This window comes from Stenotrophomonas sp. 78350_Sma (assembly GCF_056482105.1).
In genome coordinates, this window is sequence record NZ_CM151182.1 from 1653936 (window position 1) to 1708398 (window position 54463).

55 protein-coding genes and 2 tRNA genes (2 of these 57 only partly in view) are annotated in these 54463 nt (G+C 64.4%); 15 read left to right on the top strand and 42 right to left on the bottom strand.

The features are described from left to right. Both ACZK4H_RS07625 and ACZK4H_RS07630 read left to right on the top strand, forming a co-directional pair. A protein-coding gene (locus ACZK4H_RS07625) for an ABC transporter ATP-binding protein (protein WP_099552671.1) crosses the window boundary here: on the top strand, nt 1–414 show its 3' portion. 315 nt of this gene lie to the left of the window's left edge; the window shows 414 of its 729 coding nt (coding positions 316–729); its start codon lies off the left edge, out of view; the stop codon is at nt 412–414. Further along, entirely contained in the window at nt 411–1325 is a 915-nt protein-coding gene (locus ACZK4H_RS07630; RefSeq protein WP_099552670.1) for an HlyD family secretion protein, read from the top strand. Before ACZK4H_RS07625 ends, ACZK4H_RS07630 begins: the two co-directional genes overlap by 4 nt. Nucleotides 1326–1348: 23 nt before the next feature. On the opposite strand, the gene ACZK4H_RS07635 is transcribed toward ACZK4H_RS07630, so the two are convergent. Both ACZK4H_RS07635 and ACZK4H_RS07640 read right to left on the bottom strand, forming a co-directional pair. Next, nucleotides 1349–1777, bottom strand: a complete 429-nt coding sequence (locus tag ACZK4H_RS07635; RefSeq protein WP_099552669.1) for a hypothetical protein — start codon at nt 1775–1777, stop codon at nt 1349–1351. Continuing rightward, entirely contained in the window at nt 1770–2171 is a 402-nt protein-coding gene (locus ACZK4H_RS07640; RefSeq protein ID WP_099552668.1) for a hypothetical protein, read from the bottom strand. The genes ACZK4H_RS07635 and ACZK4H_RS07640 overlap by 8 nt, the downstream gene beginning before the upstream one ends. A 130-nt stretch (nt 2172–2301) precedes the next feature. On the opposite strand from ACZK4H_RS07640, the gene ACZK4H_RS07645 reads away from it, so the two are divergent. The 3 genes from ACZK4H_RS07645 to ACZK4H_RS07655 all read left to right on the top strand — a co-directional run bounded on the left by ACZK4H_RS07645 (nt 2302) and on the right by ACZK4H_RS07655 (nt 4755). Continuing rightward, nucleotides 2302–2377 (top strand) — tRNA-Gly (locus ACZK4H_RS07645). A 142-nt stretch (nt 2378–2519) separates the two neighbouring features. Continuing rightward, a tRNA-Gly gene (locus tag ACZK4H_RS07650) sits at nt 2520–2595 on the top strand. A 225-nt stretch (nt 2596–2820) separates the two neighbouring features. Next, nucleotides 2821–4755, top strand: a complete 1935-nt coding sequence (locus ACZK4H_RS07655; RefSeq protein ID WP_031657176.1) for a tyrosine-type recombinase/integrase — start codon at nt 2821–2823, stop codon at nt 4753–4755. A 199-nt stretch (nt 4756–4954) separates the two neighbouring features. Here the strand turns inward: ACZK4H_RS07655 and ACZK4H_RS07660 are convergent, their stop codons facing one another. Further along, on the bottom strand, nt 4955–5776 hold the full coding sequence (locus tag ACZK4H_RS07660; RefSeq protein ID WP_428843480.1) for a substrate-binding domain-containing protein: 822 nt from the start codon (nt 5774–5776) through the stop codon (nt 4955–4957). Between ACZK4H_RS07660 and ACZK4H_RS07665 the strand changes: the two genes are divergently transcribed. Further along, complete coding sequence (locus ACZK4H_RS07665; protein WP_003149846.1) at nt 5731–6024, top strand: helix-turn-helix domain-containing protein; 294 nt, start codon at nt 5731–5733, stop codon at nt 6022–6024. The two genes, ACZK4H_RS07660 and ACZK4H_RS07665, sit on opposite strands and share 46 nt — an antisense overlap. 21 nt (nt 6025–6045) lie before the next feature. Here the strand turns inward: ACZK4H_RS07665 and ACZK4H_RS07670 are convergent, their stop codons facing one another. From ACZK4H_RS07670 to ccmA, 16 genes are all read right to left on the bottom strand, one after another. Further along, nucleotides 6046–6936 (bottom strand): LysR family transcriptional regulator, encoded by an 891-nt coding sequence (locus ACZK4H_RS07670; protein WP_004350675.1) that lies wholly within the window; start codon nt 6934–6936, stop codon nt 6046–6048. Nucleotides 6937–6973: 37 nt separating this feature from the next. Next, nucleotides 6974–7297 carry a hypothetical protein gene (locus ACZK4H_RS07675; protein ID WP_003149844.1) on the bottom strand — a complete coding sequence of 108 codons (324 nt, stop codon included), beginning with the start codon at nt 7295–7297 and terminating at the stop codon, nt 6974–6976. A 31-nt stretch (nt 7298–7328) separates the two neighbouring features. Beyond that, nucleotides 7329–8705, bottom strand: a complete 1377-nt coding sequence (locus ACZK4H_RS07680) for a dihydrolipoyl dehydrogenase (protein ID WP_478473068.1) — start codon at nt 8703–8705, stop codon at nt 7329–7331. 42 nt (nt 8706–8747) lie between these two features. Then, complete coding sequence (locus tag ACZK4H_RS07685) at nt 8748–9554, bottom strand: sulfite exporter TauE/SafE family protein (RefSeq protein ID WP_004350669.1); 807 nt, start codon at nt 9552–9554, stop codon at nt 8748–8750. A gap of 90 nt (nt 9555–9644) precedes the next feature. Further along, entirely contained in the window at nt 9645–10418 is a 774-nt protein-coding gene (gene dsbG / locus ACZK4H_RS07690) for a thiol:disulfide interchange protein DsbG (protein WP_003149839.1), read from the bottom strand. Nucleotides 10419–10420: 2 nt separating this feature from the next. Then, a complete protein-coding gene (locus ACZK4H_RS07695; RefSeq protein WP_004350666.1) occupies nt 10421–11257 on the bottom strand; it encodes a TlpA disulfide reductase family protein in 837 nt (278 codons plus the stop codon). Next, a complete protein-coding gene (dsbD, locus tag ACZK4H_RS07700) occupies nt 11257–13110 on the bottom strand; it encodes a protein-disulfide reductase DsbD (protein ID WP_004350664.1) in 1854 nt (617 codons plus the stop codon). Before dsbD ends, ACZK4H_RS07695 begins: the two co-directional genes overlap by 1 nt. Before the next feature lie 82 nt (nt 13111–13192). Further along, nucleotides 13193–14074: a c-type cytochrome biogenesis protein CcmI gene (gene ccmI, locus ACZK4H_RS07705; protein ID WP_003149835.1), complete on the bottom strand. Its 882-nt coding sequence runs from the start codon at nt 14072–14074 to the stop codon at nt 13193–13195. Further along, on the bottom strand, nt 14071–14526 hold the full coding sequence (locus ACZK4H_RS07710; protein WP_003149833.1) for a cytochrome c-type biogenesis protein: 456 nt from the start codon (nt 14524–14526) through the stop codon (nt 14071–14073). Before ACZK4H_RS07710 ends, ccmI begins: the two co-directional genes overlap by 4 nt. After that, on the bottom strand, nt 14523–15047 hold the full coding sequence (locus ACZK4H_RS07715) for a DsbE family thiol:disulfide interchange protein (RefSeq protein ID WP_003149830.1): 525 nt from the start codon (nt 15045–15047) through the stop codon (nt 14523–14525). The genes ACZK4H_RS07710 and ACZK4H_RS07715 overlap by 4 nt, the downstream gene beginning before the upstream one ends. Then, nucleotides 15044–17005 carry a heme lyase CcmF/NrfE family subunit gene (locus tag ACZK4H_RS07720; RefSeq protein WP_003149828.1) on the bottom strand — a complete coding sequence of 654 codons (1962 nt, stop codon included), beginning with the start codon at nt 17003–17005 and terminating at the stop codon, nt 15044–15046. Before ACZK4H_RS07720 ends, ACZK4H_RS07715 begins: the two co-directional genes overlap by 4 nt. A gap of 3 nt (nt 17006–17008) precedes the next feature. Further along, nucleotides 17009–17455, bottom strand: coding sequence for a cytochrome c maturation protein CcmE (gene ccmE / locus ACZK4H_RS07725; protein WP_003149827.1), 447 nt, complete (start codon nt 17453–17455; stop codon nt 17009–17011). Next, nucleotides 17439–17630: a heme exporter protein CcmD gene (gene ccmD, locus ACZK4H_RS07730; RefSeq protein WP_003149824.1), complete on the bottom strand. Its 192-nt coding sequence runs from the start codon at nt 17628–17630 to the stop codon at nt 17439–17441. The genes ccmE and ccmD overlap by 17 nt, the downstream gene beginning before the upstream one ends. Then, complete coding sequence (gene ccmC / locus ACZK4H_RS07735) at nt 17627–18364, bottom strand: heme ABC transporter permease CcmC (RefSeq protein WP_003149822.1); 738 nt, start codon at nt 18362–18364, stop codon at nt 17627–17629. Before ccmC ends, ccmD begins: the two co-directional genes overlap by 4 nt. Before the next feature lie 12 nt (nt 18365–18376). After that, complete coding sequence (gene ccmB, locus ACZK4H_RS07740) at nt 18377–19063, bottom strand: heme exporter protein CcmB (protein WP_003149819.1); 687 nt, start codon at nt 19061–19063, stop codon at nt 18377–18379. Continuing rightward, on the bottom strand, nt 19060–19671 hold the full coding sequence (gene ccmA, locus ACZK4H_RS07745; RefSeq protein ID WP_004350655.1) for a cytochrome c biogenesis heme-transporting ATPase CcmA: 612 nt from the start codon (nt 19669–19671) through the stop codon (nt 19060–19062). Before ccmA ends, ccmB begins: the two co-directional genes overlap by 4 nt. Before the next feature lie 180 nt (nt 19672–19851). Between ccmA and ACZK4H_RS07750 the strand changes: the two genes are divergently transcribed. Then, nucleotides 19852–20520, top strand: a complete 669-nt coding sequence (locus ACZK4H_RS07750) for a response regulator (protein ID WP_003149815.1) — start codon at nt 19852–19854, stop codon at nt 20518–20520. Next, nucleotides 20517–21902: an ATP-binding protein gene (locus ACZK4H_RS07755; protein WP_003149813.1), complete on the top strand. Its 1386-nt coding sequence runs from the start codon at nt 20517–20519 to the stop codon at nt 21900–21902. Before ACZK4H_RS07750 ends, ACZK4H_RS07755 begins: the two co-directional genes overlap by 4 nt. Before the next feature lie 153 nt (nt 21903–22055). Here ACZK4H_RS07755 and lnt read toward each other — a convergent pair whose 3' ends face one another. The 10 genes from lnt to ACZK4H_RS07805 form a co-directional block, all read right to left on the bottom strand. Beyond that, nucleotides 22056–23591: an apolipoprotein N-acyltransferase gene (lnt, locus tag ACZK4H_RS07760; RefSeq protein WP_023120491.1), complete on the bottom strand. Its 1536-nt coding sequence runs from the start codon at nt 23589–23591 to the stop codon at nt 22056–22058. 87 nt (nt 23592–23678) lie between these two features. Further along, complete coding sequence (locus ACZK4H_RS07765) at nt 23679–25829, bottom strand: heavy metal translocating P-type ATPase (RefSeq protein ID WP_023120492.1); 2151 nt, start codon at nt 25827–25829, stop codon at nt 23679–23681. Nucleotides 25830–25917: 88 nt separating this feature from the next. Continuing rightward, entirely contained in the window at nt 25918–27015 is a 1098-nt protein-coding gene (locus ACZK4H_RS07770) for a c-type cytochrome (protein ID WP_004350647.1), read from the bottom strand. Next, on the bottom strand, nt 26999–27805 hold the full coding sequence (locus ACZK4H_RS07775) for a c-type cytochrome (RefSeq protein WP_023120493.1): 807 nt from the start codon (nt 27803–27805) through the stop codon (nt 26999–27001). Before ACZK4H_RS07775 ends, ACZK4H_RS07770 begins: the two co-directional genes overlap by 17 nt. 8 nt (nt 27806–27813) lie before the next feature. Further along, complete coding sequence (locus tag ACZK4H_RS07780) at nt 27814–28455, bottom strand: cbb3-type cytochrome c oxidase subunit II (protein WP_003149800.1); 642 nt, start codon at nt 28453–28455, stop codon at nt 27814–27816. Then, on the bottom strand, nt 28452–30008 hold the full coding sequence (locus tag ACZK4H_RS07785; protein WP_003149798.1) for a cbb3-type cytochrome c oxidase subunit I: 1557 nt from the start codon (nt 30006–30008) through the stop codon (nt 28452–28454). Before ACZK4H_RS07785 ends, ACZK4H_RS07780 begins: the two co-directional genes overlap by 4 nt. A gap of 518 nt (nt 30009–30526) precedes the next feature. After that, nucleotides 30527–32197 carry a bifunctional protein tyrosine phosphatase family protein/NAD(P)/FAD-dependent oxidoreductase gene (locus ACZK4H_RS07790; protein ID WP_004350643.1) on the bottom strand — a complete coding sequence of 557 codons (1671 nt, stop codon included), beginning with the start codon at nt 32195–32197 and terminating at the stop codon, nt 30527–30529. A gap of 48 nt (nt 32198–32245) precedes the next feature. Then, the gene (locus ACZK4H_RS07795; RefSeq protein WP_003149790.1) at nt 32246–33124 is read right to left on the bottom strand and encodes an MBL fold metallo-hydrolase; all 879 of its coding nucleotides are present in this window, start codon (nt 33122–33124) and stop codon (nt 32246–32248) included. A 187-nt stretch (nt 33125–33311) separates the two neighbouring features. After that, complete coding sequence (locus tag ACZK4H_RS07800) at nt 33312–33839, bottom strand: rhodanese family protein (protein WP_004350638.1); 528 nt, start codon at nt 33837–33839, stop codon at nt 33312–33314. 22 nt (nt 33840–33861) lie between these two features. Beyond that, nucleotides 33862–34170 (bottom strand): ArsR/SmtB family transcription factor, encoded by a 309-nt coding sequence (locus tag ACZK4H_RS07805; RefSeq protein ID WP_227492951.1) that lies wholly within the window; start codon nt 34168–34170, stop codon nt 33862–33864. 218 nt (nt 34171–34388) lie between these two features. On the opposite strand from ACZK4H_RS07805, the gene ACZK4H_RS07810 reads away from it, so the two are divergent. The 3 genes from ACZK4H_RS07810 (at nt 34389) to ACZK4H_RS07820 (ending at nt 36485) form a co-directional block, all read left to right on the top strand. Continuing rightward, nucleotides 34389–35549 carry an MFS transporter gene (locus ACZK4H_RS07810; RefSeq protein ID WP_239503704.1) on the top strand — a complete coding sequence of 387 codons (1161 nt, stop codon included), beginning with the start codon at nt 34389–34391 and terminating at the stop codon, nt 35547–35549. Between the two features lie 76 nt (nt 35550–35625). Further along, a complete protein-coding gene (locus ACZK4H_RS07815; RefSeq protein ID WP_004350630.1) occupies nt 35626–36003 on the top strand; it encodes a carboxymuconolactone decarboxylase family protein in 378 nt (125 codons plus the stop codon). A gap of 110 nt (nt 36004–36113) precedes the next feature. Beyond that, nucleotides 36114–36485: a DsrE family protein gene (locus ACZK4H_RS07820; protein WP_003149783.1), complete on the top strand. Its 372-nt coding sequence runs from the start codon at nt 36114–36116 to the stop codon at nt 36483–36485. 59 nt (nt 36486–36544) lie between these two features. On the opposite strand, the gene ACZK4H_RS07825 is transcribed toward ACZK4H_RS07820, so the two are convergent. Next, the gene (locus ACZK4H_RS07825) at nt 36545–37339 is read right to left on the bottom strand and encodes a crotonase/enoyl-CoA hydratase family protein (protein WP_004350627.1); all 795 of its coding nucleotides are present in this window, start codon (nt 37337–37339) and stop codon (nt 36545–36547) included. 411 nt (nt 37340–37750) lie between these two features. Between ACZK4H_RS07825 and ACZK4H_RS07830 the strand changes: the two genes are divergently transcribed. After that, nucleotides 37751–38746, top strand: coding sequence for an AraC family transcriptional regulator (locus ACZK4H_RS07830; protein WP_004350625.1), 996 nt, complete (start codon nt 37751–37753; stop codon nt 38744–38746). A gap of 47 nt (nt 38747–38793) precedes the next feature. Here ACZK4H_RS07830 and mobH read toward each other — a convergent pair whose 3' ends face one another. Further along, nucleotides 38794–40686: a MobH family relaxase gene (mobH, locus tag ACZK4H_RS07835; protein ID WP_004350623.1), complete on the bottom strand. Its 1893-nt coding sequence runs from the start codon at nt 40684–40686 to the stop codon at nt 38794–38796. A gap of 315 nt (nt 40687–41001) precedes the next feature. Here mobH and ACZK4H_RS07840 point away from each other — a divergent pair, with 315 nt between their 5' ends. From ACZK4H_RS07840 to ACZK4H_RS07850, 3 genes are all read left to right on the top strand, one after another. After that, nucleotides 41002–41628 (top strand): hypothetical protein, encoded by a 627-nt coding sequence (locus ACZK4H_RS07840; RefSeq protein ID WP_003149774.1) that lies wholly within the window; start codon nt 41002–41004, stop codon nt 41626–41628. Nucleotides 41629–41640: 12 nt separating this feature from the next. Next, entirely contained in the window at nt 41641–42273 is a 633-nt protein-coding gene (locus ACZK4H_RS07845) for an RES family NAD+ phosphorylase (protein ID WP_003149772.1), read from the top strand. Between the two features lie 73 nt (nt 42274–42346). Then, nucleotides 42347–42706, top strand: coding sequence for a DUF3742 family protein (locus tag ACZK4H_RS07850; RefSeq protein WP_003149770.1), 360 nt, complete (start codon nt 42347–42349; stop codon nt 42704–42706). A gap of 15 nt (nt 42707–42721) precedes the next feature. Here the strand turns inward: ACZK4H_RS07850 and ACZK4H_RS07855 are convergent, their stop codons facing one another. From ACZK4H_RS07855 to ACZK4H_RS07905, 11 genes are all read right to left on the bottom strand, one after another. Beyond that, entirely contained in the window at nt 42722–44269 is a 1548-nt protein-coding gene (locus tag ACZK4H_RS07855; protein ID WP_004350620.1) for a conjugal transfer protein TraG N-terminal domain-containing protein, read from the bottom strand. Between the two features lie 15 nt (nt 44270–44284). Beyond that, the gene (locus tag ACZK4H_RS07860; protein ID WP_003149767.1) at nt 44285–44641 is read right to left on the bottom strand and encodes a hypothetical protein; all 357 of its coding nucleotides are present in this window, start codon (nt 44639–44641) and stop codon (nt 44285–44287) included. After that, a complete protein-coding gene (locus ACZK4H_RS07865) occupies nt 44638–46032 on the bottom strand; it encodes an integrating conjugative element protein (RefSeq protein WP_003149765.1) in 1395 nt (464 codons plus the stop codon). The genes ACZK4H_RS07860 and ACZK4H_RS07865 overlap by 4 nt, the downstream gene beginning before the upstream one ends. A 9-nt stretch (nt 46033–46041) precedes the next feature. Then, nucleotides 46042–46992, bottom strand: a complete 951-nt coding sequence (locus ACZK4H_RS07870; protein WP_004350617.1) for a TIGR03756 family integrating conjugative element protein — start codon at nt 46990–46992, stop codon at nt 46042–46044. After that, on the bottom strand, nt 46989–47435 hold the full coding sequence (locus ACZK4H_RS07875; RefSeq protein WP_004350615.1) for a TIGR03757 family integrating conjugative element protein: 447 nt from the start codon (nt 47433–47435) through the stop codon (nt 46989–46991). Before ACZK4H_RS07875 ends, ACZK4H_RS07870 begins: the two co-directional genes overlap by 4 nt. 164 nt (nt 47436–47599) lie before the next feature. Beyond that, nucleotides 47600–48094, bottom strand: a complete 495-nt coding sequence (gene radC / locus ACZK4H_RS07880) for a RadC family protein (RefSeq protein WP_003149760.1) — start codon at nt 48092–48094, stop codon at nt 47600–47602. Between the two features lie 175 nt (nt 48095–48269). Continuing rightward, nucleotides 48270–49034, bottom strand: a complete 765-nt coding sequence (locus tag ACZK4H_RS07885; protein WP_003149757.1) for a DsbA family protein — start codon at nt 49032–49034, stop codon at nt 48270–48272. 24 nt (nt 49035–49058) lie between these two features. Beyond that, entirely contained in the window at nt 49059–51950 is a 2892-nt protein-coding gene (locus ACZK4H_RS07890; protein ID WP_011516996.1) for a conjugative transfer ATPase, read from the bottom strand. Next, nucleotides 51950–52390: a TIGR03751 family conjugal transfer lipoprotein gene (locus ACZK4H_RS07895; RefSeq protein ID WP_003149753.1), complete on the bottom strand. Its 441-nt coding sequence runs from the start codon at nt 52388–52390 to the stop codon at nt 51950–51952. The genes ACZK4H_RS07890 and ACZK4H_RS07895 overlap by 1 nt, the downstream gene beginning before the upstream one ends. Continuing rightward, the gene (locus ACZK4H_RS07900; RefSeq protein WP_004350605.1) at nt 52371–53789 is read right to left on the bottom strand and encodes a TIGR03752 family integrating conjugative element protein; all 1419 of its coding nucleotides are present in this window, start codon (nt 53787–53789) and stop codon (nt 52371–52373) included. Before ACZK4H_RS07900 ends, ACZK4H_RS07895 begins: the two co-directional genes overlap by 20 nt. Next, nucleotides 53779–54463: the 3' portion of a TIGR03749 family integrating conjugative element protein gene (locus ACZK4H_RS07905; RefSeq protein ID WP_004350604.1), read on the bottom strand. The gene runs 227 nt beyond the window's last position; only the last 685 of its 912 coding nucleotides appear in the window; the start codon falls outside the window, past its right edge — the gene reads right to left on this strand; its stop codon occupies nt 53779–53781. The genes ACZK4H_RS07900 and ACZK4H_RS07905 overlap by 11 nt, the downstream gene beginning before the upstream one ends.

Below are 54463 nucleotides of genomic sequence, written 5' to 3' on the forward strand. Positions count from 1 at the left end.
GCACTGACCGCGCTGGAGCAGGTACAGCTGCCGCTGGGCTACCGCGGCATGAGCAATCGCGAAAGCGAGCCGCTGGCCCGCAAGGCGCTGGAAGAAGTGGGCCTCAGCCATCGCAGCCACATGCGACCGGCGCAGTTGTCCGGCGGTGAGAAGCAGCGTGTAGCCGTTGCGCGCGCCTTCGCCAAGTCGCCGACGCTGATCTTCGCCGACGAACCCACCAGCGCGCTGGACGCCGAGAACGGCCAGCGCGTGATCGACATCCTGCATCGCTACGCACGTGCGCATGGCGCCACCGTGCTGTGCGTGAGCCACGATCCGCGCCTGATCCGGCATGCCGATCGGGTGATCGCCATGGAAGACGGCATGGTCCGTGATGACCGCCGCCAGAACGAAACTGTAGAGTCCGCCCCATGACCAAGACGTCGCACCTGCTTCCCCTCAGCCTGGCCCTGTCCGCGGCACTGCTGCTCGGCGCCTGTTCCAGGGACGCGCCTGCCCAAGCACCTGCAGGTAAGGCCAGCGCTGCCACCGCCGGCAAGGTCGCGGTCGCGCGCGGCATCATCGACGTCGAGGGTGGCCTGATCGCGCTGGCACCGCCGGTGGATGGCTCGATCACTGCCGCACCGGTGAAGGAAGGCGCCACGGTGAAGAAGGGGCAGCTGTTGTTGTCGCTGGATGGCGCCCTGCTGCAGCAGGAGGTGGCGATGGCCACCGCGGATCTGACGCTGGCCAATGACCGCCTGAAGGGCAGCCAGGCGCAGCTGCGCGAACTGGAGCGCAACGCCACCCGCCTGTCTACCGGCGCCAGCGAAGGCGTGTCGTCCAACCAGCAGGCCGATGCGGCCAAGCAGCAGTTGGCCGGCTTGCATGCTGACGTCGACGTGGCCGGTGCGCAGGTCGACATGGCCCAGCACAAACTGGAACACGCCAAGCTGAAACTGCAGCAGATGTCGCTGAGTGCGCCGGAAGCCGGCACCGTGGTCGGCCAGGTCCCGGGACTCGGTGCCTTCGTGCAGGCTGGCAAGCCGGCGATCTCGTTGTTGCCGGCGCGCCCGCTGCAGGTGCGTGCCGAACTCAGCGCCGCCTATGCGGACGCCGTGCAGGTCGGCATGCAGGCCACCGTGGTGCCGGACAGCGATGGTGCCGAGAACACCAGCACGCTGCCATCGGCACGCGTGGTGCGCATCAGCCCGGTGTTTGCGCAGGCCCGCCTGCCTGAAGATGCAGGGCGTGGCGTAGCCAAGGTGGTGGAATGCGTGCTGGAGTTCGATGGCGAGGCCAAGGCGCGCTTCGGCCAGCATGTGCGGGTGGAGTTCCGGAAGTAAGCCTGGCGTTGGGGTCGGGCCGTCTAGGGGCCCTTTCGACGCCTGAGTGCCCGCCATGCGCTCACCGCCGACACCAGGCACAGCGCCAGCAGCAGGCCCACGTCCAGCAGCAGCAACCACAGCATGTGCATGCCGTGTACGGGCGGCTGGTGCATTGCCGACAGCATCCACGGTACCGACCACGCCAGCAGCAGCGCGAAGGCGATCAGCAGGCGCAACCACAGCCGCTTCAGTTTCCAGGGCCGCACGATCAAGGCAGCCACCACCAGCTCGACCGTTCCCAGTAGCGCGAACACGATGACGGTGCTGGTCGGGTAGGGCAGCTCGGCGCCTTCCAGGCGATGCAGCAGCCAGTAGTCCGGGGTGAAGCCGGCATTGACCAGTGCGGCGATCAGCGCCAGCCAGGTGAGCGCGACCAGCAGCCAGAACAGGCGGATGTAGCGTCTAGGCATCGGCGGTGTCCGGGGTGTTGGGCAAGCGGCTACGTGATGCAAGGCACACGGATGTGGCGATCGCGGCCAGTGCCAGCAAGCCGGGCCCGACGGTGAAGTACAGCAGGCGCAGCGGGTGGTTGTGCATCAGTGTCCAGCTCGCGAACGCCAGGGGTATCGCCAGCACCAGCAGCTTGGCGAACAGCGGCCGCAGCACTGCGATCAGCGGCTGGGCGCCAATGAACATCCAGAACAGATAGAACTGGGCGATGCCCAGGCCGATGTCACGATGTGAAGCAAAGCCGAAATGGTCGCGATACCAGTTCATTCCCAGCGGTATCAGTGCCCAGTACAGCAGGGCCACCAGCAGATGCAGCAGCAGGGCGATCAACATGGGCGTGCCGCGAAGGAGCATGGGCGAATGGAGCCGGGCGGGGCAGCGTACCCCAGCGCGGACGCCCGTGACCGCATGATGTGAAGACTGTTGACGGCGTGAAGGAATTTGGACACAATAGCGCTCCTTCGACGCAGGTCGAACGGAATCTGCGGGAATAGCTCAGTTGGTAGAGCGCAACCTTGCCAAGGTTGAGGTCGCGAGTTCGAGTCTCGTTTCCCGCTCCAGATTCTACAGGGCCCCGGTAGGGGCCTTGTTTTTCTCCCGCCACGGCAAGGCGGGGCACGTTGGGCCACAAGGCTTTACGCGCAGTCAGAAAGGTGAAATCGCTGGTGTGTGTTCCGGATTTCCGGTACCATGGTGGCTTACGCGGGAATAGCTCAGTTGGTAGAGCGCAACCTTGCCAAGGTTGAGGTCGCGAGTTCGAGTCTCGTTTCCCGCTCCAAGTTTTGATCTACAGACTTCCACTGACGTCTGTAAGTCATTGAAATTAGGGGCTTCGGCCCCTTTTTTCATTCCAGCCAAAGCCACGGAAATCCACCGACAGCCAGCGTTTTTGAGGCCAAAATTGAGGCCAGAGAATGCGGGTGGTGCCGGTTCCGGGTTGTTGCTGGGGTTGGATCGGGATGACCAGCAGCATTGAGCCTAAGTCTCACGACTTAGGAGTTTGATGATGGCACTCTCTGATCTGACCGTGCGGCAAGCCAAGGCCGCCAAGAAAACCTACAGCATCCCCGATACCGATGGCCTCGGCCTGGTGGTCGCCCCCACCGGCGGCAAATCGTGGCACCTGCGCTACTACTGGCTCGGCAAGCAAAAACGCATATCCCTGGGCAACTATCCCGAGATCGGCCTGCGCGAAGCCCGCACCTTGCGCGACGAAGCCAGGGCGCTCCTGGCCCAAGGCATCAACCCCCACACCGACCGCAAGCAGAAACGGCATGCGGTCAAGCTGGCCTCGGACTACACATTCAAGGCAGTCTTCGATGCTTGGGTCGAGCACCGCGCCAAGGAACTCAAGGAAGGCCGGAACAGCACACTGTCGCAGATCAAGCGGATCTTCGAGAAAGACGTGCTGCCCAGCCTCAAGCAGATGTCGATCTATGACATTCGCAGGCCGCAACTCCTGGGCGTCCTGGCGCGGATCGAGAAGCGCGAGGCCTTCACCACTGCCGAAAAGGTCCGGACCTGGCTGGGGCAGCTATTCCGCTATGCGCTCGTCATCGTCGAGGGCATGGAGGCCAATCCGGCCACGGACCTGGACGTAGTGGCCGAGCCCAAGCCCGCGGTGACCCATAACCCCTACCTGCACCTGCCCGAGCTTCCCGAGTTCCTCCAGAAGCTCAGGCTCTACAACCCGCGCGGCTGGCAAACCCAGCTCGGTATCCGCCTGCTGTTCTTGACCGGCGTGCGCACCGGCGAACTGCGGCTGGCGACCCCGGATCAGTTCGACCTCGACCGTGGGCTTTGGATCATCCCCCCGCAGATCGTCAAGCAGCTTCAGGACGAGATGCGCAAAGCGGGGAAGCGGCCGCAGGACGTACCGCCCTACATCGTGCCGCTGTCCCTTCAGGCCATCGAGATCGTGCGCTACCTCCTGGGGGTGATGCGGCCCGCCCAGCGCCACCTGCTGACGCACCGCAGCGAACTCAAGAAGCGCATCAGCGAGAACACGCTCAACGCCGCCTTGAAGCGGATGGGCTACGAGGACAAACTGACCGGCCACGGTATTCGTGGAACCATCTCGACGGCACTCAACGAGATCGGCTATCCCAAGATTTGGGTGGACGCGCAGCTTTCGCATTCCGACCCAAACAAGGTGAGTTCGGCCTACAACCACGCCAAGTACGTGGAACCGCGCCGCCGGATGATGCAGGACTGGGCCGACCGCCTCGACTTGCTCGAACAGGGCCAAGTCGAAGCGGCCAGCGCGCACCTCACTATCCACATCGAGGGCGTACCGGCCATGGCGGAGGAGGACAAGCCCGACGCCATCGTTGCAGCTTCCTCTGCGCCTCCCGTTCCGCCGGTGGTGGCCACCCCCATCGTCGTGACGCCGAACGAAGGGGGCATCACCTTCCAACGGTTGTCGCAGGTGCCGCCATCCCCGACTCATGCGCCAGAACCCGAGGTGTCGGCCATCCAGCGCGAGCGCGAGGAAATGCTGGCCATCTACGAATCGCCGAGCAGTCTGCCGGTGCCCCTGTTCGGCAAGTTGGCTGGAAAGTCCAAGGACCAGATCAACCGCGAGTTGAAGGCGGGCAAGCTGCTCTCCATCAGCCTGGGCAACCGGGGGCAGCGAGTTCCCGATTGGCAACTGGTGCCGCTCAAACACAAGCTGGCCCAGGTGCTCATGCGCCAGTACCCCCAGGCGGATTCATGGGAGCTTTACCGCATGCTGACCCAGCCACATCCCGACCTGGGTGACCGCGCGGCCATCGACATCGTGACGCCAAGCAATCTGGGCATGGTGGTACAGATCATCGCAGGCAGCGAGCCACATGCGAATGCTCCCGAGGTCGTACCGCCGCGGCCTATCTCCGAAGAGGTGCGCCAGAGTGTTCGCCGGCTGATGGAGAGCGCTGTCGCCTTGGACGGCGCATAGGGTTACAGCCCTCGCGGGGGCCTTACGGCCCCCGCGCTACATCTGCACCGCCTGCATGAGTTCGCTCAGCACGCTGTGCGGGAGCGAAGGACACGGCGCCGGTATGCGCCGTCGAGAAATCGAGCAGACGATCATGCATGTCCAGCAGATCGCCGGACGCCTGGCGTCTGCACATCAGGGAACGCTCAGCGCGGGCGCGCTATCGGGTATTCGATTGGACTGCACTATCCTTGGCTACCTGCATCGCTCTGCGCTCGAACCGCTCAGAAACCGCGTTAGTTCGTCCTTTGAGGCGCTGCAGATGAGTCACGACCTCGTAGGGCCCCTCGGCCAGCGGCCGGGCGGTGATCCCCCATGCATCAGCGCGCTCGATGCGCGATTGCGCGGTGATCCCGACACCATAGCCAGCGCCGACCCATAGCGCCAACATGTCGAACGAGGTCACATGCTGGACGCTCTGCCGGCTTAAAGACGGGAGGGATGACAGCCGCTGATCCAGTAGTGAGCAGCTTTCTGCCGGCCAGCGAAACACGGGGTAGTCCAAAAGTTCGGCGATCGTAAGCTTTGTCTGGGCGAGCAAGGGGGACCACAATGGCATGGCAACAGCGATGTTCTCGATCCACAAGGGTTGGCTTTTCAGAGACGGAGCGCTTACGGCCCGAAGCGACATTCCTGCGTCGTAACGACCTTCATCAATGCCCGTCACCAGGTCGTCACTTGATGTCTCAAAGAACGCGATAGTGATTTCCGGCTCTTCCGCGCGTTGCAGGGCGAGAAGCGAGGAGAAGCATGAGGATGGCACCCCAGGTGCTATCGCAAGCCTGAGATGGGGAAACTGGCTGGTGGCATCATGCATGCGAGCCCCCAAAAAGTGTTCTGGCCGAGTAGGTGAACTTGCATCGTGGTCAAGAGTGAAGTTTAACGCCGTTATCTTTAACGTGGTTAATTTTGGCAGATTGTTTGACGCTTCTGCTAATGCAGAAATCAACCATTCAGCCAGGCCGTCCTTCTGGCACAACAACGTATGAATCCGCAGCGGCGACAGCTTTCGGACAGGCCGTGCGCGCTGCGCGCGTCGCACAAGGAGTCGCGCAAGACGAGTTCGCATCTCGGGCAGGCATTTCGCGCTCGCACATGGGCAAGATCGAGCGTGGAGAGCACGTGCCCACGCTGCCCCTCATACTGAAAATTTCAGTAGCACTTGGGATAAGCGCGGCTGAATTGATGGCGGCCACCGAGCGCAATCTTCGTGCCGAAACCGATCTTTGAGGGTGTCTGCCAGCGGGGCCTTCAGCCGCTCGCAGAGTCACGTAGGCGAACGATGAACCGCTCCAGCGAAGCCGACAAATCACTGCTGTCGGCCCGCAGCAAGTAAGTCGTGATGACGGCTGAATCGATGGCCAGGGGACGGATCACCACGTCCGGGCGTTGGCAAACCGGAATCTTGCTCGCCGCGAGAAAGCCGATACCGTAACCAGCACCGACCAAGGTGAGCATCATGTCCAGCGAGGACACCTCCTCGACGACGTTCAACTTGTGCTCAAGCACCTGCAGCAGTCGTGTCAGTTCCCGGCAGTAGCCCTCGCACGCATGGGGATCGCACAAGACCAGTGGATGGATCCCGACTTCTTGGAGCGGGACCTTTTTGTGGGCGAGCAGTGCGTGCCGTGCCGGCACGGCAATGACCAATGGATCTCGCCAGATGGGCTCAGCCCGTATGTCGTCGCCGACGTCGGCCGTATGCGCGAATCCGATCATGAAATCCCCGGACCGCAGGCCGCGCAACTGCTCGGCCAGCGGAACCTCGGACAGCCGTATCTCGATCTCCGGCTCCTCCGCGCGGCACCGGGCCAGAAATGCCGACAGGCGAGCATCGATTGCCCCGTCGGAAATCGCGATGCGCAGACTGCCTCGCAAACCTGCTGCCACGGCCTGGGCGTTTTCGCGTGCCTGTTCGAGCACGGTGAACAATCTGCGGATATCTTGAAGAAAGACAACACCCGCCGACGTCAGCACGGTTCCACGGCGGTTCCGGTCGAACAGCACGACCCCTAGCTCGTCCTCCAGTTCTTTGATGGCACGGGACAAGGGGGGCTGTTCGATGTGCAGGCGCTCGGCGGCGCGCGTGAAATGCAACTCTTCAGCCAGGGCCATGAAATAGCGCAGATGTCGTAATTCCATGGTCTCAGCCCCCCCATGCCGAACCGGCAGTCGCGTGCTACGCCCGTATGTAGATCCATCCCGCTTGCTGCATGCGCGCCATCTCGATAACAGCAGGCCCGTCCAGTACTTCGAGCGGCTCTCTGTTGTCCCTGCCGATCCGCGAAAGTGTGTTCGGGCATACCCAGGTGAGCGCGTCGAGGTCGGAAGGTGCCGTGTCCAGGGCGGCGGCGACGGCTTGCGCGTTCGCAACGATGCGCACATCGGCATCGGGCGCCGCGCGCTTGAGATTGGTTGCATTGCTTCGCGCACGCTCAAAGGCTTCTGCCGTCGGTGCGTGGAGGATCACTTTCAATGTGGGGCGCTGGGTGTCTTGGGTCATGGTCGGTCGGTGGTGCAGTCAGAAGGGTTGTTCACGGGCGCATCTGCTGGGATGCGGATTTCAAGGCGCTTTGCAGCATCTCCTCGATGGAGGGGTGGTAGTACGGCATGGCCAGCAGATCGTTGACGGTCTGCTTCGCCTGGATCGCCCAAGCGATCAGGTGCGCCAGGTGCTCGCCTTGCGTCAGGAGCATGCTGGCACCGAGCAAGGCGCCTGAGCCGGGGGCGGCATAGATGTGCAGCAGGTTTTCCGGAGCACCAAGAATCTTGGAGCGCCCGTTGCCGCTGCCTTCCGCGGTGCCGACGACCGCGCCTTCCTGCACCGCCGCCTCGTAGGTCATGCCGACTGCGCACGCATCCGGGTCGGTGAACAGGATCGTGATCGGCACGCGCCGGGATGCGCCCGGCCAACTTTCGCCGCGCAAGCTCGCCAGTGCGGCTTGCGCTGCCATCTGACCCTCGTCCGCGGCCTCGTGCATCAGAGGGCGATCCGGCTGCACATCGCCTGCGAAGAAAATCGGCACCTGGGACGGCCCGCAGGCCTGCATGGTCGCGGGGTCGATGCTCGGTCGGCCAGCCTGATCCAAGGAGATGCCGGCCGCGGCGAGATCGAGCGCCTCGGTATTGGGTTGTCGTCCCGTCACGACGAGAAGCCGATCCACGAGCGCGTCGCGCTCGCCGGCGCGCATGCGCACCTGGTCGCCTTCAAGGCTGACTTCGACGGCGGCGCCCAACCACATCGGCAACTCGGTCTCGAACCTGGCGATCGCCCGCTCCAGGACATCGGGGTCCTGGATGCCGCCGATGGCGTCTTTCTGGTCTGCCGCGACCACCTGCACATCCAAGCGAGACAGGGCCAGGCCGAGTTCCAGCCCGATGGCGCCCAGTCCCAGGATTCCCATCCGTGCGGGCAGGACGCCCAGGTCGAACAGGGTATCGGTGGTCAGGATGCGGGAGGCAACGCCGTCGAGCGCTTTGGGGACCACCGGGCGAGAGCCCGTCGCCACGATGAAGGCGCTGGCCTCGATCCGTTGTTCACCTGCCTGCAAGATGCCCGGCGCGACGAAGCGCGCTTCGGCCATGATCAGGCTCTCGCCAGCCGCCTTGCGCGTGCGCTCCGCGGCGGCGCCGGCCAGCGCATCCCTGGTCTGGCGGGCGTGGGACCATAAGGCCTGCGGCCCTTGGGTCGATGGCGTGGCGCTCGCTGCCAGTGCCTTGGCGACCTTCCAGTGCATGCCGGCATGCAGGGCCGCCTTCGAGGGCATGCATCCGACGCGCGCGCAGGTCGTCCCCAATGGCCCCCGATCGATCAGAACCACCTGTTTGCCTGTCGCTTTCAGCGCATGGAATGCGGTGCTGCCAGCGGTTCCCGCGCCAATGATGGCGACATCTACTTTCCTTGTCTGCATTGAATTTTCCCGTCCACAATCAATTAATCGAACATCGGACCTCTAGCCAACATTGCGCATGAGCATGAGGGCCGCCACGGCCACGCAGGTGATCGAAAACACCCGCTGGAGCATCTTTGAGGGAATCCTGCGTGCCAGAACACGGCCGAGCGACATGCCCACGAGCGCCGTGAGAACGAATGTCCAGGCGGGCGCGGTGAGCGTCATGCCATGACTCCACGCGATGAACACGGTTACAGCGGACAGCAGCGCGATCACCATGAGCGAGGTCGCGACGATGCTGTGCATGCGCAGCTCGCTGAAATGCGCCAGAGCCGGGACGATGATGAATCCGCCGCCCACCCCCAACATGCCCGTGGCCAAACCGGAGACGATGCCGATGCTCCCCAGCGTGGTCGCTGTTCGCACGTTCCAGACGAAGCGGCCGGTGTCCTTGGAGATCTTGCAGACCCGGGCTGGCTCGTCAGCCAGATCGTCCTGCGTCTGGCTGCCGCGAGATGACATGAACATCCGGTAGGCCACCACGAGCATGATGGCGACGAAGATCAGGTTCAGCCATCGAGGCGAAAGCCAGTGGGCAAACTGCACGCCCAGCGGAGCCGTCACGGCGCCGGCAGCCGCCAACATCATCGCTGCCTTGTACCGAACTACCCCCTGGCGCAAGCCCTGCAAAGCGCCCAGGGTCGCCGCTGCTCCCACGGCGAGCAGCGCCACGGGCGCGGCCTGACGGATGTCCATGCCCAGGCCGAACACCAGCGCCGGCACCGCGAAGATGCCGCCGCCGGCGCCAGTCAATCCCAGCACGGCTCCGATGATGAGGCCCAGCACTCCACCCGTCAGCGAGAGCATAGTGAATGATCCTTTGTGCAATTTCCGTTGAGCAGCCTGAGATGCGGGCTGAGAGAAGCGGCCATCAGGTTCGGCGCCTGGGCGGCTGGTTCAGCGCGGCCCCAGCACTTCACCCAATTGCGCCCCTCGCGGCATGCCGTTGTACTTCTTGAGGATCCCATTGGGGCCGCGTACAACGATGCCGGGCGTCCCCCGGAAGCCGGTGCTCGCCATGAGTGCCAGGTTGTCATCGAGGATCTTGCGCACATCGGCAGGCACGCTCTTGGCTGGCGTAATCCCGCCCTGGCCAAACTGCCGCTCGTTCGTCAACAACGCCGCACTCCGGTCAGGCGCGCCAAGAATGGCCGCGGCTTTGGCCGGGCTGTCATCCTTGATGATGCCTACCAGAATGTGCCGCAACTGGACCTTGCCGGAATCCACCCAGGGGCGTGCAGCTTCCCAGAAGGCGTTGCAATAGGGGCAGTTGGCATCGCTGAAGGTGTAGATGACGCGCGGCGCATCTGCCTTGCCGTCCAGCACCCAGGTGGACGACTGCAGCTGCGACCATTCCTTGTCGCTGACCGGCTTGGCGGCCAGCTTTTCCAGGTCCGCTTCGTCCATTGGCTCGCCCTTGGCGTTCAGGCGAGTTCCCACGATGGCATTGCCATCGCTCGTGATGTACACGGCAATGGGCCGGTCACCCGCGACGGCAGCGAAGGCGCGCAGACCGCCGCCGACCTTGAATTCCTGCGTGACGGTCAGGCCCTGACCTTCCAGCGCCTTGAGGACGGCCGGCTTGTCAGCCGTCTCTGCCTTGCTGCAGCCGGTGACCACCATGAAGCTGGCGGCCAGCAGGAACGAAATGTGCGAGCGTTGTGCAAACATGGTTACTCCTTGTCTGTCTTGATCTGTTGGGCTGGCGCGAATCGGCGCGACACCGTGTGTTTGAGGCTGGCCATCGTGAGTTCGCCCAGATGGGTATCCACCAGGCGTCCTTGCTCATCGAAGAACAAGGTGGTGGGCAGGCCTCGCGATGCGACGGCCTGCATGGTCTGGGAAGCGGGGTCGAGCAGCACATCCTTGAGATGCAGGCGTTCGCTCTCAAGAAAGGCGCGGGCTTGCTGGGCGCTCTCTCCCTGGTTGACCATGACAAAAGCGATATCGGGATACTGCGCTTGTGCCTGCTCGAACACCGGCATCTCGCGACGGCATGGTGGACACCACGACGCCCAGAGGTTGAGCACGACGGGCCGCCCAGCATAGGAATTCAGGACGACTGGCTGTTCATCGAGCGTTGCGAGCGTCAACGCTGGCAACGGCGGTGCCGAGCGCTGCAGCAGAGCCAGTACGCCCCCGGTAGCAAACCAGGCTGCGAGTCCGACCGCAACTCCCGCCAATACAGGCCGGCGCAATGCCCGAACCGCACGGGTGCGCCACCAGATGAGCGCCAGCGCTGCCAGGACACCGACCCACCACGAAAAGCCTTGGTCGCCAATGGAAATCATGGACATCGGCGACTGCGCGTACTCTTCCCACCATTGCGCGATGTAGCCGAGGCGAGCCGCCACAAACCCCACAAAAGCGGCGTCCAGCAACATTCCGCCGGCCGCCTTGTACGGAGAGTCGGGCAACCGCTTGGCAACCATGCGCGCCACCGCCCAGGCCAGCAGGACGGCCAGGAAGACGGCAACGACTTGGACGGAGAACGGACCTACGCTGATCATCAGGAACCTGCCTTGTCCAAGCGCACCAGGAAGGCGCGGGCATCGATCTCACCGACGACGCGCAGGTCCCGGCGTTCCGTACCGTCCGGGCCAACCAGAATGAGCGTGGGCGGCCCCATGACACCCCAATGCTTGAGCAAGGCCTGATCGGTCGCATCATTGCGCGTCACATCTGGTCGCACGACCTGCATCCGGGCCAGGCGGGACGCGACGGCGGGGTCGCCGAATACGTTGCGTTCGATCACATGGCAACTGACGCACCAGTCGGCGTAGAAGTCGATCAGGGTCCATTGGCCGCGCGAAGCGGCCTGTGCCAAATGCGCATCCACGTCCTCGACCGATTTCGCCTGCAGGTAAGCGACGCCGCCCGCCGCCGGTGCTGGCGAAGTCGAACCACCGCGCAGGTGGGCCAGCGGCTGCAATGCCGATTCGCCGCCAGAGGCCGCGCCGACCAGCATCAGGATGGACCACAAGCCGGCGAAGACGGCGCCGGACCGCAGCGACCATGCCAGCCGATGCTTCGCTGCCACGGCCTGGCCCCACGCGATCAGGCCAATCGCCACCGACAAGACCCATGCGCCCCACAGAACCAGGCTGACCGTGCCGGGCAGGAAGCGCGTCAGCATCATCACGGCCATGCCCACCATGACGTAGCCGAATGCCACGCGCACGCGGTCCATCCACGCGCCAGGCCGTGGCAGGACCCGGGCACCGAACACGGCGATGGCCAGCAGGGGCAGTCCCATGCCCAAACCCAGCGCGAACAAGGCCATGCCACCGTAGACCGCGCTGCCGGTCTGCCCGATGTACAGCAATGCGCCTGCCAATGGAGCGGTCATGCAAGGCCCGACCAGAAGCGCCGAGAGGAAGCCCAGCGCCGCCGCGCCGGAGATGCTCCCGCCCGAGCGATCTCTACCGGCGGATTCGACCCGATTGATCAGCGCCGAGGGCATCTGCAGCTCGAACAGGCCGAACAGTGAACTCGCCAGGACCAGGAACAAGGCTGCAAACGCTCCGAGCAGCCAAGGCGATTGCAGTGTGGCTTGCAGGTTGGCCCCGGCCAAGCCAGCGGCCACGCCCACCGCGGCGTAGGTGCCCGCCATCGCCAGGACATAGGACAGAGAGAGGAAGAAAGCCCGCCGCGGCTTGGCCTGGCTGCCGACGACCATGGTGGAGACGATGGGGATCATCGGGAGCGAGCATGGTGTGAAAGCGAGCAGCAAGCCGAAGCCAAAAAACAGCAGTGTTCCCCACACGGGGCCCAATGCTGCTAGGCGCTGCGCTGCCGCTTGATCCTCTGCCACCTCGGTAGCTCCGCCCAAGCTGACTGTGTTGGTGGAGGTCAAAGCCGAACTCCGCTGTACGGAGTCATTGCCGGTCGGGGATGTGCCGGCCACCACTGCCGGCAATGCCACATTCATGGTCTGCGGCGGATAGCAGATACCTGCCTCCGCGCACCCTTGCCAATGCAGTGTCAGCGGGCCGGGGGCGGTGGCGGGAAAGCGCAGATTGAGGGCATCGCCCGTATAGATTTCCGTATCGCCAAAGAATTCGTCGTGTTTGGCTGTTCCTGCCGGAAGCGTCAGGCTGACTTCATGGCCCTGCGCATCGACCAACTTGATGGCATGGCGATAAACGTAGTAGCCATCGGCAACGTGTCCAGCGGCCGAGAACGAATCGCCCTGCTGCTGCACAGCGTCCAGCTTGAGAACTTCGGCAACGTCCAGAAATTGCCGCTCGCTGCGGCCCCAGGAGGGAAAAAGGCCGTCCGCCCACGCACTGCCGACCGCACAACCACACAGGAGAAAGATCGCTACGATGCGCCGATAAAAAGCCAAATCCGAGTCCTCCAAGCAAAGCTGCCTGGATCATGCGATGACCCGATTAAGCGAAACTAAAGGTCCCCCCAATGGCCCGTGGGGGACGGGGATGCCATCAAGGCTTTGCGCTTGGCTCTGGTGATCGACCATGGGCGAGTTCCGCCTGCTCCGTCCGGGCCCGTTCAATCCCGGCCGCGACGACTTTCGCCGCCTCGGAATCGGGGGGCATCATCCCGAGCAGCTTCTCCCAGTGCGCGATGGCCGTTTGATAGTCCCGGCGCTGCACCGCAGCAGCGCCGGCCAGAGTCAGAGGCAGGGCTGCATTGGGATCGAGCGACAAGGCGCGCTCAAGCAGACGAGTGGGCTCTCCCTCAAAACCGGAGCCACGGATTCTGGACAGCGACTCCGCGTACTCCGCCAACGCCTGTGGATCGTTCTGGACCAGCTCATTGGCGTGGGTGAAGGCATTGACGGCTTGCTCATGATCGCCGAAGTAACGGTAGGAACGCGCCAGCATGAGCCAGCCTCCAGGATCATCGGGGTGCTGGGCCAGCCGTGCCTGAAGAGAGGCCACCATTGCTTGCACATCGGTTTGCGTCGTCATGCTCGCGCTGCGAACCTGTGACGGGTCCGTGGCGGCCGGATTTCCCAGGTACGAATAGGTGAGCGCTGTCGCGATCGGCAGCAGAATGGCGACAGTGATCGCTGCCCGCTTGCTTCCAGCAGGCGGCCCCAATTTCAACGGAGGAGCAGCAGTTTCATTCAGCGCTCGCCGCTGAAGATCAGATCTTGCATCGGCCAATTCATTGGCCGACAACGTGCCATTGATGTGGTCTCTCTCCAACTCCGCCCATTGATCGCGCAGTACCGCGACGTTCACGCTTTCAGGGGCAACTTGGTCGCTCGCACCATGTCCCCCTCGCCAGAGAACGAAAGAAAGCCATATCGAGACGCCTCCCACGAGCACCGACGCCAGAGTCAGGAAAACGATGCTCATGTTTCGTCCAGTACATTGTGTGGCGGAGCCAGCAGCGCGTCCGCGTGTCTGCGCTCCTCTTCATTGAGTGCAGCATGCTTCGGCTTGCGGTTTCGGCTGCGCAGATTCATGACCAAGACCACAATGCCCAAGGCAAGCACCACGAACGGGCCAAACCAAAGCAACATCGTTGTCGGCTTCAAGGGCGGGCGATAGAGCACGAAATCGCCGTATCGCTCGACCATATAAGTCCGGATGTCGTCATCGCTCTTGCCGGCACGGATCTGCTCGCGGATCTGTTGGCGCAAGTCAGCGGCAAGATCGGCCTGCGAAGCTGCAATCGATTCATTCTGGCAAACCAGGCAACGTAACTCGGATGCAATGCCCAGCATTCGGTCCTCGGCCGCTTGGTCGCTGGCCCAGACCGGAGCCGTGAACAGAAAGAAAAACAATGCCACCCGCCAGAGAATCATTTCTCAAGCTCCCGCACCAGCGGCAGCAGCTCGCCGCGCATTTCCCCCGCGTCAATCGCCCCGGTGTGCTTGTAGCGAATGATGCCTGCCTTATCGATCACATAGGTTTCCGGCACGCCGTACACCCCGAAGTCGATGCCGACCGCCCCATGCGCATCGGAGACCGTCGTTTCAAAGGCATTGCCATTGCGCCGTAGCCAGGCGATGGCGTTCTGGGGCGTGTCCTTGTAGTTCATGCCGACCACCGAAACAGCATGCCTGCTGGCCAATTCGGTGATGACAGGATGCTCCTCAAGACAGGGCGCGCACCAGGAAGCCCACACGTTCAGTACCCAAACTTTCCCGATCATGCTCTCGGATGAGAAGGTCAGGTCCGGAGCTTGCAGTTGCGGAAGGCTGAAGCGCGGCGCGGGCTTGTTGATCAAGGGCGATGGCACCTCGCTGGGCTTGAGCGTCAGGCCCACTGCGAGGAACGACACCAAGACAAGGAATCCGAGCAGCGGCCATAGGAAACGGTTCATGATGCGGCCTCGGGCAATGGCGGAGCGACGTGTTGACGGCGAGGCTTCAGACGGTATCGACGATCGCTGATGGCCAAGCCACCGCCAAGCGCCATCAGGATGCAGCCGATCCAGATCCAGTCAACGAATGGCTTGTGGTAGACACGAACGCTCCAAACACCGTCGCCGAGCGGTTCGCCGAGCGCCGCGTAGACGTGGCGCAGTCCGTTTGCATCGATCGCCACCTCGGTCATCGGCATCTGCGAGGCCGGGTAATTGCGCTTTTCCGGATGCAGCCGACGCAAGACCTTGCCGTCGCGCGACAGTTCGATATCGCCTATCTGCGCCACGTAGTTGGGCCCCCGCGTGCTTCTGACGCCGATCAAAGTGAGGTCGTAGCCGCCGATGCTGACGGACTCGCCCTGGGCCAATCGAACGTCTCGCTCGGTCTCATACCCACTGACGATGGTCACGCCAGTCACGAATACCGCGATGCCCAGATGCGCCATATGCATCCCAAGCCAACTGCGTGGCTGGGCACGCAACCCGCCGCGGGTGGCGCGCATTCGGCCGAAGATGCCCGTCACCACCGACACCGCAATCCACGTGGCGAGCATCAAGCCCAACGCCGCAGAAGCTGACCAGTGCCCCAGCACGAACGGGGCGGTCAGGCCCACCAGGGGTGCAGCAATCATCGGCACGCGCAACTGCCTGAAGATGGCACCGAACTGGGCGGCCTTCCAATTGGCGGCGGGTCCTACCGCAATCAGAAGCAACGCGGGGATCATCAATGGCACGAACACCGCATTGAAGTATGGCGGCCCCACGGAGAGCTTGCCCAGGCCCAGCGCATCGACGAGCAGTGGGTACAGCGTACCGAGCGCGACAGCGCCGGCAGTGACGACCAACAGCACATTGTTGACCAGCAGCAAGGACTCCCTGGAGACCATGTCGAACCGTCCTCCCATGCCGACCTTAGGGGCTCGCCATGCGAACAAAGCGAGCGACGTGCCCACAATGACCGTCAGCAGAATCAGAATGAATAACCCGCGTCGCGGATCGGTGGCAAATGCATGCACAGAAGTCAGTACGCCCGAGCGCACCAGAAAGGCACCCAAAAGCGAGCAAGAAAATGCGCCGATCGAGAGCAGCACCGTCCAGTTCTTGAAACTGGCCCGCTTTTCCGTCACCGCCAAAGAGTGGATCAAGGCGGTGCCCACCAGCCAGGGGATGAACGACGAGTTCTCGACCGGGTCCCAAAACCACCAGCCCCCCCAGCCCAACTCGTAGTAGGCCCACCAACTCCCCAAGGCGATTCCGACCGTCAGATTTGCCCAGGCTGCGGTGGCCCAGGGACGAGACCAGCGTGCCCACGTCGAGTCCAGTTGTCCGGCAAGCAATGCAGCAATCGCGAATGCGAAGGCCACCGAAAATCCGACGTACCCCATGTAAAGCAGCGGTGGATGAAAGATCAAGCCGATATCCTGCAGGAGCGGATTCAGATCCCATCCATCTTGCGGTACCGGGAAAAGTCGCTCGAAGGGATTGGAGGTCAACAGGACGAACAGCAGGAAGCCGGCCGTCACCAGGCCGAGCACGCCCAGAACGCGCGCCACCATGGCATCCGGAAGCTGTTTCGACAACCGGCTGACCGCATAGGCCCAGCCGGTCTGCATCAGCAGCCAGAGCAGGAGCGAACCCTCATGTCCGCCCCAGACCGCGGCCATTCTGTAGCCCAGCGGGAGCTGAGAATTGGAGTTTTGAGCGACGTAGGCGACCGAGTAGTCCTTCGCGACAAAGGCCCAGGTGAGCGCGGCAAAACCGACCATCACCAACAGGAATTGAGCGCGTGCAGCGGGGCGGGCGAACGCGATCCAGGTGAGGTTGGCTCGCGCCGCGCCGGCCAGGGCAAGAACACCTTGAGCGAGTGCCACGAACAAGGCAGCGATGAGGGCGAGGTGGCCGATTTCTGGAATCATGGGTCAAGGCTTCCTTGAAGCCGGCTTCTTCTGGACTTCGTCCAGCGCATGCTGGGCCTCGGGCGGCATGTAGTTCTCGTCGTGCTTGGCCAGCACCTCCTCGGCGCGAAAGAGGCCGGCACTGTCCAGCCGTCCTTGAACAACCACCCCTTTTCCTTCACTGAACAGGTCAGGCAAGATGCCCGAATACGTGACCGGGATTGCTTTGACCGTATCGGTGATGACGAACTGCACGGCAAGCTCACCACGCTGGCGCTTCAGACTACCTCGTTCCACCATGCCGCCGACTCGAAAGGTGCGCTCCAGTGGTGCCTCCCCGGCACTGACCTGCGAGGGCGTGAAGAAGAACACAAGGTTGCTCTGAAAGGCATTGAGCACCAGCGCGGTGGCGATGCCGAGGGCGGATAGCCCGGCGACGATGAGTGCGATGCGTCTATTTCGTGGCTTCACGCCGCGCCTCCTTGCCCAGCAATTCCGACTGGATGCGCCATAGCGCTGCTCGGCGCCGGCGCCGGAGCATTCGGCATTCAGTCCAGAGCAACACCACCGTCGTCAGGACGGATCCCCAAACGTACACGCCATATCCGCCCATCGCCAGGAACTCACCCACACTGGCCCAGTTCATCGCTTCACCTCCTCGATGTCCTGCAGCCAGCCGGCGTGATGTTCGCGTTCCAGGATGATGCAGCGCACACGCGCCAGCGCCGCCGCAGCCGTGTAAGCCCAGGCCGCAAGAACCATGATCAGCATGCCCAACAACATGACCGTCGCCATGGAGGGCGAACGAGTCAGCGATACCGAGGCGCCCTGGTGCAAGGTGTTCCACCACTGCACGGAGAAATAGATCACAGGGATGTTCACCACGCCGACCAGTGCCAGCACGGCGCCTGCCCGGTCGGCACGGCGACGATCTTCGATCGCCGACTGGAGTGCGATGAAACCGATGTACAGAAACAGCAGGACTAGTTCAGAGGTCAGCCGCGCATCCCAGACCCACCAGGTTCCCCACATCGGCTTTCCCCACAAGGCGCCGGTCCACAGAGAAAGGAAGGTGAACAGTGCACCCGTGGGGGCCAGCGCCGAGGCCATCATTGCCGACAGGCGGCTGTTGAACACCAGGCCAATGCCGGCCCAGAACGCCATCGCCAGATAGATGACCATGGACATCCATGAAACCGGCACGTGCAGGAAGATGATGCGATACCCCTCTCCCTGCTGGGCGTCGGTGGGTGCCAAGAAGAACCCCACATAGACGCCCGCGAGCGACAGCGCCGCGGCGGTCACGCCGAGCCAAGGGACGAGCTTCCCCGCGAGTGGGTAGAACGCCTTGGGAGATGAAAACTTGAACCAGTTGACCATACGCTTCGCTCCTCAGTACTCCAGTGCGATGCGCAGCGATGCACTCGCTGCGAATGGCGTGAAGAACGCCGCCAAGACGAACACGGCGGCGAGCAAAGAGAGGTTGGCCGACGCTCCCTGACCGATGATCGACGCATCGACCGCGCCGGCACCGAAGATCAGCACCGGGATGTAGAGCGGCAGCACCAGCACAGCAACGAGGACACCCCCTGCGCGTACGCCCAGCGTCAGCCCCGCGCCGACGGCGCCGATGAGGCTGAGCACCGGCGTACCGATAACGAGCGATGCGGTCAAAATCCAGAGGGACAAGGCAGGCAGGTCGAACTGCAATGCCAGCGCGGGCGCAAGCAAGGCCAAGGGCAAACCGGACAACAGCCAATGCGCCGCGATCTTGCCGACGACCAACATGGCCAACGGCGCTGGCGACAGCATCATCTGCTCCAGCGTGCCATCGGCGTGATCCTGCTCGAACAGGCGATTGAGCGAAAGCATGCTGGCCAGCAACGCCGATACCCACAGGACGCCCGGAGCGATCCGTCGGAGCATTTCGCGCTCGGGGCCGATACCCAATGGAAACAGACTGACGACCACGACAAAGAAGCAAAGAGGTATCAGCGCGTCTGACCTTCGGAGCAAGGCGAGCTTCAAGTCCCGGCGCATCACGACAAATACCGGATTGGCAACGAGGGGCCGGCTCATGCCCCCATCCGGACGGTCTGAGAAGTTTTCAAGGCCAGCTCCTGGTGACTCGTCAGAACGACCATGCCGCCGCGTGACTGGTGCCGATGGATCAGTTCACCAAGCCATCGCGCACCGAATTGGTCCAGCGCTGTGGAGGGCTCATCGAGAATCCACAACTTCCTCCTGTAGAGGAGCAATCGAGCCAGGCTTGCACGACGCTTTTGGCCTTGTGACAACATCCGGAACGGCAAGTGCCTGTGCTCGGCCAAGCCAACTTCGTCCAACGCTGATTCCACGCATTCCGTGGTGACCGGCTCACCAGCGATGGCGGCCGCGGCAAGCAGGTTGTCCAAGGCATTCAGGTCTTCTTTGAGTCCAATGCCATGGCCGTTGTAAACCAGTTCGCGTTGGTATTCACTCCACTGGTTGCGCAGCGGCTTTCCTTTCCACAAGACTCTGCCAGCAGCAGGCGTAGCGAACCCTGCAAGCGTTCGCAATAGCGTGGTCTTCCCGCTGCCGTTCTCGCCGTGCACCGACAGGCACTCGCCCGGCACGATCCGGAAAGTCAAATGGTCAAACAGGCGGCGCTCCCCGCGAACGCCCGCGAGATCGAGAGCTTCAAGCATGGGCCGGGTCATAGTTCATGCACATGGGCATCCCTGGAAGGTGCGCCCTCAAGGGGCAATCTTCAAAATCATGTCTTCTCCCGATTAACTGAGAATTAGCGGGAACTTGCGTCCTACCTTGCTGTCATTTCTGGCCTAACATGAGCGTGTCAAACAAGCAAATTCAGGTTGGTAGGCGCCATGCGAATACTGTTGGTGGAAGACGACAAACTGATCGGACGGGGGATCGTGGCCGGTCTGCACAAGCACGGCATCGCGGTGCATCACGTCGGCACCGCAGAAGAAGCCGAAGCCACGCATGCGGAAGACACCTTCCATGCCCTGGTGCTCGATCTCGGGCTGCCTGACCGGGACGGCATGGAGTTGCTGGCCAGCATGCGGGCCGTCGAACCTCAATTGCCCGTCCTGATCCTCACGGCGCGGGACGCCATCGAACACAGGCTCAAAGGGCTGCATGAAGGTGCCGACGACTACATGATCAAACCGTTCGACCTGCGTGAACTCGCAGCCCGGTTGCATGCGCTGGTCAGACGCACGCAAGGCCGTGCGGCCCAGGTCATCTCGGCCGGTCCCCTGCGGCTGGAGCCGGAGAGCGGGCTGGCCTGGTTCCAGGGCGAGCCCGTCTCCTTGTCGCGCCGCGAGGTCGATCTGCTGGCCCATCTCGCCAACGCCGATGGCCGGTGGGTCCCGCCCGACATGCTCAACGAGCGCTTGTACGGCCTCGGGGAAGAGATCGGCAGCAACGCGCTGAATGTGCATATCCACAACATCCGCCGCAAGCTCGGCGCCGAAGCCATCGAGACGGTCCGTGGGCTCGGCTATCGGCTGGGCTGGAGGCTTGCATCATGAGCCTGCGGCTGCGCGCCGTTCTGATCGCCGGCATTTCGCTGTTGGTTCTGTGGGGCGCTGCCGCCGGCTGGATGATGCGCGGCGTTCATTCCAATCTCGACCGGACCCTCGACGGTCGTCTTGCCATGTCGGCACGCATGGTGTCGGGGCTTCTTGAACGCGCCGCGCTGGCTCCGAATGCAGCGTCCAACGACTTCACCGAGGCGGTGCGCGTCAGCGGCAAGGAGGGCATCGCATGCGAAATCCGGTCTTTGCAGGGAGAGATCCTGGCACGAACGACCACCGGACCTCACTCGGAGTTCGAGTCACTGCCGGCCGGCTTCAGCACGCGGGACGTTTTGGGACATCAGTGGAGGGTCTACGTTCTTCGTGCCAATGGCTACCAGATCACGACGGCGGATCGCGTGGATCAGCGGGATATGCTGATCAACGAATTGCTAAGCGTGGCTGGCGTGCCCTTCTTGATTGCCTTCCTGGGCGGCCTGGCTGCCCTTTGGATCGGCATCGGACGGGGGCTCGCCCCCCTGGAGGCTCTGTCGCAGCAATTGCGCGACAAACACGCGGACGACACGTCCCCGATCGCCGTCAACCATTCACCCTCGGAACTGCGCCCGGTTCTGGACGCAATGAATGGGCTTCTCAAGCGCCTGGCACGGACACTCGCCAGCCAACGGGCATTCACCGACGCCGCGGCGCACGAGCTGCGCACGCCGTTGACCGTGATCGATACGCACCTGCAGGTGGCCCGGATCAGTGAAGGCGACGAGGTGGCGTCCTCTCTTTCCAGTGCAGAGGAAGGCGTGAAGCGGCTGAGGCGCACCTTGGACCAGATGATGATACTGGCCCGCGCCGAGACGTCTGCCGACAAGGCGGATGGTTGCACTTCGGTGGTCGCTTCCGTCGGCGGCGTGCTGGAACAGTGGAAGGCCGCAGAAAAAGAGCGCTTGTCGTTGAACGTCAGCGGCGAGGACATCGGAACCCCGGTGCCCAAGTCGATGCTGGAAACGGCGGTTCGCAATCTGGTTGACAACGCGATGCGCTATTCGCCGCGAGATACGGCCATCGAGGTGGGCGTGTTCCTGGATCCGAATGCACAGCAGTGTGTGATTAGCGTGTCGGACCGTGGCCCCGGGCTGACTGCCGAGCAGGCATGCCAAATTGGCCAACGTTTCTGGCGCGGTGATCAGGGCCGAAAGAGCAAGGACGGGGCGGGCCTGGGCATTTCGATCGTTCGGGCCATTGCAGAGAGATTTGGTGGGGCCCTGAATCTCGAACCCCGGGAAGGCGGAGGCCTGGTTGCGAAATTTCTCGTGCCCACCGACCCCGCACCCAAAAAAGGTCAAGCTAGGCCTGCAGGGCGTGGCTTGGATTCAAAACCGTAGGTTCGGACCCTGCCAGGGATAGCGCGGTCACAGCCAATGGACGCAGGCGTGCTGATGTGGTTCGCCTTCGTTCGATCCAGCGCCTGACTTCGGAGTAGGCATCCGCCAGGGATCAGGCGCATGGCGGTGCTCGTGCGGCTGCCGCTCTTGCGACTACCGTGGGGTCGGGCGCCGTACGAGAGCAGCCAATACTATCCCTACCAGCAACAGGACCGGCTGGTCGCCATAGCGAACATACGGCGTCAGGCCGCTCATGCCTTGTACGGTCGCGGACAACACGCCCGGCCGATGTGGCGGCAGAGCGGCAACGACCCGTCCTTTCGGATCGATCGAGGCCGTGATGCCTGTATTCGTGGAGGTCACCATAGGCCGAGCGGTCTCGATGCTGCGCAACCGCCCGATCTGCAGATGCTGGCGAAGCGCCCAGGTCTGGCCGAACCAAGCGAGGTTGCTCAAGTTCACGAGCACGCTCGCGCCGGGTCCTGCGCCTGGGGTCGGCAGGAGCGACGGGAGCAGCTCGGAACCGAAAACATCCTCGTAGCAAATGTTGAACGCCAAATGCTGATCATTCACCGAGAATGGTCTCTGGACCGGGGCTCCACGATCGAAGTCACCCAGCGGCATTTTCAGCATCCGCGTGAACCACTCGAACCCAGCCGGTACATATTCGCCCCAGGGCACGAGGTGGTGCTTGTCGTAGCGTAGCGGCACGGAGGCGTCGACAAGCTGCTGCAACGGCGTGCCGGAGTCGAAGCCGATGGCGCTGTTGGTGTAGCGCGAACTGCCGTCGGCCGCCATGCTGTGCAAAGGGACGCCCATCGCGATCGTGCTGCGCTGGTTCGCCGCTACGTCGAGCCAGGTTTTCCAAATCATCGGGTCGAGCTGGTCTTGGAATACGGGCACGACGGTCTCTGGCAAGACGATCAGGTCCGGATGCGGCTCTCCGGGGCCCGGTGGCTGTGCGGCCAGCCGCAAGTGACTGGCGATGCCGTCTTCAAGCAGGGTCGGGTCGAACTTCTGCGATTGATCGATGTTTCCCTGCACTAGCCTCAGATGCAGCGGCTCGCCTTCGGCCGTCGACCAATCGAGGCGAGTAAGTGTCCATCCCGTGGCGATCAGGATCAGCACCGTCGCCAGCAAAGACACGTTCGAGCGCATGGAAGCCGCGGCCGGACGCGACAGGAACGCCACGGTCCCCGAGGCGCACGCCGCGAGCAGCGCGACGCCATGCACGCCCAGCAACGGCGCCCAGCCGACCAAGGGGCTGTCCACATGGGCGTAGCCAATGTTCAGCCACGGAAAGCCCGAGAACAGCACGCCGCGCAGCCATTCCGAGGCGGCCCAGACAGCTGACCAGACCAGCACTTGTGACAGCGCTGCTCCCCGCCGAGTGCGAGACTGCAGCCACTTGCTGATCGCGCAGGCAAGAGCGGGAAACAGCGCGAGAAAGGCAGACAGCGCCACGACGCTCGCACCGGCCAGTGGCGCGGACAAACCACCGTAGTCATGGATGCTGATGAACAGCCAGTACAAGCCGACCGCAAAATTGACGAAGCCGAACGCCCATCCGCGAAGGAATGCCTGCCGGCCGCGCTCGGCGGCAAAGCTGGCGCGTGCCAGCACCGCCAGCGCGAGGATTTGAACGATGGGCAGCGACCACTGGGGCAACGGATCCGGGGCGAACGTCAACGCATGTGCGCTACCGGCAAACGCCAAGGTCGCGGCATTTCGCCACCGCGCAAGCCTGCTCACAGCCTGAGCATTCCAGTGCTCCTTTCAGGACGCAGCCGGCTTGGCCTGCATCGACTTGTCACAGACGACGCGGCCCTGCAGCAGCCTGCAGGTGTTCAGGAGCACCGACGCGCTGCTGGCCAGCATGGCGAGCGCGGCGGCAAAGGGCGTCACGCCTGCTTCGAACAGCACGACAATCACGGCGAGGTTGTACACGACGGAAAATGCGAGATTCTGCCGGACGATGCGATCAAACTTGCGAGCCAACTCACGGGTCTCGACGACAGCGCCCACGCTGCCGTGCGCGATCACCACCCCGGCTGCGGAAACAGCCACGGAACTCGATCCTGGGATGGCGATTCCGCAGGCTGCCTGGGCCAGGACCAGGCCATCGTTGGCGCCGTCGCCCACGAATGCGACAGGCGCTGGGCTCTTTGCCACGATGTCGGCTTTTTCTTCCGGAGAGCAATCGGCCTCGACCCGGTCGAAGTCTATGCCCAGGTCAGCCGTCAGGCGTTCGGACGCTGCGCTGGAATCCCCGGTCAGCAACCAGAGTTTCAATCCCTGCGCACGTAACCGCTGCAGTGACGAACGGGCGTCGTCGCGAGGGGCATCCTGCAGACGCAAGGAGCCGAGCCAATCCCGGCCATTGGCTACGTGTACCAGCCCTGGCAGGCCATCTTCCGGCGGCATGCCCTCGACTCCCGCGGCGAGCAGCCAATGCCTTTCACCCACCCACACGGTCTCGCCGCCGGGGACATGCATCGTCACGCCTTTCGCGCACGCCGTCACCTGGCATCCGTCGGGCTCGCACGCGCTGCTCATTCCAGACTGCCGGGCCGCGAGGACCACCGCGTGTGCAATGGGGTGCGCGACGCCGGCCTCGGCCCTTGCCGCAAGGTCGATGAGGTCCTGTTCGGCCCCCCCGTGCCGCGTCTGGATGCTGACGATACGCATCTGACCGCACGTCAATGTGCCGGTCTTGTCGAACGCCATGATCCTTGCCCTGGCGAGCGCTTCGACGCTCGCGGAGTCTCTCAGGAGGACGCCGCGCCGCGCGGCCTCGCGGCAGGTAAAGGCGTAGGCCAGCGGCATCGCCAGACCGACCGCGCAAGGGCAGGCTGCGACCAGAAGGCTCAGCGCACCGAGCAACGCCTGGTCTGCGCTTGAGCCGTTCCACAGGTAATGGACGAAGGCGAGCAGAGATGCCGTCACCACGACCGGGAGCAGTATCCGGACGAAGCGCTCGGCCGTCTCGGACAACGACGAACGAGCGCCAAACAGCTCAAGCATGCGCAGGCCGAGCACGTCCAATCGTCGGTCCCCCGCACCGGCGGTCACGTGGACCGTCAGAGGTCCGCGCAGGTTCACGGACCCGGCGAAGACCCGTTCGCCAGGCTGAACGCTGCGAGGCGCGGACTCGCCTTGCAGCAGCGAGAGATCGACGGCCGACTGTCCCGCTACGACGATGCCATCGACCGCGATGCGCTCGTTGGCGCGTATCAAAACGGTATCACCGGGCGCGAGCTCTGCCAGCAGGACGGTGCTCTCGGCCTTTTCGCCGCCGGCAGAAGTCAGCTTCGTCGCGGTTTCCGGCGCAAGGCTGCGCAATGCTTGTACGGCAAGTCCGCTCTCCTGCCGGGCATGGATTTCGATCAATCTTCCGATCAGCAGAAAAGTGATCAACATGGTGGCGGCGTCGGTGTAAATCGCCACGGACCCCATGGCCAGGGACCCGACCGACACAAAGAGGGAGCCAAGGACAGCAACAGAGGCAAAGACGTCCATCCCTGCGATCCCGGCGCGCAGCGAACGGGCGGCGGCGCGGTAGAAATCCCACGCCGAATATCCGACGACGGGAAGGCTTGCTACGACGCTGGCCCAGGCGATGACGAGCGCCGCCGCCTCGTCGGCGTTCAGGTAAAGCACCCATGAGCCCAGCATGCTCCACATCCCGAAGACGACCGCGACGGTCAACTGCAAGCGGATCTTCCTGGCCTGCCGCTGCAGGGCCGCTTCCAGCTCGTCGCTGCCTTTCAACGGGGACAGTGCGTAGCCCAGACCCTCGGCCTTTCGCAGCAGCAAGGGGAAGTCGATCGACTCCGGGACCCAGGTCACCAGCGCCGAACCGGAGGTGAAATTCACCGTCGCCGAGACCACGCCGGGCACACGCTGCAGGACGCGCTGCAAGGCCATCGCACAGCTCACGCACCAAAGCCCGTCTACGAAAAACACCATCCGGCCCGCCACACGGGCCTGCTCATAGTCGAAATCCCCACCGGAACTACGGTCCGCTCTTGGCATCCGTTCCAACCCCAAGCAGTTTTCCGCCCACGACCTTCCCGTAGTAGCTTTGCTCACCTTCGTGGTATTTCTCCAGCGCCTCAGCCACGGTTCCGGTCTGGCGTGTGTCCTTGGGGCGTTCGTGGCTGTTGATGAATGCCGCCACGTCCCAGGCCTCCTGTTCTGTCAGACTGTATGGCTTTCCAAGCGGCATGTTCGCCCAGATAAAGCCCGCTGCAGTATCGATGCGGGCCATGCCGGCGCCCCAGTTGTACGACTCGGGTCCCCAAAGCGGGGGAAATCTCATCTTGCCGTTTTCCTCCCGCGTGCCCTGTCCATCAGGACCATGGCACAGTGCGCAATTTTGTTGATAGACCGCCAGACCTCGGCCCACGTCGTAGTCGTCCTTTGGTTTCGGCACCTTGGGATAGAGCGCTCCGCGCGGCTTGTTGCCGGCGGGCAGCCCATCGGCCATCCAGGCCATATAGGTCATGAGATCGCGGTACACATCGCTGCCAGCGGGCGGCGGTTTCCCGGAGGACGACGCCTGGGCGTTCATCGAATAGGTGAAACAGCCCATGATCCGGTCTTCGAGCGTGCTGATGGTCCCGGTCTTGCTGCGAAAAGCGGGGTAGGACGCATAGGCCGCCCACATCGGTGCGGCATTCTCTCGCCGTCCCGAGTCGAGGTGGCAGTTCGCGCAGGCCAGCGAATTGCCCACGTGGTCTTTGACCATGGCGCCAGTGTCGGTGAAGATTTTCATTCCTCGCCGGATGGCATCGCCATAGGGTCCTTTCGGAATGTCATCCTCCGCAGGCGGGAGGTAGTAGCCGTCCGCACCGACGGGCATACCGGGCGGAGACGCCTTGGCGTCTTTTGCGTAGGCCTTGCGAGCAGCTTCCATATCTGCTCTCGAATAGGGCGCGGCCGAAGGAATCGTGACCGTTTTGCCGCTGATCGCGCTGTACAGATACCCCATCACGCCGCTCTCGTAGACGCCGTAACCTGCCGAAAACAGCAGGAGACCCAGCGCCGCAGCATAACCGGCACGCCGGAGTGTCCCCGTGTGCGCAGAGCGGCGATCACCGTTGTTCGTCATGATTGCCTCCTTTGCTGCCCGGACGCAAAGATCCGAAATACTGAGCCACATCGCGCATGTCTTGGTCCGACATGCGCGACGCGATGTCATCCATCAAGGATTGCGGCGAATTGTGGCGATGGCCGCCTTTCCATGAGACCAACTGGTGGAAGATGTACTCGGGCTGCTGACCCGCCAGCGCAGGGAAATGGCCGCCGACACCCTCACCCTGCTGGCCATGACAGGTCACGCACGCCGGGATATCCTTTTTCCAGTCGCCCGTTCGGCTCAGTGCCTCTCCACGCGCCGCGTCTCCGCCCAGATCGACGGGCGGCCCGGCAACGTGCGGCAGCGCAGCGTAATAGGCCGAGACTTGCCCGATCTCCTCGGCGCTCATTGCACTGGCCACGTACCGCATGGACTCGTTGGGGCGGCTTCCGGTAGCGAAGTCGTGGAGTTGCTTCGCGATGTAGGCTTCGGACAGGCCGGCCAGCGCGGGCGTCAGCCCCGCGCCAGCACCGTGGTCGCCGTGACATGACGCGCAGGCCCAGACGATGTCGTTGCCCTGAAAGACGAGCACCGGCGCGTCATCGGGAACTGCGGGCGCCTGCTGCTTCGGCGCAACGGTCCCGCCAATCGCCGCCCCGCGATTCGGCGCCAGGTCGGCGATGTAGCTCAAAGCGCCCCAGATCGCCAGCGCCAGGAAGATGGCCAGCACAAACAAGGGAATGGGACGCGATTGCTCCCAGGGGTCGAATGTCGGGTCTACGTCTTGAACACGACGCCCCTTGCCGCTCAGCTCGGATTTCATCTCGCCCCTCATTGACGCGGGCCCTTCTGAGTTTTCGGATCGTAGCCACGATCACGCAATGTCGCCTCTTTGGCGCTGACGGGGTAGGAACGGTCCAGGCTCAACAGGTACGCGACCAGGTCGAGCGCCTCCTGTCGGGCCACCACCACTTTCCCGTCCGCGGGACGGTACTCCTGCGGCAACTTGACCACGACCTCGCCGGGCGCGGCCTTCTCCTTGACCTCGAAGAGGAAGGGGTACGAAGGCATGATGCTCCAGTCGAAGATGGCCCTGGGCTGGTACAGGTGGGTCAATTGCCAGTCCCGGCTCGGCAGGCGCACCCCGACATTCAGCAAATCGGGGCCGGTGCGCATCGTCCCGAGCAGTTGGGGAGCGTCGTAGGCGTAGTCGCCCGGCGTGGACGGCCTTCCCCAGCCCCGGGCCTGATCCGCCAGCGTCTGGCCACTCGAACGAGGCTGCTGGCTGTGACAGTAGACACAGCCATTGGCCACGTACTGCGCACGGCCTCTTAGCTGTTCGATCGTGTAGTTCTGCAACTGCGCAGGTGCCTGGACCGTACGGACCTGCAGGCCGGGGAGCACCACGAGCATGACGGTCGCGAACACCAAGATTCCGACAGCGCCGACGAACAATGGAATCAGCCGGTTCATGCGTCACCTCGCCGTTTCGACCAGAGTAGGGCCATCGCATGGAAGGCAAAGACGAAGTGTCCCAGCGTCATCATGCCGCCGCCCACCGATCGACCTTCGAGATACGGCACGATGTTGCGGGTGATGTCAGCGAAACTGGTCTGTGGATCGAGCAGCGACATGCCTTGCAGGAAACCGCCGATGGTCAATGACAGGAAATAGATCAGAAAACCCAGGACCGTCAGCCAATAGTGGATGGCGATGAGTCGCGGACAGGGCCAGTTCTTGCCCGTCAGGTAGGGCAAGAGATAGTAGAAGGCGCCGAACAGCACGATGGAGACGAATGCGTAAGCTCCCAGGTGCGCATGCCCCACCGTGTAGTGCGTGAAGTGGGTGATCGAGTTGATGGCCCGTACAGCCTCCAGCGATCCCTGGAAGGATGCGGCCGTGTACATCAATGCGCCCGTGGACACGAAGCGCAGCGCCATGGACTCCTTGAACGCCCAGAAATTCTGCGCGACCGTCACGTGCTGATTGATCGCCACCGCGATGACAGGAATGAACATCATGACGCTGTGCACGATCGACAGCGTGACCACCCACGTCGGCACGGGCCCACCGATCAGGTGATGAATACCCACCTGGCTGTAGAACAAGGCAAGGCCCCAGAAGCCCAGCAGCGAAACGCTATACGAATAGATCGGCTTGCCGATGATCTTGGGAATCAGGTAATAGGCAGCACCCAGCCCCAGCGGTGTCAGCCAGAGGCCAAGCACGTTATGCGCGAACCACCAGTTGGTGGTGGCTTGCTGCACGCCTGAATGCAGGCCCGGGATATTCGCGATGAAGAACAGAATGGGGAACCATGCCAGTCCCGCGAGGTAGTACCAGCCGCTGACGTAGATGTGGTGAACGTTGCGTTTTCGGGTCGTCGCGATGGCGGACCATGCGATGAAGAAGCCGCCGAGGGCCAGGACGATGTCGATCTGCCATGGGATTTCGAGCCACTCCAGGCCGTCGCTCCATCCATTGGCAATGGCAATGGCACCGGCCGCCACGCCGAGGGCCCACAGCACCGCGCCCACCATCGCCATTGCGGGCCTTCGCAGGGGCGTATGAAACATGCGAGGGATGATCCAGAGCGCGACCGCTATGCCCCCTGTGGACAGCCAGCCGTACGCGACCAGATTCAGATGGACGGTGCGCGCGCGCCCGAAGGTGGTGAACGCCTGACTCGCCAGCCAGTCGGGCCAGTGCAACTTCAGCGAGGCGATCATCCCGAACAGCGAGCCAACGATCAGGAACAGGAAGGAAGCGATGGACAGGACCAGTACGACGTTCCGACCCGGGGCGTCGACGCCGGCACGCAAGGCGTCGAATCGATGCTCGGCCGCCCCTTCATCGAATGAAGATGGATCATCCGGGGAGCCGGCCTCGCCCTCCAGAAATATGGTCGAAGCCTCCTTCTTTCCCGCATGGATCTGGCGCGTCACGATGGACCAGATCAACGCGCCCAGAGCCGCCAGCGAGACGATAAAGCTCAGAGCAAGGAGAAACCCTAGGCTTTCATTCATGGGCGCTCCAGAAATGGCGCGCAACCATCCGAATTGGTTCCGATGCCAACCACTGGTGTTGGCGATAGTGTTCCATCAGGGCTTGCCTCAGCATTGTTTTTATGAATGTCGCATGTGAATCACGGGAATGATGGTCAGCCTCGATTAAGCGAAAGTTAAGAGTGTTTTTCGAGGTGCCCCGCGCTCTTTGACCGTGGACTGTCTGGATGGCGAGATCCAAATACAGTCGGCCCGGATATTCGAATCGTCGTGACGCGAAGGTCTCGGCCGCCTCGCGGCAGACACCGGCGCTGCGCCTGGGGTCAGCATCGGCAGGGGGCGGGACGATCGCTTGTTCGCCTAGTGCCAGGAAATCACAGTGGACGCACGTATCCGTTATAACCACCCGCATCCCGAAGGACAGTCTCCCCTGGCAGGGATAGCCGCTGTTGAGGCTCGGAGGGCCGAATGCCGCTCCTCCTTTCGCCCGCACTATGAGCGTCGGTTTCCCATGTCCCGGCGATGACGCATGCGGCGGCTCACCCGTCCGAGAGGACAGGATGCGCGAGCCATTCGCGGCCCTTGAGCATGCCGTCCCAATAGACCGGCGGCAGGATGCGTTCCTTCAGCAGCCACGCCAGCGATGACGGCCGCTTGCCGTCGATGAACCATTTCGGAAACGAAGGCGCCAGCTTGCCGCCGTAGGCAAATTCCGCCAGCACGATCTTGCCGCGCTCGACAGTGAGCGGGCAGGAGCCATAGCCGTCATAGCTGGCCAGGCGCGTGGACCCGCTCCGGGCGGCGAGCAGGTTGTGCGCGACCACCGGCGCCTGCTTGCGTGCGGCCGCAGCAGTCTTGGCATTGGTGGTGTTGGTGCAGTCGCCGAGTGCGAAGACGTTGGCGTACTTCTTGTGGCGCAGGCTCGACGGGTCCACGTCCACCCAGCCCGCAGCGTCCGCCAGCGGGCTCACTCGGATGAAGTCCGGCGCCTTCTGTGGCGGCACGGCGTGCAGCAGGTCAAATGGACGGGTGACGCGCTCCTTGGTGCCGTCGGCGTTCGTGCGGATGAAGGTGGCTTCATGCGCTGCGCCATCGACGGCCACGAGCTGGTTGCTGAATTGCAGATCGATGCCATAAGCCTTCACGTACTCCATGAGCGCGGGCACGTAGTCCGGCACGCCGAAGAGCACGCCTCCCGCGTTGCAGAACTCGATGTGGATGTTCTTGAGCACGCCCTGCCGCTTCCAGTGATCGGCCGAGAGGTACATCGCCTTCTGCGGCGCACCCGCGCATTTGATGGGCATGGGCGGCTGCGTGAACAGGGCCTGGCCGCTCTTGAGGTTCTGCACCAGTTCCCAGGTGTAGGGCGCGAGGTCGTAGCGGTAGTTGGAGGTGACGCCGTTGCGGCCCAGTGTTTCAGGTAGGCCCTCGATGCCGTTCCAGTCGAGTTTCAGGCCCGGGCAGACCACGAGCTGCTGGTACTTGACGACGCGGCAGCCATCGAGCACGAGGGCGTCGCGCTCGGGCTCGAACGCGGCGACGGCCATCTTGATCCACTTGACGCCGCGCGGAAGCACGCTCGCCATCGTGCGCGCCGTGTGCGCAGGCGGAAAGATGCCCGCGCCCACCATCGTCCACCCCGGCTGGTAGTAGTGCACATCCGCCGGGTCGATGACGGCGATGTCCGCGTCCGGCTTGCGCGCGAGCAGGCTGGACGCCACCGCGATGCCCGCCGCGCCCGCGCCGACGATCACGATGTCATGCGTGGCGTCCACGACTTCGGTGGGTGTGCGCCCGCCGTTGGCGATGCGCCGGGCCACGCCGGACAGGTCGTAGCCGGCACCGCGCGCGGCTTCGAGGATGGAGGCCAACGGCTGACGCTGCGCCTGGCTCAGCGCCCACAGCGTGGCCGAGCGCGTGCCGGTGCGGCAGTAGGCGAACACCGGGCCGGGCAGTTGCGTCATCAGCGTCCCGAAGGCCTGGGCCTGCTGGTCGGTCACTTTGCCGGACTCGACGGGCAGGTAGGTCGCCGCCATACCCAGTGACTGGGCGGCCTGCTCGATTTCGCTGAAGCCGGGCTGATCGCCCGCTTCTCCATCGGGCCGATTGCAGATCACCGAGCGGTAGCCAGCCTCGGCGATGGCCTGCAGGTCGGTGGCAGCGATCTGGCCGCTGACGGCCAGTCCCTGGTCCAAGGCTTTGATGTCCATGAGGGTCTCCTGCCCGGAAATTGTCCTTTCAGCCGGTCGGTGCCGCTCTCAGAGGGCATCGATGGGAATCTTGAGGTAGTGGACGCCGTTGGATTCGGCAGGCGGCAACTCGCCGGCCCGCATGTTCACCTGCACGGAGGGCAGCAGAAGCACGGGCATCGCCAGCGTGGCGTCGCGCTGCTCGCGCGTGGCCGCGAAGTCATCCTCGCTGATGCCGTCACGCACATGGATGTTGTGCGCACGCTCCTCGGCCACGGTGGTCTTCCATTGAAGCTCGCGCCCCCCGGGGCGGTAGTCGTGGCACATGTAGAGCACGGTCTCCGGCGGCAGCGACAGCACGCGGCCGATCGAGCGGAACAGTGTGCGCGCGTCGCCACCCGGAAAGTCGCAACGCGCCGTGCCATAGTCGGGCATGAACAGCGTGTCGCCCACGAAGGCTGCGGCAGGCGCTTCAGGTGTGGCGTTGTCCTGGACCAGATAGGTCATGCAAGCGGGCGTATGGCCGGGGGTATGCATGGCCCGCACCTGCAGCGTGCCGAGCATGAAGGTCTCGCCGTCGTCGAACAGACGATCAAACTGCCGGCCGTCACGCGCGAAGGCCGGCTCGGCGTTGAAGAGCTGGCCGAACACCTGCTGTACGGTACGGATGTTCGCCCCAATGCCGGTTCGGCCGCCCAGGCACGAATGGAGATACGGCGCGGCGCTCAGGTGATCTGCGTGCACATGCGTCTCCAGAATCCACTGGACGCTCGCCCCCAGTTCCCGCACGCGCTCGGCCATGCGGTCCGCGCCGGCGCGCGAGGTGCGGCCGGATTTAGGATCGTAGCCGAGCACGCTGTCGATGATGGCGCACTGACCGCTTTTCGTGTCCAGCACGATGTAGCTGAAGGTGCTGGTGTCCTCGTCAAAGAAGGGTTCGATCTTCACGGTGTCTTTGCCTCGCTGAATGTATGACCCGTCTGTTGTCGCCCAAGCTCCCTTGATCGGATGTTTGTGGGTCGTTCTCACATGCCAGATGGTGTCCGGGTCGAATTAACTCAAAATTAAAAACTTGCCGTCGCATGTTCTTGCCGACCGGCGGCCGAGTGAAGAAATCGCTTCCCCACCCGTAGACTCAGCCGGCCAGCGCGCGGCGGTTCCAGGGCATGCGCATCAGCACGCGCGCGAGCCCACAGAACCCCGAGACACCGGCGAAGACCAGCCCCGCGCCCACGAAGCCCGAAAGCACATGGAACCATGGCGAAATCGTGGCGCCCAGCACGGCACCCAGCACGATCAAGGACCCCGCAACAATCTGCACCTGCCGTTGCAGCTCCAGGGGTTGAGAGGCGTCCGCCACGACGGGCAGGCCGGCCTTCTTCCAGGCGTCCAGCCCGCCTTCAAGCACGTAGGCCTCGCAGGCCGTGCATGCCCCCAGCGTCGGGGCGTTCACCCGCGTCCGGTTGCCCGAGCGGCAGTGGAAGATGATTGCCGAAGCGCCGTCGAGCGGCAGGCCGCCGCTTCGCAAGCGGTCCATCGGCACATGGCGTGCCTGCGCGATGCGCTCACGGGCATGTTCGTCCGCCGCACGGATGTCCACCAGAACGGCACCCTGGTTCATGAGTTCGCTGGCAGCTTGGGGCGAGATGGATTTCAGGGACATGGCAATGGCCTCCGAGGGTGGATCAGGGACAGAAGATGGCCTTGAGCGTGGCGATGAGCTTGGCCACGTCGGGGTTGTCGATACGGTAGTGCAGGGTCTGCGACTCTCGCCGATAGGTCACCAGGCCTTCCTCGCGCATCTTGGCCAGGTGCTGGGACAAGGCGGACTGGCTCAGCGCCACGTTTTCGTGCAGGGCACCGACGGTCATCTCGCCATGCTCGATCAGCAGGCAGAGAACGAGCAGGCGATGCTCATTGCCGACCGTCCGCAGCATGGCCGCAGCCTTGGCCGCGCCGTCCTGTAGAAACGACTGGTCTTTCTTGTCAACCATCATGGCAGCTTGTATTTAACATGTATCTAATTTAGCATAAGCTAATAAAATATCAAGGCACTTCCTCGAAGGCAGGAAGTGCGGCAGGTCTTCCTGCCGGTGTTCTCATGCTGCGGCGTGGGTTCGCCTGACACCTCATTCCTGATTCGTTCATGACGCCACCTGCTTCGCTGCCACCGCCCGCTGCGACAGATGCCCGCCGCAATGTGGGCCTGCTGATGGCCGCCCAATCGCTGGGCGGCGCCGCGCCACCCATCATCATTTCGCTGGGCGGCATCGTGGGTCAGATGCTGGCCAGCAACCCTTCGCTGGCCACACTGCCGGTCAGCCTCTACAACCTGGGGCTGGCGCTGTCGACCATCCCTGCGGCCCTGCTGATGCGTCGTCTGGGCCGGCGCGCGGCCTATGCGTTGGGGGCGCTGCTGGGTTCGGTGTCCGGGCTCATCGCCGCATTGGGCGTCCTGTGGGGCAGTTTCGAGACCTTCTGCGTGGGCACGGCGATGGCTGGCTTCTACGGCGCGTGCGTGCAGAGCTACCGCTTCGCGGCCAGCGATGCGGTGCCGCCGCCGCAGCGCGCCACCGTCATCTCGCGCATCATGATCGGCGGCCTGATCGCCGCGGTCATCGGCCCGCAGGTCGTCATCTGGACGCGCGACGCCTGGCCCATGGCGCCGTTCGCTGGCAGCTTCCTCGGGCAGGCGGGCCTGGCGCTGCTGGCCTTGCCGCTGCTGCTGATGCTGCGCATGCCGCCGCCCCAGGCGTCCGCCGTCGTGGGCGCGGCGCGCCCGCTGGCAGTGATCGCGCGCAGTCCAGGCTTCGTCGTGGCCGTCACGGCGGGCATCGTGTCCTACGGCCTGATGGCTTTCATCATGACGGCCGCGCCGATGGCCATGGTGGGTTGCGGCCACACCGTGGGCGAGGCGGCGCTGGGCATCCAGTGGCACGTGCTCGCCATGTTTGCGCCGAGCTTCTTCACCGGCCACCTGATCGCGCGTTTCGGCAAGACCGCCATCACGGCGTGCGGACTGGTGTTGATCGGCACCTCTGGCCTGCTGGCCCTGGCCGGCCTCGAACTTCTGCACTTCTGGGGCTCGCTGATCCTGCTGGGCGTGGGCTGGAATTTCGGCTTCATCGGCGCCACGGCGCTGGTGACCGACTGCTACACCGCGCCCGAGCGCGCCAAGGTGCAGGCACTCAACGATTTCCTGGTGTTCGGCACCGTGGCCGTCGCCTCGTTCGGGTCGGGCCGGCTGCTGAACACCTCGGGCTGGGAAACCATCAACGGCCTGATGCTGCCCCTCATCGCGCTCGTGCTGGCCCTGCTGGGTTGGCTGGCTTGGCGCAACCGCCGGCAGTCGGCGGCGGCCGCTGCGCCATGAAGCCGTCTGGGTCCGGTCGAGCGTGCGGGTCAACCCGGTTTCATATTCGATGTTCCAAAACCATGAGGAGTTCGCGATGACGACAAGTTACCGGCAACTGACGCAGGACGTGGTGGCTCACCTGGCGCCCCTGCACAAGGGAGTGCCGCAGGTCATGAAGAGTTTTGGTGAGATGGGCAAGGCAGCGATCGCCGACGGCGCACTCGACGCCAAGACGAAAGAGCTGATCGCGTTGGCGATCGGCGTGGCCGCGCGGTGCGATGGCTGCATCGGCTTTCATGCCAAGGCATTGGTCAAGCTCGGCGCGACGGCTGCGGAGGTCCATGAGGCCCTGGGCGTGGCCATCTATATGGGAGGGGGTCCGTCGGCGATGTACGCATCGAACGCGGTGGCCGCCTTCAACGAGTTCGCGGCGCTGTCCAGCATTCCGGGCGCGCCGGCCAGCGCCCCGTAGCCTGGGCCCGGTCCGTCGTGCGGCGCCGCGGACCGCCTGCATCCGGTGCCAGAGCTTTGCACCCTCCAACTCGCATCCCCACAGTCGCTGTTTATCACAAGGACCTAGCCATGCAGACCACCGACTTCGTTGCGACCATTTTTGACGGAAGAAGCAATCCCAACAAGGTGACCGTGACCTTCATCATGGCGCTCAACGCGCTGCTCAAGGGACATACGGCGACCATCATCCTGATGGTGGAAGCCGTGGAACTGGGACAACCCGGCGCGGCCGCTGGATTGGACATCGGCAAGCCTTTCGAACCCGTTGCCGATCTGCTGGAGAAATTCTTGGAAAAGGGAGGTCGCATTGCCATCTGCGGCTCGTGCATGATCCACAACGGTATGACCGCCGCGCAGATGGACCCGCGTTTTAGCGTCATCAACGCACCCGATGTGGTGGAGTTGCTGATGGGCGCCAGGGGGTCCTTGCAAGTGACCTGAGCCCAGCCATGACGCGGTCGCGCATCGCTGGCCGAGGCCGGTAGCGCGCGTCTTGAAGATCAAGCATTCAGTTGGACCTTGTGCGCCTTCTTGTTCACGAAATCGCCCAGGCGCTCCTGCACATCGTCACCCTGCTGGATCATGGCCATCACCAGCCCCTCGGTGAACAGCCCGTCCGTGGCCGACATGTCGGCGATGCGGCTGATGGCGCTGACGATGGCGTAGTTTGAAAGGGGCGCATTGCCCGCGATCTTCTTTGCGAGGGTCAGGGCGAACTCGGGTGCGGGCGTGTCGCCTTTCGCGATGTCGCATACGTAGTGGGCCAAACCCAGTTCGCGGCCCTCCCGCGCATCGAGGACCCGTCCGGTGAGCATCATCTCCACCATGCGAGGGGCGGAGATGATCCGCGCAGTGCGCACCGTGGCGCCGCCGCCCGTGAAGATGCCTCGGGTGCCCTCGGGCAGTGCGAAGAAGGTGCGGCTGTCGGCAACGCGCACGTGGGCTGCGCTGGCCAGTTCCAGCCCGCCGCCCACGACCGCTCCCTGCAGGCAGGCGACCACGGGAATGCCGCCATGCTGGATCTTGTCGAACGCGCGGTGCCAGCCCTGGCAGACGCGCATGAACTCGACGCCGCTGCGTGCCTTGTCGTGATGTTCCTTGAGGTCCAGGCCGGCACAGAAGTGATCGCCCTTGGCCGTCAGGAGGATGGCCCGGATGTGGCTGGGCACCGCTGAGAAATAGGCGTCGATGGCGGCGATCGCTTCCTCATTGAGCGCGTTGCGCTTGTGCGCCATGTTGAGCGTGACGATGCCGATGTTGTCTTGTTCGGAGGTCAGCAGAATGGGCTCGGACATGAAGTTCTCCTTGCAGTGGGTCATGAACATGGTGGTCTGCGGCGGGCAGGTCGATATGCTCGGTCCGGCAGGCATCGGCCGCCTCGCCGCTGCGGTGACGGCATGGCCCGCACTGAAGCGGACCATCCGTTCAAGGCCGAGGATCTATGCCAATGTTGCCAATTCTTGCGCACTGAGCCTGGCCTGGGCGCGAAGTGCAGAGAGACCGCCGGAATCGCGGTCGAACCTCGCAGCCGATACTATTGAGGGGCCTTTACCTTTTCCATGCCCGTAGATTACTTACCGGGGATGCTGGGCTCAATTGCCAATAGCGCCGTGAAATTTGCAAAAACTGACAATCTCGTCAGGCCGCCAAGAGGACTTCCTGCGAGCCCAAATGCCGTCGCGGCGGCCACGGTCTCATGCGATCTGGTGGAGGACCTGCTGCGCAGCCTGCGCTCGCTGTGCTCGGACCAGGCCCTGGATCGCTGCCTGCAGCAGGCCGGCATCGTGAAGGCATTCATCAGCCACCCCGGCTCGCGTCTGACGCACGATCAACTGGTCGGGCTGTACCGACGAAGCGCCGCTGCCACCGGCGATGAAATGATGGGACTGTGGAGCCGGCCCATACGGACCGGCGCTTTGAAGTACATCGTCCGAGCGGTCATGGACGCGCCAAGCATCGAGGTAGCGCTGTATCGCTTCACGCAGGTCTGGAACCTGCTGCTGGACGACTACAGGCTGAGTCTCACGAAGGCAGACGCCTCCTTGCGCTTGGAACTTGTCCCGCGGTCTTCCAAAGCGGGGGGGAACCGATTCGGGCACGCACTGATGCTGAAGCTGACGCACGGCATCGTGTCATGGCTCGCCGGCCGAGAGGTCCCGGTGCGCAGTGTGGCCTTCGCTTTTCCACGCCCATCATTTGCAGCCGACTATTCGATCCTGTTTCCGGCCCCGATCGATTTCTGCGGACCCCTCTCTCAGATCACCTTTCACGCCGAACTCGCAAAGGTCCGGCCGAAACGCAGCGCGTCCGACGCGCGCAGCTTCCTGGAGCGGGCGCCGCGCGACTGGATTTTCACCTCCTACCACCAGCACGCCCTCCGGCTGAAGGTGCGTGAGCTGCTGCATGTGGATCTCGGACGGACGCTGGACGATGTTTCCAGCCGGCTGCACATGTCCTCGCGGACATTGATGCGCAAGCTGCAGCAGGAAGGGCTGTCGTTCCAGGGCATCAAGGATGAGTTGCGCAGGGATCTGGCCATCCTCCACCTTGTGCGCAACGACAGCTCACTGGAGGAGATATCCGATGCTTTGGGCTTCAGTGCCCCTGCCGTCTTCCACCGCGCGTTCCGCCACTGGACGGGTATGACCCCCGGACGATACCGGGCGGCGCAGCAGGGCATTTCCCATGGGGTTACGCTCTGACCTGTGCACCGAAGAGCGGGCATCCGGACCGCGCCCACTGGATATCCTCATTTCGCAGCCAGCGAGACTTCACGCCCCGCCTCCTCGTTGAAGAGGCACAAGTAGGGGTTGTTGGGCGGCACTCGCTCGAACAACGCACCGGGCTGCGTCAACAGGTAGCCGTGCAACTGCCGCGATTTGCGCGGCCCTGAGACGTGACAAGTCCAGATGTTCAGGCCGCTGGCCTGCTTGCGGTGCGCGGCCAGCTTCTCGAAGCGCTTTTGTGCCCACTGCCACGGCTCCAGTTTTTCCTGGCGGGCAATGGCTGCCAACTGCGGATGCTCTTGAGCGTATCGCTGGAACACTCCTGGGCTGACCAAGTATGCGGTATCGCTGACGGTATGCACGAGTGCCTTCGCGTCATTGATGATGAGCCGACGCGAGGCAATCCCCTGTTTCAGCCATGCCATGAAGTGCTCGCCAGATGGCTGCACCGTTGTCGCTGCTGGTGTGGCCGCGGGCGCCGGTGATGAGGGTGAAGATGCCACGATCGATGGTGGTGGTGCTTCAGGGCGTGTGGCAGAGAGTTCGGTGGGGATGGTTGACTCATCCTGCTGTGTGGCGGACGAATCGCCCATTCCTACCATCGTCAGCAGATCCTCCATGACGTCGGGCATGGCCTCAGCCAGGGGGGCGATAATTGGGTCAGCAGCGCTGCCGCCTTCCCATGGCGGCGATTCCTGACCTCCTGGGGTCGGTTTCGCCGCGACCTCCGGCGACGATGCCGCAGCGGCGTGCTTCTCGACAGGTGACGTGTCGATCGCTACCGTCCCGGCGAACGGCGCCGGTCGCTCGCCAGCCTCCCAGATCAGCGCAGGTGCGAGGCGCAGCAGCGTGAATGAGTGGGTCCAGCCGGCGTTGCTGGTCACGGTCGCCCGCCAGACCGCCTTCCCGTCCAGTGTGGGCTGCAACATGCCGTGGTCCTGCAGCACGTTGAAGACGGCGGTGTTGTTCGCAGGGATGCCATCGATGCCCTGCGATAACAGGTGCGCGCGCAGCTTGTCCGAGACCGTCTTGCTCACCAGCCACAAGGCATCCTCGGTGAGCCAGCCATCGGAGGCCTCGGGCTGATTCAACTTCAACTCTTCCTTGAGCAGGTAGCGCAACCCGTCAAGCAGCTTGCGTTGCAGCGCGTGCTTGGGCGCGGCCATGGCGCGCGCCGGATCGCCGCCCAGTTCCTGGGCCACGGAGGCGCGGTCGGCCTGCACCACGAGTTCGCCCAGCACACCGGCATGCTCGTACTGGCCGGCCAGGACGTAGAGCAGCGGTCCCCACAGGTCGCGATAGTCACTGAGCCAGTCCAGGAGTTGGGTGTCCAGCAGTTGGCGGTAGAGCAAGCCCGTCGCCGCGCTGTGCAGGCGGTATTCGCGATCGTCGCGGTAGCGGAAGCGGTACGGCTGGTGCAGCGGACCGTACCACGGGTGCCACAGCGAGCCATCGGCCAGTTCGACGTGCAGATCGACGGCGATCTTGCCGATGTCGTGCAACAACGCGGCATAGGCGACCGCAGCAGTCCAGGCTTCAGCCTGCGCAGCTTGGTCCTCGGGGCTTGCGCCGATGGGAAGCAGATGGGACTGCCGCAGCTTGAGGGCATAGGCAACGATCTCCAGGCCATGGTCGAGCATCCCGCCCGGGTACGCATGATGATGCGATTCGGAAGCCGGGAAGGCCTGAACCAGTTCGGCGTAGCGCTCCAGCGGCGCGCGGTACAGGACGGCGAACTGCTTGCGCGACAGAGACGTGCGCTGCCAGATGTGCTCCAGCAGCTTCTGCCGACGCGGGGTGGCCAGCAGCGATGCGGCCGACTCGGGCCGCATCAACCCTTTCGGGAGGTCGGATGCGGGTGGTGGCGTTGGAGCGGTAGCGACCGCGGGCCGTTTTCGCTGGAACAGGGAAAGCATGTGGGTGTCCTGATGACGGGCCGATCGGGAGGCCTTTTGGCCTTTTCGAGGTAGGGCCTTTCCCCTTGCACCCCGTTCCCTTGCCATTTCGGCCCTCTGGCCTTTCACCGTTTCGGTATAGCGGGGCACGGGATGCGATTCCAGCGTCAATGGGGAACTCGGTGGAATGGATTGGACGGCGAGCCGGTGCTGGTCGCGCTCTATGCTGAGTGGACGCCGCTTCCGCCGGGCAGGTTCTCGAAAGGCGACAAAGTTGACAAAAGCGACAATAGAGACTAGAGTGAATCCTGTCTCAAACCTGCCTGGGAGATCACCATGCCCAATGCCATTGAATTCATTGCCGATCGCCTGCCGCGCGTCACGGTGGAGGATGTGCGCCGCTTCGCGGATACCGTCGAAATCCGGGATGCGCCGGCTTTCGCGGCCGAGTTGCAGGCTTTCATTCACGAGCGCGTGGAGGCGGTGAAGCTGCCCGCCAACTTGGACGGAGAGACGGTGGGGCAGGCCCTGGCACGCAAGGCGGCCGCGCTGCGCACCGAAACGCGCTGGGCACCGACTGAAACCGACGTCCAGCGAGGCCGCGCCGTGTTGCTGGAAGCCTTCAACCAGCCGCATAACCTGCCGATCCCCGAGTACGCCAAGCTGGCGGACAAGTCGCGCCAGCAGATCTACAAGGACATCCTCGCCCGTCGGCTGTTGGCGCTGAACGTGGGGCCGCGCGGTCAGAAGCTGCCCGACTGGCAGCTCGACCCGGTAAAGCAGCAGTTGACCCAAACCGTGCTTCAGGAGGTCGAGGGCATCGACCCCTGGACGATCTACCGCGCGCTGTCCGAACCGCTCGAAGGCTTGGGCGGCCGCTCGCCGGTGGATGCGGTGACGCACAGCACGATCGATGACGTGGCCGATGCCGTGTTCAACGTACTGGGCGTTCAGGTGCATTGAAGCGAGATCGCCATGAGCCACGAGCTGCCTTCGTTCCTGATCGATGCCGGTGAACTGCTCCAGCATGTGAGCCGCGTCGTCTATCGGGGCAGCCCGCTGTACTATGGCCGCAGCAGCACCAATCGCTACGATGACCCGGCGCGGGCCTACGGCGTGCTCTACCTGGGGCGCGACCTGCCCACGGCGCTGATGGAGTCGGTGTTTCATAAGCACCAGTGGCTTGCGGACACGAAGCGCTCGATCGCGCTGAAAGAAGTCCAGGCCCGGATGGTGCGCGCAGTAGGCGTGATGGACGATGTGCTCTTGGCCGACCTCACGGCGCCGGGCGTCATGGCGGGCTACTTCGGCCTGAACCTGGAGCAGTTGGCCAGCCGCGACTACACGCACACGCAGCAAGTGTCCGCCCAGGTGCATGCAATTCTCGGAGACGACGGCCAAGCGCTGTTCGACGGGGTGCTCTATCCGTCGCGCAACAACTATCCCGCCAAGAGCATCGCCCTGTTCGAGCGTGCGGCAGCAAAGGTAGGCGTTGTCGATGACATCGACCTGGTGGACCATGTGGACTGGCCGCACTTCGTTGCCACGTATCGCGTCGACGTGGAGCCTGACCCCGGCCCGGTGGAACCGGATGACGAAGCGTCATGAAGCACTTTGAAGCCCGCAGCAGAATGAAATGGACCAAATTGGAATAGGCATCCCTCAGTAGCAGGAGACGACCATGAGCACCACGACCCGCATCAGCACTGCGGAACGCCTCGGCCGCGCCCTTGGCCGCGGGTGGCGCGCCTATGCGCGCAGCGAACGTCGGGCGTCGAACTGGTTGGTGTCCAAGGGTGTGCCGTTGGCTGCCGCCGCCGCGCTGCTGTGGGCCGGCAAACTGGCTGTCCTGGGGCTGCTGCTCTACGTTGCTTTCTGGCTGGCGTTGCTGCTGGTCGCGCTGGTGTTTGTGGCCCGGGGGCACGATACCGTCGAATGGGAGCCGCCCGAACCAGAGTGGCGGCACGGGCACGCCGGTTTTGGCCTCTATACCCACGATGAGTATCGGATAGATTCACATGATCCATCTGATGAGACCTAGCGAAGAAGCAAGGCACTACTTCCTCTTGCTGGGTGTCGATGCCCACTTCATAGCGCCGCCAAAGGCCATGTCGGCGGCTTTGCCGCCGGCCGCTTTGGCGCCTGCCGTACCAGCAGCAAGCCCTTGCAACATGCCCCCCACGGCGTAGCCCGCCCATCCCAAGGCGGTTACCCAGAACAAGGGCAGCACGATGAACATCGTCGCCATGACGAAATTCAACAGCATGTCTCCGAAGGCATTGTTGAGGCCCATGACCGGATCGAAATTCGTATGCGGCCGGTTCCATCCCCAGCCCCATCCGTAGAGCGCGTCCAGAATGGTGCTGTCGATCCAGCGCGCGAGTTGGAACCAGAAATCCACGAAGAACAGCGCAAACTGCACCACGCTGACCGTCACGAGTGTTTTCAGGTTGTAGGTGCTAACCATGAGCACCACCGGAATGCAGACAACCAGCGCCATCTTCAAGAGCGCCAGCACCATCGGAAGAGCCTGGCGCATTGCATCCATGGAGGGGAAGTAGCCCAGCGAGCCTACCGCCAGTCCTACGTCGGCCGCCGCCCGGGTGATGATGTTTGGGTCGGTCATTTCGATCTGGCCACCGTAGTCCGTATAGACGCTGCCTTGGTTCAGCTTCTGCTGTCGCGGTGACGCGATCGCGCGGATCACCGAATCGTCCACCTCGGCACGGCTCAGGAAGCCAGCCCAGCCCGCCAGGCGATTGAGCAGGCTCGGGTCCACCTGACCCAGCAAGCGTGCCCGCAGTCCATTGCTGCCATCGGCCCACCATTGCCTGCAGGTCGGATAGCCGCCGCCGCTGGCCACCTGCGCAAGCCCTGCGTCGCGCGTGCTGTCATAGGGCCAGTCCTCGCGCGGGGTGCTGGAACGGTATGTGTCGTAGTAGCCGTTCGTGTCCGTGAAGAAGCGTGAGCCGATCCAGGTTACGTCGTGCAGCTGCTGCTCATCGAGTTGAGGCCGCTGCATGAACAATTTCGCCCGCGCAGCCCCATAGCAATCCCGCGAGAAATCCGCTACTTCCTGAGCCAACACTGGGTCGTCAATGCGAGTCGCGTCGATCTCCATGCGCATCTGCCGCAGGTCCGTGCCGCACGGGATCGCTGCCACTGAAGCGCCCGTGACGGCGCGCGAGAGCGCGTGCATGAACGCCCACCACACCGGCACCTTCGCCGACTGGTTGTTGATGGTGCTGAAAGATTGCGACCAGCCGGTATTCGAGGGCTGCGGCACACTGACCTGGCATTGCGCCGAGCGCGAGCTGTCGTACTGGATGGTGTTGAGGTCCACGTCGATGAACGGGATGCCCGCGAACATCACCACCACGATGGCGACGAAGACCCGGTTCTCGATGCGGGCGGCGCTCAGCACGCCTTTATTGCCCTCGTCGGCGCCTTCTGCACGGGCCTTCAACCACTCCTGCACGATGATCGCCACGAAAGGCAGCGCGAAGACGCCGCTGGATACCAGCACGGCCCAGATGCCGTTGTTGACGATCCAGGACACCAGCGTAAGGTAATACTCCAGGTAGTCGGTCGTGAACAGAGTCATGGCCCGAATCTCCTCTCAGCCCTGCATCAACAGGCTGGCTTCCAGCGCCACGATGGCGACGACGCCTGCGATCTCGGTGCGCACCAGGCGGTGCCGCGCCTGGGCGTCGTCCTCACGTACCAGCAGCCGGCGGCGCATCCAGATCCACCCGTACACCGTCGCCCCGTATAGACACAGCCGCCACACGAATAAGTAACCCGCAGCGGCGGCGAGCCACCGCTCCCAGCCGGCAACGCTGCCGACCAGGTAGATGCCGGCGATGTTGGCCGCGACCGCGGCGGCAACGATCAGCACCGTCCACAGCAGCGCCTTCGCCGCGCGCCGGCTGAACAGCCAGCGCAAGGGGCGCCAAGTCATGCGCGCCGCGCTCATGGCCTGGCTCCTGGATTGCCCTTCTGCAACTGGTCGAGGCGGTCGGGTACCGGATCACCCTCGTAGATGCCGCGCGAGCCTGCCGCGCGCGTACCGTGCCGCTGGATGATGGCCATCGGTGAGTTGTTTGCCAGCTCGCGCCGAAGCTCCAGCTCCGTCTTCAGGTTGCGGATCTCCCGGTCGAGCGTGTCGCTCTCGTGGTTCACGGCCTTGACCGCGAGTTCGTTGGCTGCGACGTTGGGCTCCTTCTTGCCCGTGAGCAGCGTGCGCTGGAGCAGCAGCGCTTTTTCCAGCACCGACGACAGCGCCACCTCCGACGCGAGGCGCCGCGCCAGAAGGTCCTGGTCCGGCTCGTCGCGCAGCGCCTCGATCACGCCACGCGTGATTGGCAGCGACGTGCTGCCAGCCTCGCGCAGGTTCTCAAAGGTGGTAGTGCGCGTGCCGGAAACCAGCTCCTGAAGGACCTCCAGCTTCGCCTCGTACTCTTCCTGGATCAGCGGCGTCAGCCCGACGCCGGGCACCGTCTCGGTCTTGGTGCAGGAGTCGCAGGTGCGCTGCACCTGCTCTCCGAGGACCCGCGTGGCCCATTCGGTCGCCTGCTGCGGCGACGTCCAGGTCTGGCAGGACAGGCTCGCACAACTGGCGGACGCGATGGAGGATGTGTCCGTCACGCCACGACCGTTGACCAGGTTGTAGCCCGCGCGGGTGACGTCGCCGACCACCCGGATGGCGGACTGGCCTGCGCCACCAGCATTGCTGCCACCCACCCAGGGCACGCCGTCGTTGCCGCGGCGCGTCTCGGCCTGCTCGACGGCCGACACGGCATCGTTGCTGCCAACCGCGTCACGCAAGGCCATGCCTTCGGCCATCTGGCTCCAGCCAAGCTGGCCACCCGCTGTCTCGGCCATCTTCTCCGCCATGGCGCGGCACGTCAGCTTGGAGCGGTCGAAGTCCAGCCGCGCCTGCAGCACGCCGTTGGTCAGCAGGTTGTACAGGCCCGGATCGGCGCGCTGAATGATCAGCGCCGGCAGGGACGCTACCGCGCTGGTGGCGCTCTGGATTACGTTGCTCATGATCTGCTGAAAGCCGTTCGTGATGCCGTTGAGCTGATTGCGCAGCGTGGTCTGGATGCTCATGTCGCCGCAGATCAGGTTGCTGTTCCACCCCACACCGACCCCGATGGAGCGCATGCCGGCCGCGCGGCCCATGGACACCGCGCTGCCGCCGCCGATCGAGTACATGACGTCATCGCCAATGACGGGGCCGCTGTTCTGGTATCCGACCTGTGCCCACGCCAGGCCGCAGACCAGGGCGAGCGTGCCGGCCAGTGCCGTCGGGCGCAGCAGGCGGCACGCCTTGGTGGACAGGTTCTTCGGTTCAGGACGCTTCATCGTGGCACCTCAGAGGAAATCGACGCTGCCGAGGAACACCTGGCCCCGGCGTTCGCAGCACGCATACGGACGCCACAGCGCCCACGCGTAGTCGCCTTGCTGGGCTTGGGTCAGCGTGCCGCTGTGGGGGAACACCACGCAGGTGTTCGACAGGCGCGGCGTCAGTTCCTGCCACTTGCCGGTCGAGGCATCACCTTCCATCAGCGCGCCGGCCGGCCAGTAGCCATCACGCGCGTTGGCGAGCAGCGGCTGGTACACGTGCAACTGCCCGCGCCGCGTGACGACGTCACCGGCGCGCTGAGCCACGACCGCCCCGGATTTGTGGTCGTCGGTCTGGTGCAGGAAGCCGCCGCGCGGATAGACATTGCCCCAGAGGTTCATCGTGGTGCGCGCACCGACCTCGCGCCGGCCCGGGATCAGCGCCTCCGGGTAGGCCATCTCGGGCACGTTGTAGCGCCAGGCCAGCGTGTCCAAGGTGCTGAGCAGATACGGCATGAAGGCCGTTCCCGCGCCTTGGCAAAAATAGCCCGAGGACGAGGCGAACTGGTTGAACACCTCGCCGCCGGGATGGCCGATGACATCGGCGTTCTTGAATTTGGCGAGGTTGTTTTCGTGGTCTTCGTTGGTGGTGCCGTCGCCGCCTGCCTGGGCCGAGGCGTTCGGCATGCTCATCGCTCGCACTTCGACCCAGGGGTTCTCTCCGGTGTTGCTGTAGCTGGAGACGACCGCATCGGGGACGTAGTGCCGGACCTTGGTGGACGTGCGCACCGAGCAGCCGCCATAGGTGCAATACAGCCAGTAGCAGATGCCCACCACCCGGTACTCCAGGCAGTCCGGCGACATGACGGAGGACACGATGGTGACGGTGTTCAGGGCGTAGCTGCCCGTGGCGCTGACCAGCAGCAGCGAGGCCACGGCGACGCGCAGGCGGCGCAGCAGGTCGAATGGGCGATAGGTCACGGTTGCCTCCTCCGGTGCTGCTCGATGCAGGACACGGCCCGGGCCACGTCAGGCTCGCCATAGACCACATAGCGTTGGTCCACCACGACGGCCGGGATGGTCGTGACACCCAAACTCCATGCGTCGGTGATGCCCTGGTAGGCGGTGCCAATGCGGCGCTGAAGGTCGGTGCCGCCTTGGTTCAGGCGTTGCCGGACGATGGCTGCTGCGCGCTCGGGGTCGGCTGGCAGATCTGCGGAAAGCTCTGCTTCGAGCCCGGATGCCCGGTCCAGCTCGATCAGCCGCTCGCCGCCCATGGTCTTGACCGGGTGGCGGCTGTCGGTGACGACCACCACGTCGGCGGCGAACGCGGCCGGGCTGAATGCCGCGAACGACGCCGGCAGCACGATGGCCAGGCCAAGGGTTCGCCAGCCTGGTGCGAACCGGGTAAAAGCTCCTGGCATGTCTTGCACCCCGGAAGTTGATCAGGGCCATAGTCAAACGCCGAACCCCATGCGGCCCCAACAAACAATGCGCATCGCGGCCACCCCGCATACCTGCTTGTGTCGCCGCGCAGAAAAATGCGGAGGCCGAAGCCTCCGCGCTGATCAACGAAGCAGTACAACCCTTACAGCAGGCCGGACTCCGCAAAGGAGAACGGGGCACCCTGGCCGACGATGATGTGGTCCAGTACCCGCACATCGATGAGCGCCAGCGCGGCCTGCAGTTGCTGGGTCAGCATGCGATCCGCGCTCGACGGCTCGGAAATGCCCGAGGGGTGCTGGTGCGCGAAGACCACCGCGGCCGCATTCAACTGCAGAACACGCTGCACAACGACACGCGGATAGACCGAAGTCGCGTTGATCGTGCCCCTGAACAGCGGCTCGTAGGCCAGTACCTGGTGCATGCTGTCCAGGAACACAGCGACGAATATTTCGTTGGGCTCGGCCACCAGCTTCACGCGCAGGTAGTCGCGCACGGCCGTGGGGTCGAGGAGTTTCGGACCCGCTTTGAAAACCCGCTTCTCCAGCAGCGCAATGGCTTGCTGGATGATCCAGTCCTCGTGCTGGGCAGCGATGGCGGAAAGCGACTCCAGGCAGGAGTCATTGACGACGAAAGACATGGCGAACCTCCAAATGGTGAGATCGGAGGGCGCGCGCCCGGGGAGGGCAAGCCCTCCTGGGGAACGAACAAGGTGCATCCATCACCGCGGTGGCGGTGATCGTTCGCGGCCAGGATGCGAGGCGAACGGGTTGCGGTCAGCGCAGCGGACTGCGCCGTAGCCTTGAAGACCGGGGCTACCTGGGCATGTCGCCGACGACGTCGGCAGGCATTTCCGATGTGGGTATGGCGGCGGGATCGCCGGCCGCGAGCATGTCCATGGCCGACAGCAAGGCATCGCCCTCGATCGGGCCCTGCAGCAGGATCGCCTTGCCGGTTTCGCGATCGTGCAGCCGCAGCGATGGCGTGGCGATCACGCCGCTGTTCGTGGCTTCCGCCGTCTGGGCGCGGATCGGTGCATCGGGCCGCTCGCTCGCCAGACACTGCTCGATCGCTGGAGTGAGGTCGGGGTAGCGCAGCCCTTCAGGCAAGCCCTGGCCGTCGCTCCGCGTGTGGGCATAGACCCATTCGACGGCCTGCCAAAAGGCGGCATGGCTGCCGGCTTCGCCCGCGCATTCCGCCAGGCGCGCTTCGGCGGACGCGGCTGGCTCATGCGCGGCCAACGGCAGGTGGTGCCATTGCAAGGTCACGTCCGCATTGCCGGCCACCCAACGCTTGAGCACTGGAAAATAGGACCGGCAGAACGGGCATTCGAGGTCCGCGTAGAGCGTCAGCGTGAAACGCCCTTCCGGATTGCCCATCTGCCACGGAGGCCCAGCCACCTGCGTGTCGCTGACTGGCGCCGAAGTCTGAGGTGTGGACCCGCCTGGCGAACGTGACACGAGCCAGATCAGCAGCAGCGCAACCAGCACCGCGGCCAATGCCCAGGGCCAGCGGAACTGCCAGCGCCGACGACGGAACGCCTGGACCTGCATCGGAATGGATGGGCGTTTCTGTTCCATGGCGTTCTCCGGTGTACGGCAGATTCAGGGCAGGTCCAGGGCCGGCGACTCGATGCCGCGTGCCCGGTCGATCTTCTCGGCCACCTTGAAGGCGGCATCCAACTCGCTGACGCCGTGCTGCTGCATGAGCTGGTAGCGCTCGGCCTTCTCTTCGGGTTCGGTCTGCGCGAGCGCGAGATACAGGCTCGGCGGCACGGCGCGGAAGAGCACCTCCATGCTCTTGGAGAGGATGACGCCCTCGGTGAACTTGCCCGCTTCCTTGCGTGCCGAGAGCATCAGCGCTTTCTGCGCTTGGCTCAGTTCGCGGAACCGCGCGATCTTCTCCACTTCATCGGGGGGCATCGACAGGCAGATCCACCACTCGATCATGTTGAGCATCGGCTCCGCGGCGCGCGGTAGGTCGTCAATATTTTGTGTAGCTAGCCAGTACCAGGCCCCCAGCTTGCGCCACATTTTTGTAATTTTCACGGTATACGGCGCGAGCAGCGGGTTCTTGGTGATCACGTGGCCTTCGTCGGTCACGTTGATGATCGGGCGGCCGAGATACTGGTCACGCTCCGCGATGTTGTTCACCGTGCTGATGAGGCTGATGTACGCGATCGAGAGCTGCGCGTTGTAGCCCTCGCGGGCGTAGGTCGCCAGATCGACCAGCGTGATGTCGGCCTCGGGCCACGGCGTGCCGTCGCGGTCGAACATCTCGCCGTCCGTGCCTTGGCAGAACATGTCCATCGCGTCCGCCATCTCCAGCAGCCGCACGCGCCGCATCTCGGGCAACGTCGGGTCCTGGCCGCGGGTGCGCAGCGCATTGCGCACATCGCGCGTGAGCACAGTGCGCTTCTCTGCCACGCAATGTTCGGCCGCGTCGAGGATGCACTGGCGGATCAGCGAGCGGTCGGCCCGCGTCATCCGCGCTTCTTCCTTGTCTTCGCCGCCCGTGATCATCAGCCGTGCCGTGATCTCCAGCTCGCCCAGCACGTCGCGCTGCTCGTCCGCCTCCATGGCCGAGGCATCCGGTGGCAGGTCTTCGTCCAGTGCATCGGCATCGAGCGTCTGCACGTCGCTGGGCGTTTCGATCAGCCGGCGTGCGTCGGCGAACGGCGCCAGGCTGATGCCCGAGCCGGGTGCCAGCTTGACCCGGTTCACGGTCAGCCCCAGGCGCCTGGCGAAGTCGCTGAACAAGCCGAAGCTGTTGCCGGCTTCCACGATGAAGAGGCGCGGCCGATAGATCGCGGTGACCTGGTTCAGCAGGTTGTTGAGCGTGGCGCTCTTGCCCGAGCCCGTGGGACCGAACAGGAACAGATGGGCATTCATCTGCCGATCCAACCTGTTCAAGGGGTCAAACGTAATCGGGCCGCCTCCGCGATTGAACATCGTGATGCCGGGGTGCCCCGTGCCCTGGGCGCGGCCCCACACCGGCGACAGGTTCGCCGCGTGCTGGGCGAACATCAGTTGCGTGTACCACCGGCGCCGGTCCTTGCCGGGGTTGTAGCAGCACGGCAGCCAGCGCAGGTAGCTGTTGAGCGGCGCCACCTCGTCGTCCTCGCGCACCGGCTGCAGGCCGGCGTTGAGCATCACGTTCGCGAGGTCCAGGCCGCGCCGATCCAGTTCCGCCTCGTCGCGCCCGCGTAGGTAGAACGCCAGAGTGCCCCGGTAGAGCTTGTGCGCGCTGCCGATCAGGGAGCGGGCTTCATGCACGTCCTTGAGCGTCTGCTCCGACGCCAGCGTCTCGCCCACAGCTTTCTTCGCCAGATGGTTGAGGTCCGATTCGAGGACGTCCTGCGGCGTGGCCACCATGGTGAGACACATCAAGGTGTCCTCGGGCATCTGATCGAATAGCGTGTTGATCGCGTCTCCCTTGCGGGTCTCGCCGGTCAGGTGCCCGGTGCCGGGCGGCATGCGCAGCCGGTCGGTGATCAGCACGCGGTGCGGCATGCCGTCGAAGTACCAGGCCCCTTGCGCCACGTCCGAGCGCGGCTGCCCAAAGAACAGCCGCTGGCTGAAATCCCGCCCGCTCGCCAACTCGATCTCGCCGGCCTCGCTTTCCTCGGTACTGTCCGGATAGCGCGCCAACGCGTAGAAGCGCTCCCGGTCCTCCACCCCAGGGCCGAGCAGCGTGGGGCGCGGGTTGAACCATCGCAGCAGCCAGTCGTGAACGTCCGCTGCAACCATGCGCCGGGCCTGGATGCCGGCGTTCGCCAGGCCGCCGCATAGGCGGTCGCAGACGATGCCCAGCATCTGCTCGGGTGTCTGGCCGCGGCGGTTTGCCTGTCCCTGTCCACTCGCGCGGCGGTACACCACCATGCGCACACGCCGCGTCTGCCCGCGCCAGCGCAGCCGCGTAACCACCGTGTCCTCGAACAGGCCGCCGGGCTTGGCCACAGCGCGCAGGTGGTGGCCGAAGAAGCGCAAGTAGAACTCGGTGAACGCCGAGCCGCGCGCACGTGGCTGCACGTAATCGCGCAAGGTCTGCATGTACTGGTCGAAGCTCGGTTCGTCCTGGGCATAGAGCTGGAGCACCCACGGGTTCTCGTCCAGTTCATCGAAACTGTCCTGAAGCGCGTTTTCCAGGGCGTCGCGGGCATGCGCGAGCCAGCCGGGTTCCCGGCCTTCGGTGCCCAGCGGCACCAGTTCGTAGAACGCCGCCACCGATTGGCCATCCTCCAGGAGCATCGATTTCGACCCGGGCAAGAACTCCACCCAGGGCAGCAGTTCCACGAAGGACGGCGCAACGTCGTACAGCGCCTGCTCGTCGGCCACGGTCGCTGGCTTGCGGCCGTGGACTGCCGAACCGGGTTCGGGGATGCCGGCCTGGCGCAAGGCCTCGACGTGGCGCTGCCAGCTGTCCGGCTGCTCATCGCTAGCCGGGCTACTGGAGCCGGCGCCGGCCAGCTTCGGCCATGGGAGTTTCCACCGCATCAGTAGTCCTCCACGCGCTCGCCCGGCATCGCGTACTGGATGCGCTGGTAGAGCGGGAAGACGGTCGTGTAGCCGGGCACCGGCACGGGATCGGTGCCGGCCAGATGCGGGTACACGTACATCACGAGATCGGGATTGGGCAGGCGCTGGAACTGGCGGTGGACCTCATTGCGCGCGGTGCGCGTGTAGCGCATCTGCTCGACAGGTGCGGCCTGCACGTCGGCGTCGGTCAGGGGCCGACGCAGGCTCTGGCGCGCATCGAGCAGCTGGCGGCCGGCGTTCCGTCCGGCTGCGCCACCGCCGTCGCCGGCCTCCTGCTGCCAGATGTCCATCATCGTGCGGTCACCGTGGGTCAGCAGCTTTTCCTTGCTGGTGGCGCAGCCGCCGAGCACCGCGACGGCGAGGGCCAGCACCAGGCCCTTAATCGAGTTCGAGAGCATGGCTTTCTCCTGCGCGGTGATCGACCTTGCGGCCTTCGGGATCGAAGTCGATGGCGAGCGGTTTTTCGAGGTGGACGGCGACCTTGGCGCCGGGCTGCACATAGACGGCGGCGAACGCCTGGCCGTAGAGCTTGTTGACCCAGGCCGACATGTCCCGGACACCGCCCGCGAGAATCTGGCCGACCGCTTCCTGGCCGGTGATGCCCACGGTGCCGATGGAGCCGTCCGAGCCGACATAGGACATGCGGCCGCTGTCGCTCTCGATGAGCGAGGCCACGCCGGCACCGGCCGCGGTGATCAGGGCCTGCGAGCCGAGGTACTGCTGGGCGTTGCTGCGCCGCTCGCCGCTGACGCAGGGGATGCCGTGCGGGTCGCTGATCCAGCCCAAGCCGTCGCGTTGCTGGTTGTTCTGCTGGTTGCCCTCGCGGTCTTCGGGGATCGTGCGGATCGTGCCGTCGTTGAAGACGAACGTGATGCTGCGCACCTGGCCGCGCACGCACGAAAGCGTCCAGTCGCCCGATGCGGTGCCGCTGAACACGGCGCCGGCCACGTCGGGAATGTCGATGCCATTGGCGGTCAGGTTGTCCGGCCCGACCAGGACTTTGAACGGATAGGGATCGTTGACCGTGCCGTCGATCGGCACGCGGCCGATCAGCGCGGTCATGGCGACCGAACCCATGAGCGTGGAGTTGGTCGGCACGGTATAGACCGGCTTGGCACTCTTGACCCCAGAGGCGCGGGCGCCCGCGTTGGCCACGGTTTCCGCGGTGGTTTCGAGCGTGCTCTGCGCCGGGCCGAAGCTCGTGGGGAAGCTCATTCCGCCGCTCGCGCCACGACCGCCGTTGCGCCCCTCGGCGGGCTTTGCGTCGTCCGGCTCGACCCACCGCACGCCGCCCTCCATGCCGGCCTCGTCGCCGCCCTGCAGCCCCAGGCCCACGGGCAGGTCCGCATGGCCGCCGCCGCGCCCGCCGATGCTGTCCAGGCGCCGCTGCAGGTCGGCGAGCAGCCCTTCGGTCTGCTGGCGCGCGCTGGCCGCCTGCTCCTGGTCGCGGCGCAGGTTGGACCGCTCGGATTCGAGCGCCGAGTTGATGCGCTGGTCGATGGAGTTCTCGCGCTGGCGCAGTCGCTGGTTCTCTTCACGCTGCGACTTGTTGTCCGAGAGCGCGGTCTGAAGCTCGGTGCGCAACTGCTTCACTTGGGCAACGAGCGTCGCCACGGTGTCGCGCGGGGTGTCGCCTTCGATGCCCAGCGCCTTCATTTCCTCGGGCGTGAGCTGGGCGCCGTTGTCCGCCGCGGGTGGCGCCGTGCTGCCTCCACCCGAGAACAGCCGGATACCGACGAACAGCACCAGGATGGCGACAGGGATCATCAGCCACTTGAGCAGGCCGTTACTGCGCATGGCGGGCCTCCTTGGCGTTCTCGTCGCCGTCCGGCTGCGGCAGATGCACGGCAGGGTCGAAGCGGTGAATCGCCGGCAGCAGCGACTGCGCGAGGCCGCGGCCGCCCGTGACCAGGTAGAGGACGGTCGTGTCCTCGGGCGTGCCGCGCGGGCCCAGCGCCTCGTGCTGGAAGGTGGCGGTGAGGAAATCGCCTTGCAGCACGCGCGGGTCGAGCGCGACCCAGTCGGCGCCGGTGTTGGTAAGGCGCACGGCAGTCACCCATTGGTCTTCCAGGCGCCACGACGCGAGCGCGACCGCGCGCACCGGCAGCGTTGGCATCAGTGTGTCCAGGTCGAGGTCGCGGGGCAGGTTGACCCGCATGACGCCCGGAAGCGGCTCGACGGTGCGCAGCGGTGCGTAGAGGTTCTGCGCGGCGAAGCGCGTCAGCACGACAGGGACCGGAGTTTCGCGCCGCGCGGTCCGCGCACCTGCCTGGCCCTGGGCGCGTGCCGGGGCCTCGGCACTGTCGGCCTGCTCGCCATAGCGTCCCGGTGCGCTGTCACCCTCGACGATGCGCACCGGCTCCAGCTCGGCTTCCCCGTCCTTGGGCGGTTCGGCTGCGATGTCCAGCAGGATCAGCGCGCCCGTGTCGGCGTCCTGCAGTTGCAACCGCGTGGGCTCGATCGGCTCGCTG

Excerpts from the sequence above, each read along its gene's own strand:
- ACZK4H_RS07630 (WP_099552670.1), top strand. The coding sequence starts at position 411 with ATGACCAAGACGTCGCACCTGCTTCCCCTCAGCCTGGCCCTGTCCGCG.
- ACZK4H_RS07635 (WP_099552669.1), bottom strand. The coding sequence starts at position 1,777 with ATGCCTAGACGCTACATCCGCCTGTTCTGGCTGCTGGTCGCGCTCACC.
- ACZK4H_RS07640 (WP_099552668.1), bottom strand. The coding sequence starts at position 2,171 with ATGCTCCTTCGCGGCACGCCCATGTTGATCGCCCTGCTGCTGCATCTG.
- ACZK4H_RS07655 (WP_031657176.1), top strand. The coding sequence starts at position 2,821 with ATGATGGCACTCTCTGATCTGACCGTGCGGCAAGCCAAGGCCGCCAAG.
- ACZK4H_RS07665 (WP_003149846.1), top strand. The coding sequence starts at position 5,731 with ATGCAGAAATCAACCATTCAGCCAGGCCGTCCTTCTGGCACAACAACG.
- ACZK4H_RS07670 (WP_004350675.1), bottom strand. The coding sequence starts at position 6,936 with ATGGAATTACGACATCTGCGCTATTTCATGGCCCTGGCTGAAGAGTTG.
- ACZK4H_RS07675 (WP_003149844.1), bottom strand. The coding sequence starts at position 7,297 with ATGACCCAAGACACCCAGCGCCCCACATTGAAAGTGATCCTCCACGCA.
- ACZK4H_RS07680 (WP_478473068.1), bottom strand. The coding sequence starts at position 8,705 with ATGCAGACAAGGAAAGTAGATGTCGCCATCATTGGCGCGGGAACCGCT.
- ACZK4H_RS07685 (WP_004350669.1), bottom strand. The coding sequence starts at position 9,554 with ATGCTCTCGCTGACGGGTGGAGTGCTGGGCCTCATCATCGGAGCCGTG.
- dsbG (WP_003149839.1), bottom strand. The coding sequence starts at position 10,418 with ATGTTTGCACAACGCTCGCACATTTCGTTCCTGCTGGCCGCCAGCTTC.
- ACZK4H_RS07695 (WP_004350666.1), bottom strand. The coding sequence starts at position 11,257 with ATGATCAGCGTAGGTCCGTTCTCCGTCCAAGTCGTTGCCGTCTTCCTG.
- ccmI (WP_003149835.1), bottom strand. The coding sequence starts at position 14,074 with ATGAGCATCGTTTTCCTGACTCTGGCGTCGGTGCTCGTGGGAGGCGTC.
- ACZK4H_RS07710 (WP_003149833.1), bottom strand. The coding sequence starts at position 14,526 with ATGATTCTCTGGCGGGTGGCATTGTTTTTCTTTCTGTTCACGGCTCCG.
- ACZK4H_RS07715 (WP_003149830.1), bottom strand. The coding sequence starts at position 15,047 with ATGAACCGTTTCCTATGGCCGCTGCTCGGATTCCTTGTCTTGGTGTCG.
- ACZK4H_RS07720 (WP_003149828.1), bottom strand. The coding sequence starts at position 17,005 with ATGATTCCAGAAATCGGCCACCTCGCCCTCATCGCTGCCTTGTTCGTG.
- ccmD (WP_003149824.1), bottom strand. The coding sequence starts at position 17,630 with ATGAACTGGGCCAGTGTGGGTGAGTTCCTGGCGATGGGCGGATATGGC.
- ccmC (WP_003149822.1), bottom strand. The coding sequence starts at position 18,364 with ATGGTCAACTGGTTCAAGTTTTCATCTCCCAAGGCGTTCTACCCACTC.
- ccmB (WP_003149819.1), bottom strand. The coding sequence starts at position 19,063 with ATGAGCCGGCCCCTCGTTGCCAATCCGGTATTTGTCGTGATGCGCCGG.
- ccmA (WP_004350655.1), bottom strand. The coding sequence starts at position 19,671 with ATGCTTGAAGCTCTCGATCTCGCGGGCGTTCGCGGGGAGCGCCGCCTG.
- ACZK4H_RS07750 (WP_003149815.1), top strand. The coding sequence starts at position 19,852 with ATGCGAATACTGTTGGTGGAAGACGACAAACTGATCGGACGGGGGATC.
- ACZK4H_RS07755 (WP_003149813.1), top strand. The coding sequence starts at position 20,517 with ATGAGCCTGCGGCTGCGCGCCGTTCTGATCGCCGGCATTTCGCTGTTG.
- ACZK4H_RS07765 (WP_023120492.1), bottom strand. The coding sequence starts at position 25,829 with ATGGCCTTGCAGCGCGTCCTGCAGCGTGTGCCCGGCGTGGTCTCGGCG.
- ACZK4H_RS07770 (WP_004350647.1), bottom strand. The coding sequence starts at position 27,015 with ATGACGAACAACGGTGATCGCCGCTCTGCGCACACGGGGACACTCCGG.
- ACZK4H_RS07775 (WP_023120493.1), bottom strand. The coding sequence starts at position 27,805 with ATGAAATCCGAGCTGAGCGGCAAGGGGCGTCGTGTTCAAGACGTAGAC.
- ACZK4H_RS07780 (WP_003149800.1), bottom strand. The coding sequence starts at position 28,455 with ATGAACCGGCTGATTCCATTGTTCGTCGGCGCTGTCGGAATCTTGGTG.
- ACZK4H_RS07785 (WP_003149798.1), bottom strand. The coding sequence starts at position 30,008 with ATGAATGAAAGCCTAGGGTTTCTCCTTGCTCTGAGCTTTATCGTCTCG.
- ACZK4H_RS07790 (WP_004350643.1), bottom strand. The coding sequence starts at position 32,197 with ATGGACATCAAAGCCTTGGACCAGGGACTGGCCGTCAGCGGCCAGATC.
- ACZK4H_RS07800 (WP_004350638.1), bottom strand. The coding sequence starts at position 33,839 with ATGTCCCTGAAATCCATCTCGCCCCAAGCTGCCAGCGAACTCATGAAC.
- ACZK4H_RS07805 (WP_227492951.1), bottom strand. The coding sequence starts at position 34,170 with ATGGTTGACAAGAAAGACCAGTCGTTTCTACAGGACGGCGCGGCCAAG.
- ACZK4H_RS07810 (WP_239503704.1), top strand. The coding sequence starts at position 34,389 with ATGGCCGCCCAATCGCTGGGCGGCGCCGCGCCACCCATCATCATTTCG.
- ACZK4H_RS07815 (WP_004350630.1), top strand. The coding sequence starts at position 35,626 with ATGACGACAAGTTACCGGCAACTGACGCAGGACGTGGTGGCTCACCTG.
- ACZK4H_RS07820 (WP_003149783.1), top strand. The coding sequence starts at position 36,114 with ATGCAGACCACCGACTTCGTTGCGACCATTTTTGACGGAAGAAGCAAT.
- ACZK4H_RS07825 (WP_004350627.1), bottom strand. The coding sequence starts at position 37,339 with ATGTCCGAGCCCATTCTGCTGACCTCCGAACAAGACAACATCGGCATC.
- mobH (WP_004350623.1), bottom strand. The coding sequence starts at position 40,686 with ATGCTTTCCCTGTTCCAGCGAAAACGGCCCGCGGTCGCTACCGCTCCA.
- ACZK4H_RS07840 (WP_003149774.1), top strand. The coding sequence starts at position 41,002 with ATGCCCAATGCCATTGAATTCATTGCCGATCGCCTGCCGCGCGTCACG.
- ACZK4H_RS07845 (WP_003149772.1), top strand. The coding sequence starts at position 41,641 with ATGAGCCACGAGCTGCCTTCGTTCCTGATCGATGCCGGTGAACTGCTC.
- ACZK4H_RS07850 (WP_003149770.1), top strand. The coding sequence starts at position 42,347 with ATGAGCACCACGACCCGCATCAGCACTGCGGAACGCCTCGGCCGCGCC.
- ACZK4H_RS07855 (WP_004350620.1), bottom strand. The coding sequence starts at position 44,269 with ATGACTCTGTTCACGACCGACTACCTGGAGTATTACCTTACGCTGGTG.
- ACZK4H_RS07860 (WP_003149767.1), bottom strand. The coding sequence starts at position 44,641 with ATGAGCGCGGCGCGCATGACTTGGCGCCCCTTGCGCTGGCTGTTCAGC.
- ACZK4H_RS07865 (WP_003149765.1), bottom strand. The coding sequence starts at position 46,032 with ATGAAGCGTCCTGAACCGAAGAACCTGTCCACCAAGGCGTGCCGCCTG.
- ACZK4H_RS07875 (WP_004350615.1), bottom strand. The coding sequence starts at position 47,435 with ATGCCAGGAGCTTTTACCCGGTTCGCACCAGGCTGGCGAACCCTTGGC.
- radC (WP_003149760.1), bottom strand. The coding sequence starts at position 48,094 with ATGTCTTTCGTCGTCAATGACTCCTGCCTGGAGTCGCTTTCCGCCATC.
- ACZK4H_RS07885 (WP_003149757.1), bottom strand. The coding sequence starts at position 49,034 with ATGGAACAGAAACGCCCATCCATTCCGATGCAGGTCCAGGCGTTCCGT.
- ACZK4H_RS07890 (WP_011516996.1), bottom strand. The coding sequence starts at position 51,950 with ATGCGGTGGAAACTCCCATGGCCGAAGCTGGCCGGCGCCGGCTCCAGT.
- ACZK4H_RS07895 (WP_003149753.1), bottom strand. The coding sequence starts at position 52,390 with ATGCTCTCGAACTCGATTAAGGGCCTGGTGCTGGCCCTCGCCGTCGCG.
- ACZK4H_RS07900 (WP_004350605.1), bottom strand. The coding sequence starts at position 53,789 with ATGCGCAGTAACGGCCTGCTCAAGTGGCTGATGATCCCTGTCGCCATC.